General features: G+C 35.0%; 42 protein-coding genes. 4 read left to right on the top strand and 38 right to left on the bottom strand.

Annotated features, from left to right (window positions below):
- From CI949_RS02045 to CI949_RS02030, 4 genes are all read right to left on the bottom strand, one after another.
- Positions 1 to 649, bottom strand: a 649-nt coding sequence (locus tag CI949_RS02045; RefSeq protein ID WP_290762618.1) for an ATP-binding protein, incomplete at its 3' end; no start/stop codon positions are given.
- A gap of 204 nt (positions 650 to 853) precedes the next feature.
- Complete coding sequence (locus CI949_RS02040) at positions 854 to 1,609, bottom strand: hypothetical protein (RefSeq protein WP_290762615.1); 756 nt, start codon at positions 1,607 to 1,609, stop codon at positions 854 to 856.
- Between the two features lie 18 nt (positions 1,610 to 1,627).
- Entirely contained in the window at positions 1,628 to 2,536 is a 909-nt protein-coding gene (locus tag CI949_RS02035; RefSeq protein WP_290762613.1) for a tyrosine-type recombinase/integrase, read from the bottom strand.
- Positions 2,537 to 2,678: 142 nt separating this feature from the next.
- Positions 2,679 to 3,110, bottom strand: coding sequence for a helix-turn-helix transcriptional regulator (locus tag CI949_RS02030; protein ID WP_290762611.1), 432 nt, complete (start codon positions 3,108 to 3,110; stop codon positions 2,679 to 2,681).
- Positions 3,111 to 3,423: 313 nt separating this feature from the next.
- Here CI949_RS02030 and CI949_RS02025 point away from each other — a divergent pair, with 313 nt between their 5' ends.
- The 4 genes from CI949_RS02025 to CI949_RS02010 all read left to right on the top strand — a co-directional run bounded on the left by CI949_RS02025 (position 3,424) and on the right by CI949_RS02010 (position 7,851).
- Positions 3,424 to 3,651 (top strand): hypothetical protein, encoded by a 228-nt coding sequence (locus CI949_RS02025; protein ID WP_290762609.1) that lies wholly within the window; start codon positions 3,424 to 3,426, stop codon positions 3,649 to 3,651.
- A 226-nt stretch (positions 3,652 to 3,877) separates the two neighbouring features.
- Positions 3,878 to 6,211 carry a phage/plasmid primase, P4 family gene (locus CI949_RS02020; RefSeq protein WP_290762607.1) on the top strand — a complete coding sequence of 778 codons (2,334 nt, stop codon included), beginning with the start codon at positions 3,878 to 3,880 and terminating at the stop codon, positions 6,209 to 6,211.
- Between the two features lie 398 nt (positions 6,212 to 6,609).
- Positions 6,610 to 7,515 carry a phage major capsid protein gene (locus tag CI949_RS02015; RefSeq protein ID WP_290762606.1) on the top strand — a complete coding sequence of 302 codons (906 nt, stop codon included), beginning with the start codon at positions 6,610 to 6,612 and terminating at the stop codon, positions 7,513 to 7,515.
- 102 nt (positions 7,516 to 7,617) lie between these two features.
- A complete protein-coding gene (locus CI949_RS02010) occupies positions 7,618 to 7,851 on the top strand; it encodes a hypothetical protein (RefSeq protein ID WP_290762604.1) in 234 nt (77 codons plus the stop codon).
- Between the two features lie 149 nt (positions 7,852 to 8,000).
- Here CI949_RS02010 and CI949_RS02005 read toward each other — a convergent pair whose 3' ends face one another.
- The 34 genes from CI949_RS02005 to CI949_RS01840 all read right to left on the bottom strand — a co-directional run bounded on the left by CI949_RS02005 (position 8,001) and on the right by CI949_RS01840 (position 41,489).
- Positions 8,001 to 8,783 carry a virulence protein gene (locus tag CI949_RS02005; RefSeq protein ID WP_290762603.1) on the bottom strand — a complete coding sequence of 261 codons (783 nt, stop codon included), beginning with the start codon at positions 8,781 to 8,783 and terminating at the stop codon, positions 8,001 to 8,003.
- 361 nt (positions 8,784 to 9,144) lie between these two features.
- Positions 9,145 to 9,849 (bottom strand): hypothetical protein, encoded by a 705-nt coding sequence (locus CI949_RS02000; RefSeq protein WP_290762602.1) that lies wholly within the window; start codon positions 9,847 to 9,849, stop codon positions 9,145 to 9,147.
- A complete protein-coding gene (locus CI949_RS01995) occupies positions 9,830 to 11,530 on the bottom strand; it encodes a hypothetical protein (protein WP_290762600.1) in 1,701 nt (566 codons plus the stop codon). The genes CI949_RS02000 and CI949_RS01995 overlap by 20 nt, the downstream gene beginning before the upstream one ends.
- Before the next feature lie 471 nt (positions 11,531 to 12,001).
- The gene (locus tag CI949_RS01990; RefSeq protein ID WP_290762598.1) at positions 12,002 to 12,415 is read right to left on the bottom strand and encodes a type II secretion system protein; all 414 of its coding nucleotides are present in this window, start codon (positions 12,413 to 12,415) and stop codon (positions 12,002 to 12,004) included.
- A gap of 116 nt (positions 12,416 to 12,531) precedes the next feature.
- On the bottom strand, positions 12,532 to 13,743 hold the full coding sequence (locus CI949_RS01985; protein WP_290762596.1) for a type II secretion system F family protein: 1,212 nt from the start codon (positions 13,741 to 13,743) through the stop codon (positions 12,532 to 12,534).
- Positions 13,744 to 13,754: 11 nt separating this feature from the next.
- Positions 13,755 to 14,804 carry a type IV pilus twitching motility protein PilT gene (locus tag CI949_RS01980; protein WP_365941421.1) on the bottom strand — a complete coding sequence of 350 codons (1,050 nt, stop codon included), beginning with the start codon at positions 14,802 to 14,804 and terminating at the stop codon, positions 13,755 to 13,757.
- Between the two features lie 21 nt (positions 14,805 to 14,825).
- Positions 14,826 to 16,511 carry a GspE/PulE family protein gene (locus tag CI949_RS01975; protein ID WP_290762592.1) on the bottom strand — a complete coding sequence of 562 codons (1,686 nt, stop codon included), beginning with the start codon at positions 16,509 to 16,511 and terminating at the stop codon, positions 14,826 to 14,828.
- Positions 16,512 to 16,634: 123 nt separating this feature from the next.
- Positions 16,635 to 17,258, bottom strand: coding sequence for a uridine kinase (gene udk, locus CI949_RS01970; RefSeq protein WP_290762590.1), 624 nt, complete (start codon positions 17,256 to 17,258; stop codon positions 16,635 to 16,637).
- A gap of 14 nt (positions 17,259 to 17,272) precedes the next feature.
- Positions 17,273 to 18,487, bottom strand: a complete 1,215-nt coding sequence (locus CI949_RS01965) for a U32 family peptidase (protein ID WP_290762588.1) — start codon at positions 18,485 to 18,487, stop codon at positions 17,273 to 17,275.
- Entirely contained in the window at positions 18,480 to 19,139 is a 660-nt protein-coding gene (locus CI949_RS01960) for an O-methyltransferase (protein ID WP_290762586.1), read from the bottom strand. Before CI949_RS01960 ends, CI949_RS01965 begins: the two co-directional genes overlap by 8 nt.
- 8 nt (positions 19,140 to 19,147) lie before the next feature.
- Complete coding sequence (gene mltG, locus CI949_RS01955; RefSeq protein WP_290762585.1) at positions 19,148 to 20,146, bottom strand: endolytic transglycosylase MltG; 999 nt, start codon at positions 20,144 to 20,146, stop codon at positions 19,148 to 19,150.
- A gap of 12 nt (positions 20,147 to 20,158) precedes the next feature.
- Positions 20,159 to 21,832, bottom strand: coding sequence for a ribonuclease J (locus CI949_RS01950; RefSeq protein WP_290762583.1), 1,674 nt, complete (start codon positions 21,830 to 21,832; stop codon positions 20,159 to 20,161).
- Complete coding sequence (locus CI949_RS01945) at positions 21,822 to 22,280, bottom strand: Fur family transcriptional regulator (RefSeq protein WP_290762582.1); 459 nt, start codon at positions 22,278 to 22,280, stop codon at positions 21,822 to 21,824. Before CI949_RS01945 ends, CI949_RS01950 begins: the two co-directional genes overlap by 11 nt.
- A 9-nt stretch (positions 22,281 to 22,289) precedes the next feature.
- Positions 22,290 to 22,532 (bottom strand): DUF1292 domain-containing protein, encoded by a 243-nt coding sequence (locus CI949_RS01940; protein WP_290762581.1) that lies wholly within the window; start codon positions 22,530 to 22,532, stop codon positions 22,290 to 22,292.
- 1 nt (position 22,533) lies between these two features.
- Positions 22,534 to 22,950, bottom strand: coding sequence for a Holliday junction resolvase RuvX (ruvX, locus tag CI949_RS01935; protein WP_290762579.1), 417 nt, complete (start codon positions 22,948 to 22,950; stop codon positions 22,534 to 22,536).
- An 8-nt stretch (positions 22,951 to 22,958) separates the two neighbouring features.
- On the bottom strand, positions 22,959 to 23,900 hold the full coding sequence (locus tag CI949_RS01930; protein ID WP_290762578.1) for an aldo/keto reductase: 942 nt from the start codon (positions 23,898 to 23,900) through the stop codon (positions 22,959 to 22,961).
- Positions 23,901 to 23,903: 3 nt separating this feature from the next.
- A complete protein-coding gene (locus tag CI949_RS01925) occupies positions 23,904 to 24,164 on the bottom strand; it encodes an IreB family regulatory phosphoprotein (RefSeq protein ID WP_290762577.1) in 261 nt (86 codons plus the stop codon).
- 39 nt (positions 24,165 to 24,203) lie between these two features.
- A complete protein-coding gene (gene alaS / locus CI949_RS01920) occupies positions 24,204 to 26,825 on the bottom strand; it encodes an alanine--tRNA ligase (RefSeq protein ID WP_290762576.1) in 2,622 nt (873 codons plus the stop codon).
- Positions 26,826 to 26,920: 95 nt separating this feature from the next.
- Positions 26,921 to 27,967 (bottom strand): tRNA 2-thiouridine(34) synthase MnmA, encoded by a 1,047-nt coding sequence (gene mnmA / locus CI949_RS01915; RefSeq protein WP_290762575.1) that lies wholly within the window; start codon positions 27,965 to 27,967, stop codon positions 26,921 to 26,923.
- On the bottom strand, positions 27,957 to 28,379 hold the full coding sequence (gene nifU / locus CI949_RS01910; RefSeq protein ID WP_290762573.1) for a Fe-S cluster assembly scaffold protein NifU: 423 nt from the start codon (positions 28,377 to 28,379) through the stop codon (positions 27,957 to 27,959). Before nifU ends, mnmA begins: the two co-directional genes overlap by 11 nt.
- A gap of 4 nt (positions 28,380 to 28,383) precedes the next feature.
- Positions 28,384 to 29,553, bottom strand: a complete 1,170-nt coding sequence (gene nifS / locus CI949_RS01905) for a cysteine desulfurase NifS (protein ID WP_290762572.1) — start codon at positions 29,551 to 29,553, stop codon at positions 28,384 to 28,386.
- Positions 29,550 to 29,978: an Rrf2 family transcriptional regulator gene (locus CI949_RS01900; protein WP_290762569.1), complete on the bottom strand. Its 429-nt coding sequence runs from the start codon at positions 29,976 to 29,978 to the stop codon at positions 29,550 to 29,552. Before CI949_RS01900 ends, nifS begins: the two co-directional genes overlap by 4 nt.
- 92 nt (positions 29,979 to 30,070) lie before the next feature.
- The gene (locus tag CI949_RS01895; RefSeq protein ID WP_290762568.1) at positions 30,071 to 30,568 is read right to left on the bottom strand and encodes a hypothetical protein; all 498 of its coding nucleotides are present in this window, start codon (positions 30,566 to 30,568) and stop codon (positions 30,071 to 30,073) included.
- The gene (locus CI949_RS01890; RefSeq protein WP_290762566.1) at positions 30,565 to 31,899 is read right to left on the bottom strand and encodes a replication-associated recombination protein A; all 1,335 of its coding nucleotides are present in this window, start codon (positions 31,897 to 31,899) and stop codon (positions 30,565 to 30,567) included. The genes CI949_RS01895 and CI949_RS01890 overlap by 4 nt, the downstream gene beginning before the upstream one ends.
- A 7-nt stretch (positions 31,900 to 31,906) precedes the next feature.
- Positions 31,907 to 33,133: a serine hydroxymethyltransferase gene (gene glyA, locus CI949_RS01885; protein WP_290762564.1), complete on the bottom strand. Its 1,227-nt coding sequence runs from the start codon at positions 33,131 to 33,133 to the stop codon at positions 31,907 to 31,909.
- An 11-nt stretch (positions 33,134 to 33,144) separates the two neighbouring features.
- Complete coding sequence (locus CI949_RS01880; protein WP_290762562.1) at positions 33,145 to 33,408, bottom strand: metal-sensitive transcriptional regulator; 264 nt, start codon at positions 33,406 to 33,408, stop codon at positions 33,145 to 33,147.
- Positions 33,409 to 33,420: 12 nt separating this feature from the next.
- Positions 33,421 to 33,822 carry a SoxR reducing system RseC family protein gene (locus tag CI949_RS01875; protein ID WP_290762560.1) on the bottom strand — a complete coding sequence of 134 codons (402 nt, stop codon included), beginning with the start codon at positions 33,820 to 33,822 and terminating at the stop codon, positions 33,421 to 33,423.
- Positions 33,823 to 33,833: 11 nt separating this feature from the next.
- Entirely contained in the window at positions 33,834 to 34,520 is a 687-nt protein-coding gene (locus tag CI949_RS01870) for a tRNA threonylcarbamoyladenosine dehydratase (RefSeq protein ID WP_290762558.1), read from the bottom strand.
- Complete coding sequence (aspS, locus tag CI949_RS01865) at positions 34,513 to 36,285, bottom strand: aspartate--tRNA ligase (protein WP_290762556.1); 1,773 nt, start codon at positions 36,283 to 36,285, stop codon at positions 34,513 to 34,515. The genes CI949_RS01870 and aspS overlap by 8 nt, the downstream gene beginning before the upstream one ends.
- Complete coding sequence (gene hemZ, locus CI949_RS01860) at positions 36,285 to 37,697, bottom strand: coproporphyrinogen dehydrogenase HemZ (protein WP_290762554.1); 1,413 nt, start codon at positions 37,695 to 37,697, stop codon at positions 36,285 to 36,287. Before hemZ ends, aspS begins: the two co-directional genes overlap by 1 nt.
- Complete coding sequence (locus CI949_RS01855) at positions 37,694 to 38,314, bottom strand: MBL fold metallo-hydrolase (RefSeq protein ID WP_290762552.1); 621 nt, start codon at positions 38,312 to 38,314, stop codon at positions 37,694 to 37,696. Before CI949_RS01855 ends, hemZ begins: the two co-directional genes overlap by 4 nt.
- Before the next feature lie 15 nt (positions 38,315 to 38,329).
- Complete coding sequence (dtd, locus tag CI949_RS01850; RefSeq protein ID WP_290762550.1) at positions 38,330 to 38,779, bottom strand: D-aminoacyl-tRNA deacylase; 450 nt, start codon at positions 38,777 to 38,779, stop codon at positions 38,330 to 38,332.
- Between the two features lie 8 nt (positions 38,780 to 38,787).
- Positions 38,788 to 40,938: a bifunctional (p)ppGpp synthetase/guanosine-3',5'-bis(diphosphate) 3'-pyrophosphohydrolase gene (locus CI949_RS01845; RefSeq protein WP_290762548.1), complete on the bottom strand. Its 2,151-nt coding sequence runs from the start codon at positions 40,936 to 40,938 to the stop codon at positions 38,788 to 38,790.
- 26 nt (positions 40,939 to 40,964) lie between these two features.
- Positions 40,965 to 41,489 carry an adenine phosphoribosyltransferase gene (locus tag CI949_RS01840; protein ID WP_290762545.1) on the bottom strand — a complete coding sequence of 175 codons (525 nt, stop codon included), beginning with the start codon at positions 41,487 to 41,489 and terminating at the stop codon, positions 40,965 to 40,967.
- Positions 41,490 to 41,621 lie beyond the last annotated feature (132 nt).

Below are 41,621 nucleotides of genomic sequence, written 5' to 3'. Positions count from 1 at the left end.
TTTTTCTTGTATTTCTATTAATCCCTTCAAGTCTATAGATATCATGATTGATCGTTGCATTTAAGTATTCTCTTGCAAGTGTAGTATAATCCGATGCTTCAATACCCAAACTCCCTGGCCATCCCCCTCTGATTATTAGCTTTATAATTGTGTCTATGCTTGCCTCATCAACCCCAATGTTCTTGTAGCTCCCATTGCAAATATCTTGAAAGGAAATCTGGCCAGATGAATCTTTGGACTCATATAAAGACATAGGCCTCATTCTTAAGGTAGATATCCTACCTGCTCCACTGTGTAGTATTCCTTTCTGGGCAGGAGTAGCAGAGCCTGTTAAAATGAATTGCCCCTTCCTACCTCTTTGGTCCACCTCAAATCTTACTGCATCCCATAGTTCAGGAACTTCCTGCCATTCATCAATTAACCTGGGTGAATCACCTTCTAATACCAGTTTGGGATCAATTTTTGCCAATGACTTATTCTGGAAATTTCCAGCAGGATCTCCTAGATATATGCTGCTATTGCTGTGGATATTCGCAGTCCAGGTTTTCCCACACCATTTAGCTCCTTCAATGCAAACCGCTCCAAATGTCTTTAAATGACTTTCTACAGCCTTATCAATGATTCTTGGTAAATAATCTTGATTCCTCATTATATTTCACCTCTACTACATTATAAAGCTAATCGGTCATTTTTGCAATTCCTATTCGGTCACTTTTTCTATTTTCATTCGGTCATTTTTCCGATTCCTATTCGGTCACTTTTCTTATAATTCTTCCCTTTGAACTATAACATAACAAATAAGAGCTAAATCCACTTATTAGAAGATTTAGCCCCTTTCATTTCCTTTTAAGTTTTAATCCAGAAACTCCTGGATGAGTCCTGGTTTCCCATATTTCAGAAAGAATTCCACAATGGCTACTTCCACTATCTCTCTTTGGGAAATATACTTCTCCTTGCTAAATGCTGTGATCATGTGGTCAAGCACTAAGTTCATCCTCACTGCCTTGGTGCCATAGCCCCCAGTAAGAAAGTACCTGGGTATCTCTGAAGCCACATCACCAATCTCCTTCTTACCTTTTCCCTTCTTTCTTCCACCCTTTAAGTCATTTATCCCCTGAAGTATTTCTCTTAGAATTTCTTCCATTGCTTCTGACCCAACATTAATCTGGCTTATATTTGATTCACTGTCTTCATCTTCAATTTCTGCCTTCACGTAGTTTGCCTTTTTTGTATCCCACTCATAGCCTTTTCTTTTCATATAGACTGCCATGTCATTGTGGCTTACAAATCCAGTTTGTTCTGCAATATCCCTTGGATCTGCTCCATCTTCTGTAAAGAGTGAAATAACAAGTGCAGCTTTGGATATTCCCTTTAGTTTGAGTATATTATTCCTGCCCTGGGCTGAATATTTTTCAGAAGCTGGTACATATTTTTTCTGTCTGGACTCCCATGCAAAGTTTCTTCTTCTCATGTAATTGTCAAGGGATATGGGATTGGTATAGCCTAAGTCCTCTGCTATGGTCTCTTTGTCTTTTCCTTTCTCCAATAGTTCCAGAACCTTGTTTACCTTTCTATCAAATACCGGTTCCTTGCATTCTATAAGCGCCATGTCCTTCCTCCCTTCTTCTTAGTTTAGTGTATTCACCGCTTCTGACAGGGCATCCATGCTGGTGTGGGTGTAAATGGATGTCACCGTCAGGTTAGAATGCCCTAAGAGCTTTTGAATCTCCACAAGGCCCACTTTCTTTTTCACAAGGGCTGAAGCAAAAGAGTGCCTTAATATATGGCAAGTCACCTGCTTCTTTATTCCAGCCTTCTGTGCAGCCTCCCTTAAGGTAAGGCTAATGTGGGGATAGGAAATGCTCCCTTTACCAGATTGGCTTGTTGCAAAGAAGTAGTCGGATTCTGGTGCATCTCTATGGTTTTCAATATAGTCAACTAAGAGTTCATAAAGGTTGTTGTTTATTGGAACCACCCTATCCTTCTTGTTCTTCCCTTCTATTACATAAACGATCCTCTTCTCCAAATCCACATCTTCAAGTTTTAAATCTCTGCATTCTGAAATCCTTAAGCCTGTGTTAAAAAGAAATAACACAATAAGCTTAATCAGGTAGATGTCAATCGCATCTGCTACCTGCACCACCTCTTCTTCTGTCAGGTAGACCCTTTCCTTCTGTGGCATCTTTATGGTGTCCAGTTTTGCTGCAATATCCTTCTCTACGATATCCTTCTTTGTCGCAAACTTATAAAAGCTTCTTAAGGTGTAAAAGTACCTGCTCCTACTGCTTGGAGCAAACTGCCTTACATCTTTTAGGTATTTCATAAAGTCTTCCAGATCCTTTTCTGTGATTTCATCCACAAATACAGGTCCATTAGCTTTCTCTTCCAGGTACTTTCTAATGAAGATCATGTCCCTTGAATAGCGCTCTATGGTCATTGGACTTCTATCGATACTTTCCAAATAGTCATTAAACCTTTCACAGGCTTCACCTAGTAGCATCCTAACCACTCCTTTCCAAAAATTTTCTATTATCATAGGTAGAAACTCTCCTCCTATTAGTGTCACATATTACCTCTAAACCCGCATAATATCAAGCTTTATAAGGGGTTTTGATATGATTTTAATAGCACCTAAAAGAGAGAAGAAGCTGCAGATTAAAGCAGCTTCCAAACCTCTCCTATTCCTCTTCCACCACTACATTCACCTTAACCAGAGCCTGGAATTCATCCCTTGATTTAAGGGTTCCCTGGTCCTTGCACCTTCTTGTCTCTGCCCTTATAAGACTCTCCACTGCCTCCTGACCATAATGATCAAGCCTTAGAAAGGAATAGACAATTTCAGTGTAATCATCCTCCACAAGCCAAGTGCCAAGCTGCTCAATGTCTTCCTCTGTAGGGTTTGGAGAAGTGGTGTCATTGGAGTACCCAAGGATGTAGTCCATTCTCCTATCAAATATACTTGTCAGTTCATCTAGGGTCTCAAAACTAGGCATTCTCTTTCCTGTTTCCCACATACCTACAGTTCCTTTGGATACTCCCAGCATATCTGCCAGCTCCACCTGGGTTAATCCCTTTTCCGCCCTTAATACTTTTAATCTTTCAGCAAACATCATCTCACCTCATTTAGTATTGTTGTCTTTCTTGAGTTAATAATATCACCATCAGTGAGTATTGTCAAACATAATGTGAGATTTATTTTAAGTTATTTTAATTTAATCTTACTTTGTGTGACTTTTAGCATTGACGCCTCTCACTCAATGTTGTATTATTAAATTAGAAATCTCACTTTATGAGAGATTGTTGATGGGAATGATTACCCATCTTCTCTTATCTTTCTGTACTGTGAGTTCCCTGCCTGGACTAGAAGCTTTCTTATAAGGCTGGGAAAACCAAAACTATAATTTATTGAAAGGAGTGGATAAATTGAAAGAGAACAAACCCACAATGCTTACTGTAAGGGAAATAGCCAAGAAAGGCATTCTGCCTGAACATGCCATAAGGCTTCTTTTAAAGGATGGTAAGCTCCCTGCTATCTATGTAGGGAAAAAGGCGTTTATCAACTATGACAAGCTACTGGAGCTGCTTAGCCAGTTGGATGGCTCTGAAAGACCTAAAGGAGGTGAACAGGATGCAGATACAAATGGAATGTAACAACTGTGGCAAGCTTTGTGTAACAGATCTGGGTAACTTCATATCCACTTTGATTGACACAGCGGAAATGGATTCCGTCTACTCAGGATATTTCTGCAGCGAATGCGCTGAAGAACTCTTTGAAGATGAGGACTAAAGATGTATTTCATCACCTCTCTAGACATAAAACCATACCCTATAGTAGTTAAAATTAGAAACCCAGCCCCAGGAAGGAGGTGAATCCCCTATGCAATATGACAATCTGCCTAAGGACTTAAAAGAGAATGGAAAGTACTGTCTTTGGAAGTACGAGGAAAGAAATGGTCAGGACAAACCTACGAAGGTTCCCTATCAAATAAATGGAAGACGTGCTCAGCCAAATAATATAAAGACCTTTAGTGATCTTGCTTCAGTTCTAAAACTAATAAACCAGTACGATGGAATGGGCATTGGTGTCTTTGAGGATTTCTCTGCCATTGATGTGGACCACTGTATCAATGAAGATGGCTCCCTTAGCTCTATGGCTAAGACCATTGTGGAATTATTCCATGGCTCTTATATGGAGATCAGTCCTTCTGGAACAGGCCTGCGTATTCTCTTTAAGGCCCCAGGTTTTAAATACAATACCGGGAAGTACTACATTAATAACAAGGCCCTTGGCCTGGAGGTTTACGTCAGCGGTGCTACAAATAAGTTTGTAACCATAACTTGTAATGTGTTTCAGAAGGGGGATATTCTTGATGCAAAGGATAAGCTGCAGATACTTCTTGACCGCTTTATGCTAAGACCTAAGAAGAAAAAGAAGAATAAAAACATCAAGCCTCCCTTCTCCTACCTCTCTGATGAAGAGGTGCTTAAAAAGGCAACTGGGGCTAAAAACCATGATGAGTTTAATAGACTCTGGGCTGGTGAAATTCCTGAAGGCAAATCCCATAGTGAAGCAGACCTTGGCCTTTGTACCCACCTGGCCTTCTGGTGTGGTAGGGACTTAAACCAAATGGACAGACTATTTCGCCTAAGTAGTCTTTATAGGGATAAATGGGATAGGGTACAAAGCGGGTCTACCTATGGTCAGATCACCCTGGAAAAAGCCGCTGAGAGCGTGTCAGAAGTCTACAGCCCCCTGGGAAGGCTCTCTGCCATAGAATCGGACTTTGACGTTCCAGGCTGCAAGCCCCTGGTAGAATTATCCCCCCACAGCAATCCGCGCTACGGATGGAACGACATTGGTAACAGCAATCTCTTTGCAGACCATTACATCGGCATTGCCAGATATGTCACTGAGAGAAAGAAATGGTTTGTCTATGATGGCAGGGCCTGGCGAGCAGATACTGGAAACCTAAAGGTCATGAACCTTTGTAAGAAACTGGCCAATAAACTTATGATATATGCCCTCTCCATTGAGGAAGAGCAGCTTAGAAAGCAATACATCGAGTTTGTATCCAAGTGGCAATCCAGAAGGCTAAGAGAAACCATTCTAAAGGATGCCCAGGATGTTCATCCCCTCTCCATCAGCGCCTTTGATAAAGACATCTATCTACTGAACTGCCAAAATGGGACTCTCCATCTTAAGACAGGTGAGTTTTATGACCACAGGGCTGAGGACTACATTACCAAAATAGCAGGTGCCCATTATGATCCATCCGCCAAGTGTCCCAGATGGGAGAAGTTTATTGATGAGGTCATGAGTGGAGATAAGGAAAAGGCAGACTTCTTTCAAAAGAGCCTTGGCTATTCCCTTACTGGTGATACAAGATATGAAGCCATGTTCATCCTCTTTGGTGCCACTACCCGTAATGGCAAGGGTACCTCCATGGAGACCTTCCTTCGTATCTGTGGTGATTATGGCAGAACCTCAAGACCTGAGACCATAGGAATCAAGTCAAACGGAAATGGCTCTGCACCCTCAGAGGATGTAGCAAGACTTGCTGGTGCAAGATTTGTCAATATCAGTGAACCTGATAAGAAACTGACCCTCAGCGCTGCGCTTCTTAAGACGCTGACAGGGAGTGACACGGTCAATGCGAGATTTCTACACGAGAATAGCTTTGACTTTAAACCACAATTTAAAATCTTCACCAACACCAATCACCTGCCAACGGTGACAGACTTAACCCTTCTCACCAGTGGACGCGTTAAGATCATCCCTTTTGAAAGGCACTTTAAAGCTCATGAGAGGGACCACAATCTCAAGCATGAGTTCTTTAAGAAGGAAAACCTCAGCGGCATTCTCAACTGGGTCCTTGAGGGCTATGAGAAGCTTTGTAAGACTGGTCTTGATATGCCAAAGTCTGTACAGGATGCTACTCTTGCCTATCACAGGGAGAATGACAAGGTTGGACTCTTCATAGAAGAACGCCTGATTGAAGATGGCAGCTGTGAGGAGAGAACCTCTGACATATACTTTGCCTACCAGAGCTGGTGCAGGGAAAATGGCTACTACGCAGAAAATGCCAGAAACTTCAAGGCAGCCCTTTCCAATGTGGGAGAGATCGTAAGGAAAAGACCAAGAAGCGGTGGCGAGAAAACCACTGTCTTTGTTGGTTATAAGCTCCTAAGAGGAATTGAATTCCTTGACTAAATCCACAATGGGGCAGCTTGTGGCAGCAATTTCAGTAGGTTTTAAATTTCTTTAGTCACGCGAGAAACTTACCTAAAAACCTGCCACATACTGCCCCAAAAATATAAATCATCATTACCACCGGCAATTGTGTTCACTAGAGTGGCCTCTCTACCCTATTACATGAAGGTTGGAAGGTATAAAGCCTATCCCCCACTCTATCCTGATTTGACTAGTCGACTCAGAAAGGAGGAAAAACAGAATGGATAGCCATCTATTATTATCTGGTTAAGGTATCGAGCTTAAGCCAGTTAGGACTACAGCAACGAAATACCAACGAGCAAGAAAGACAATTTGATTTACTTGATTACCAGGGTGCTCAAAAATGACCGCCCTCAAAATAAAAGGAGGATTTTTAAATGAAAACTACTGCAACTTACAACTATGCATTTTGGAACACAATGAGGGGAAAACACGACAGACCCTCTGATATGAGTGAAGGAGGAAATTCTTCAGGATATGTTGTTCCCAGCGAATTCAATGAGAAGTACCTTAAGACCCTAGAGAAGGAAAATGTCTTTAGAAGATTAGCCACTACCATTGACTCTTCTACCAACGAAGGAACCATTAATGTCATTACTTCCATAGGCAGTGCCCAGTGGCTAAAGGAAATGACAGCCATACCGGAAAGCGCAGATGGGTTTAAACAAATATCAGCAAATTCCTATAAACTGGCTGCCATATCAAAGATCAAGAATAGCTTTGTAGGTGATAACAACTTCAACATTGAAGCTTATCTTGAGAACGAGTTTTCCAGAAGATTTGGCAGAGCTGAAGAGGATGCCTTTATAAATGGTACAGGCATTGATGCTCCTACTGGGATATTACATGCCACAGGTGGCGGAGAAGTTAGCGTAACCACAGAGGAAGGTGTTGATCTAAGCTATGATGATGTAATCAAGCTATACTTCTCTCTAAAGCCTGAACACAGAAGAAATGCTGTATGGCTTATGAATGATGAAACAGCTTTTTACCTTAGAACCTTAAAGGATGCTAACGGTAACTATCTTTACAATAGTGTGGATGATACCATCCTAGGTAAGCCTGTTTATTACTCAAACTATATGCCTAGTATCGAGACTGGTAAATCACCCATTGCCTTTGGAGACTTTAGCTTCTACTGGATCATACAACGTCAGCCCCTTACAATCTCCAGGTTAACAGAGTTATACGCTGTCAACTATGAAACTGGATTTTTAGGATTTGAAAGGCTTGATGGAAAGTTAATAGTACCAGAGGCTGTAAAGCTAATTAGAATGGCGTAGGGCTATGTTTATCCCTGGTCCTTTTCAATACGGACAGCGGGCTGGGGCTTCGTGTAAAAAAACGCAGATTCAAACGAGGGAATAGGAAAGGAGCTGAAACACATGCAAAAAATCCCTAGAAGCATAAAAGCCGGTCTTGATACAGAGCACTTTGACATCATCCGCGTGATGAGTTTAGAACACTTCTACCCGGTCATCGTGATGCGTGATAAGCGTTCTGAAGCGAGAGACCTCTGGTGCCTTCAGTACAGAGGCAGCGGCCATTATTTCAAAACTCTAAGGGACATGACCAACTACTGCGCCGAGCGAAAATGGCAAAACCCACTTAGCAGCTAATACCATTTACATCAGGCGAAACGATGACCTGCACACCTTATAAACCAAATATGGACGTTTTAGATAACTGAAATGGCAAAACGGATAGACCTGTGGACCCTACAACCCATCTATCCGTTTTTCTTTTTAGACTTTGAGCTTATCCAGACTCATGACTCCACACGCTTAAAGGCCGCGTTCCCTGAAAGGTTCCTCAGATAGTAGCGTCTGAAAGTCTTGTGGTCATCCCCTATGAAGCCAAGCCTTAAAAGAAAGCACCTGAAGTCGTACTTCTCGTTTTCGCTTTTTACCGCTTTGGCAGTTACCCGCTTTTGATTGATGGCCATGCGGCAGAGTGCTTCGATGAATTTTTCGTGGTGAGCTACTTCATCTGCATCACCCTTAAGAGGAAACCAAGGAAAGCCGATGGTATCTTCTTCGAAATTCAAAGGTAAGTCATCAGTACCGATGGCCTTCTTAATAAGATCGCCTTTGGCATGGACGATCCTTTTCAGGTTCTCAAGCCCCTTTTCAGTAAACATGTCTCTGGGCATCTGGATTTCCAAAAGAGTCACTTTATTAGAATCTGCAGCTGCTGCATCTGCGATTGTCACTTTCTCCCCTTTAACTCTTATACCAGCTTGCTCAAGACCGCCCTCTGGTTGAAAACCTCTTAAGCTAAGAGCTATGGCAGCATTCTTAAACACCTCTATAGATGTACCTTCGTTGGTGACCGTTCCAGCCCTGTCCACCATAACCCTACCTATACGATAGGCAAATGTCGGTACGCCCATGTACTCTGATTTGGTACCGATAATTTCTTCTAAAGCCTTCACCAGCTGCTTTCGTCTCTCACCTTTGACGTTGTAATTGAGTTCCATTTGACACCATCCTTTCCTGTCCTCTCTTAAGTCCACAATGTTCTCGATTTTCCTTCCAAATAATGCTCGCATCTTGTACCTCCTTAAAAATTCCCTATTACATTAATCACTCAAACAGGGTATTTTAGCAAGTTATTTATACATATTTTATGGCTTTTTCTGCATTATAATTATGCAATTTTAGAACCATTTGGACGAAACAAAAATAGCCTCAGGGCTTGATAATGCGCTATTTTCAGCACATTACAACCTTGTGGCTATTATTAAAGCGCTCTTGGGGTATCCCCCCTATCGAATTTCGCGATTTTTCACACGTGACCCTGACGCGGTCACCATTTGGAAGGGTTGTAGGGATTTGACCGCCCCTAGGTCAATATTGGTGGCTCAAATTTGAGCGGTCAATAAAAAAGGAATTAATACAATTATCTTATTTTCAAAGCTTAATGTCTTCAGTTATATGTTTATAGATTGGCTTTAACCCAATTTTATTGTGGAATTCATTTACAAATTTTATGGAGTTCTCTAATGTCCATCTTGAAAATCCATCTCCTAAACACTTGTCAGGAAAAAAAGGATTGCCTGTTCTCTCAAAGAATACTGAGTGTTCAAACTTCCCATCAAGATATTCTGTCAGTGCATGCTGGTTATTGATTTCACTTACAAAAGGAGAGTGAATGGAATAATCTTCTGGGTTATAGTGTATTAATGCATTTCTAACTTCAATGACATTTATGAGATCAATAAAAATCTCTGAGCCACTATCGAATGTGACTTTATTAAGTATACTTAATGTCCTCTGATATTTATTTAAAATAGACAATCTCTCCAGACTATCTCTACTCTTTTTATTCCAATCTACTACGACACTATCTCTGTCTTTAGTAGGGATATATAATGTTCTATCTTTCGTATCTATAATATCACAAATTACTTCTCTGATAGTTGCTTCCAAGAATGATACTGATGCAAATAGCGAACCTGTAACAAATGCTAGATTCCTTGAAATCAGGTCGTTTTTTTCTGAACCACATATATTCGTTAAATCTAATTCTTCCAATTTTTTGCTTTCTATACCCAAAAGATAAGCCGACTTAAGATGTTGAATTGAAAAATAAGCTCTAAACTGAATATTCACCATCCACTTCATCCTTCCTTGCATTCATAATGTACTCTTCCAAATCCTCATCATTAATGAGATTAACAAATACTGTATTTAAAGTTGATAAAACAATCCATACAATACTTAAAAACTCGTTTGTAGTAAAATTATTTGGTTTAACATCTCTTAGATGAGCTATTCTATTTCTGTACTCAAGACCAACTTCATCATCATCTTTTAATAGATAGTATCTTGTCCATCTGAGTTGATGTTCCCCAAGAAGTCTTAACATGACAGGATTTAAATTGTTATTTGATCCAAATATTGATCCAAGAGTTATATTTTTCTCAAAGAATATTTTGGTATCTACCGATAAGTATATCAACCTCAATGTTTTCTCTAGGAATGATATCAAGAACATAGTCTTATTGAATAGTGCTATACCATGTTCGCGCTCGCTAATAGCTCCAGAGACTAAATCCAGGAAATTTTTTATATTTTCATCCAGTCCTTCAAAACTAATATCATGGTTTAATACTTCAAAAATATAATCCACATTTGACTTAAAAAATTCCCTAAATTCATCTTCAAATTTTGGAATCGAAAACCAATTGATTAATTGAAGAGAATAGTTGGTTATATAAATATCAAAAGACATTTTTTTACTCAATGTAAAATATGAGTTAGTTCCTTGTGCTGTTGCTACAAGGTCCATAAGGGAAACTTGCTTGTCTTCAGATAGTGAATCAATGTGGGATTTCCATAATTTTGTTTCATTATTTATGTCATGTGTCAAAGCAAGGTATTTATAAAAAGGTGGCGCATCATATTCTTCGAGATATCTCCTGTACTCTCCGATTGGTATTTCGAACTCGAATACTTGTCCATCATTTTCAATCCATCCGTTTACTCTTTTATCTATTTCTCTTTTTAGTGACAGTAATTGTTTAGCTTCCTCCATCTTCAAATGGTATAGAGTTTTATATGCTAAATTCAAGTCAATCTGCAAGGAAAAAGCATCTTCACCTGATTTATTTCTTTCAATTATCTTATTATAGACAATCCTTGCACTTTCCACTGCGATATCAATAATTCCGCGATTATGGATTCCTACTATCGCTTCACATATCATCCCAAACCTTACGTCCAATATTCTGTGTATTTGTTCTATCATCAACAGACGCACTAGACGATTACCATTCTGCTTAAAAATACTAAGTAATCTTTCTAGATTATCCAGCGCGTAATATGTGTAGTGTTTTATCAGATACTCAAAAACTCCACAATCCCTAAATCCAGAATTGAAACAGATTAAATAATTGAGAGTTTCATCTCTTAGACCAGAATCATAGTGATCATCAGCAGCCTTGAAAATTGACTTATAATTCTCCTTGATGCATTTGATTATATCTCCATTATTTATTTGTGCCTTCTCATTTTTTGCAAAGTACACCAGTTCTTTTAGTTGCGTGCCGTACTCACTTGGTATGTGTTCTATATCAGTTTCAAATTTCTCGATGAATTGAAGGAATAAAAAGTCGTAGTATTTATCCTCGTTGCTAAGACTCTCTAATCTATGCTCTGTGAAGTAGTCAGAAATAATTTCCATATGATCAATCAAGAATAGAATCGTATGTGATGAAGATAAATCCTCAAGCGGATATTTTTCTATATTGAAATGTTTGTCACCTTTTTCTCTTAAGATTTTGACTATGGACATTTACACACCTCCATATTAAATTGAGAATCTGAATTTATTTCCAGTATACCACAACCCCAAATAACCAAAGGCCCACAATATAACCAAAGGCTCAGAATCAAATGATCCTAAGCCTCTGTGTTAGTGTTAGTTTTAATTCAATTTTGTAAATTACAGCCCACTAATTCATTTTTCCATGAGACAAAGTTCCTGTCCCCCTTGTCTTGTGCTGCCGTTACCGCCGGGGTGGTATGTGGTACCCATTGTCCCAGGTACGTTTTCTAACCCAATTCAAAATACAGCGCCCCAAAACATTCAAATCACTGCATTCTTCAAAAAGTTACCGCCGTTACCGCCGGGGTGGTACGTGGTACCTATTGTCGTATCTGGTACCCATAGTCCTACCCCAAATACTTAAACACCGGGTGGTGCCAGGCACCTTGTACCACTTGGCACCTAGTACTCTTATAGTAACTGTCAACCTTATTATTACTATGGTTGTGGATAAACCAAAACTGCTGGTTCAGCCGAATTAGTAACTTCGACTACACCAGTAGTAGCGTTATATCTAAACTTAGGAACACCAATTGCTGCAGTACTTCCATATAAAGTTGATGTGAATAATTCTGTAGTATCAACCATACTACCTATTGCAGTTACTGTCGCTGTCGCTGTAACTGCAGATGCAGCTAATTTCGTATTATTTGAGGCATTGTACATTTCTACAGCTTTTGCAATGGTAGCAGCAGTTGCTTCGTCAGCAGCTATTCTTGCATTTTCTTGAAACCCACCCAATCTAGGTACAGCTATCGCTGCCAAAATCCCCAAAATAGCAATAACAACAATCAGTTCAATAAGGGTGAACCCTTTCCTGTTTCTTAATCTTTTGTTTACAAATTTAAACATTTTGTTATCCTCCTTATGTTTCCCTTTTAATATATTTCTACCCCTTTTAGGGTTAGATTCTTTATAGTATTCATTATACCACACTGATATCAGTGAGTAAAGTAAATTTATGTATTTTATTGCACTGTTTGAAACATATCAAACATAGGCAGCATCATGGCAATAACTACAAATCCTACTACTACAGCCATAATAACAATCATTATTGGCTCTAGCATTGTAGTCATCTTATTTATAGCCGTTTCAACTTCTTCATCGTAAAAGTTGGCAGTTTTATCCAGAACTTCATCTATAGCCCCAGATTCTTCTCCTATATTTACCATAGCCGGTATCATAGGTGGAAAAATTCCACGTCTTTCCAAGGGTTCAGATAAAGTGCCACCCTTTCTCAGGTCTTCTTTTACCTCGACTAATGTTGTAGCGATATATGCATTTCCCGTTACCCTGCTTACTATTTCTATGGATTTCATTAGCTCTACACCACTGCTTATAAGGGTAGATAATGTCCTGGTAAATCTGGAAGAAGCTACTTTTATCTGTACATTCTTTATTATAGGTAATCTTAATTTTAACTTGTCTCTCTTTATTCTTAAGTTCTCTTCCTTCATAAGTCTTTTATATATGATTACTACAAGTGCTATAGCACCAAATACTACATACCATTTACTCCTTAAGAAATCACTTATACTTAAAAGTACCTGGGTTAATTTTGGTAGTTCCACCCCCGAACCTTCAAACATACCTATAAAGGTTGGCATTACAAATACTAATAAAAATGACACTACTGATATTACTGCTATAAGTAAAATAATAGGGTATATCATAGCACCTTTAACCTTGTTTTCAATTTTAAATTCTTTTTCGAAGTGTACCGATAATCTTTCCATGATAATATCAAGATTTCCTGAAACTTCTCCAGCTTCTACCATGCTTATCATAATCTCAGGAAAAACATTTTTATGGTTTAATAGGGCTTCCGAAAAAGTTGAGCCCTTCTGTACCTGTTCGTATAGGTCTTCTATTATTTCTACAAATTTTTTCTTTTCCGTTTGATGTTTTAATATATCCAATGAGTTTACTATAGGAACACCAGCATTTAACATAACCTGAAACTGCCTGCAAAATACCGCAAGATCTTTTGTAGTAACTCTAGAAAAACTATCAAAAATTGAAATGTCTCTAGATTTTGATTTATTTTGATTTATTTCAATAGGGATATAGTTTTTCCTTTTTAACATTTCAATTACTTCAGTAATTGAAGATGCATTATGGTTTCCATGTATTTTTTTACCTGCTTGGTTTAAAGCAGTATAGTTAAAGTTAGGCATTTATATTCCCCCTATATAAGATATCTTTTTAGATATTCTAAATCTATACCATACTGTAATACGGTTTCTTTTGATATGGTGTTGTTTCTGTATAGTCTGAGCAGGTCGTTATCCATAGTGTGCATTCCATATTTTGTTCCCGTCTGTATAGCATTTTGAATCTGGTGGGTTTTCTTCTCTCTTATTAGGTTTTTAATGGCTGGAGTAGTTATCATAACTTCTGTAGCTACTACCCTTCCACCTTCTTTTTTTACCATAAGCTGCTGGGATACTACTGCTACCAGTACGTTAGCCAGCTGTACTGATACCTGCTGCTGCTGGTGGGGTGGAAATACGTCAATAATCCTATCTATGGTAGCTGCTGCTCCTATAGTATGCAGGGTGGAGAAAAGTAAGTGTCCCGTTTCTGCTGCTGTCAAGGCTATTTCTACAGATTCCAAATCTCTCATTTCACCAAGTAGTATGATATCCGGATCCTGTCTTAATGATGCTCTAAGACCTTGGGGAAAACTTTTAAAATCTGAACCATACTCCCTCTGGTTAACCATGCATTTATTGTGTTTATGTAGGTACTCTATCGGATCTTCCAAAGTTAATATGTGTTCACTTCTTTGTCTATTAATTATGTCTATCATTGAAGCTAGGGAAGTAGACTTACCGCTTCCAGTAGGTCCAGCGAAAATAATCATGCCTCTTTTTTTCTGGGTAAGGTCTTTAAGTATTTTAGGTAATTTTAAGTCTTCTAAACTTGGAATATTTAAACTTACAGCTCTTATAGCTAAGCTATGGCTTCCTCTTTGCTTGAAGGCATTTATCCTAAACCTACCTACTCCTTTTATAGCGAAGGAGAAGTCTATATCACCTTTTTCTTTAAGGGCTTCCATCTGCTTTTCATCTAGTAGTTGTTTAGAAATGTCATAAGTGTCTTCTGGAGTTAATTTCCTATCCCCTACTATCTCAAGTTTACCGTCTATCCTCATTGATATATAGTGACCAACAGTAACGTGAAGGTCTGATGCGCCTATTTCTATGATACGCCTCAGATAATTAATTATATCTATACTCACAATACCCCTCCTTATTTAATCTAAAGTGTAAGCAACTCTAAGCATTTCCTCAACTGTAGTAACTCCTTTTAGTACTAGTTGTCTACAGTTTTCTCTTAATGAAACCATACCTTCTTTCAAAGCAGCTTCCCTAATTTCATCAGTAGTGGCATCCTTGTCTACTAGGCTTCTTATCGTTCCAGTTACTTTCATAATTTCATTTACTGCTGTTCTGCCTTTATATCCTGTATTGTAGCACTTTTGGCATCCTTCTCCTTTATATAAGATGATATCTTCATCTACTCCCAGGATATCCTTTTCTTCTGGTGTAATAGTATAAGAAGTTTTACAGCCATTACATATTTCCCTAGCAAGACGCTGGGCTACTATACCCTTTACTGAGGTGGCGATAAGAAAAGGCTTGATTCCCATATCAACCAGTCTCATAATGGTCGATGGGGCGTCGTTGGTGTGGATGGTACTCAGAACTATATGTCCCGTAATTGCTGCTCTTACAGCTATTTCTGCCGTCTCTGCATCTCTTATTTCACCAATCATGATAATATCTGGATCCTGTCTAAGTATAGATCTAAGACCGTTTGCAAAAGTTAATTTTGCCTTTATATTCACCTGTACCTGGTTTACGCCGTCCAATTTATACTCTACTGGGTCTTCTACTGTAACTATGTTTGTATTTATAGTGTTAAAATCGTTAAGAATTGAGTATAGGGTTGTAGATTTACCACTTCCTGTAGGTCCTGTTACCAGGATAATACCGTTAGGAATATCAAGTATGCTGTTAAATAGTTTAAGGTTTTCTTCTGTAAATCCAAGCTGTTCCTTAGTAAGAAGTGCATTTGCACTGTCTAGTAGTCTTATAACTATCTTTTCCCCATGTACAGTTGGTAATATAGATATACGAAGGTCTATATTTCTACCATCGATTTCCATCTGTACTCTACCATCTTGAGGTTGCCTTTTTTCTGCTATATTCAGTCCTGCTATAATTTTTATCCTTGTAACTATAGCTGAAAGGGTATTTTTAGATGGTGACATGATTTCCTGAAGTTGACCGTCTATCCTAAATCTTATTCTAAGAGTATCTTCTAAGGGTTCTATATGTATATCACTAGCTCTTGATTTAAGAGCCTGCTTTATAATTGAATTTACAAGCCTTACTACCGGTGCATTTTTTATTGCTTCTAAAGTTTCTTCATCAAGACTTGTTTCTCTTCCTTCATTATACTGCTTAACAAAGTCTTCAACTGCCTTTTCCGCCGTTTGCTTGCCAAAGTACTGATCTATTGCTCCCATAATATCTTTTTTAGGAGCTAGGACAGGTTTTATTTTTAATCCTGTAGCTATTTCTATATCTTCTATAGCAAATATATTTAAAGGGTCATACATTGCTACTTTTAACTTATTGTCTACTATTTTAACCGGAAGGACCGTGTATCTTCTAGCTAAATTTTCAGTTATTAGTCTTGGAATTTCCGGTTCAATAACTTCTTCTTTCATATTAAAACTTTCTATACCCATTTGGTCTTCTAATACGTCCATAACTTCATTTTCTGAAGCCCAACCGTTGTCTATAATTATCTCTCCAAGCTTTTTCCCCGACTGTTTCTGGGTCTCTAAAGCTTGATAAAGCTGCTTTTGAGTAATTTTCCCAGAATATACTAAAAGTTCTCCAAGTTTCATTCCACTTTCGTTGTTCGCCATATTTCCACCACTCTTTGTTTAGTTTTTTTTAACATAATATATATTAATAATACCATAATATGTTAAAAAATCAATAAAAATAGGTTATACAACTAATTTAATTAGTTATATAACCTAAAAATCTTATATTGTTTTAATTAAGGATTTAATTTTTGTAACCATAATATCTATAGCAACTAAGTTTTCTCCACCTTCAGGAATAATAATATCGGCGAATTTTTTAGTTGGTTCTATGAATTGTTCGTGAGCTGGTCTTACGGTCTTCATGTACTGGTTAAGTACTGACTCTATGGTTCTTCCTCTTTCGTTAATATCTCTAATTATTCTTCTTACAAGTCTGATATCTGAATCCGTATCTACAAATATTTTTATATCGAGCAAATCTCTAAGTCTTTCATCGTAAAATATCAGTATACCTTCAAGGATAATTATATCCTTTGGTTTTACAAGTTCCCTTTCTTCTTTTCTATTGTGAATAGAATAATCGTAGGTAGGTTTTTGAATATCTTCCCACTTAGATAAATTTTCTAAATGTTCTACTAGCAAGTCGCTGTCGAAGGCTAAGGGATGGTCATAGTTGGTTTTACACCTTTCTTCGTAGGAAAGCTCACTCTGGTCCTTATAGTATGAGTCCTGCTCTATTACCAGCACGCTTTTTCTAGGTATTTCCGTCTTTATCTTATTTACTATAGTAGTTTTACCAGAGCCGCTGCCTCCAGTTATTCCAATAAAAATAGGTCTGTTCATATTAAATCCTTTCTTTATCTTTTTCTTCTAATTAGATAATCTTTTTTTACGTCTAGGTCCATTTTTAGTTTTACAATCTGCTGGGGATGAGGAGCTGACTCTACTTCTTCTCCCTTATCATCAACTATATTTTCTATTTTAAAGTCCATATGTTCAATATGAGGCCCAAAGATTTCAACTTCTTCTCCTACAGAGAATTTATTTCTCTGTTCTACAGTTGCTATTTTACTTACTGGATCGTAGTCTTTTATCCAACCTATAAAGTCATACTCTCTTATATAGGAACTGGATGTATAGAGCTGTCCTGAATCCTTAGGATTGCCGTAGTAAAATCCTGTAGTAAAGTCTCTGTGAGAGGCTTTAAGAATTTCATTGAACCAGTATTCTTTATCAAAATTATTGTTTTTTAGATTGTCGATAGCCTTTCTATAGGACCTAACAACAGTAGCTGTATAGTAAGAGCTTTTCATACGGCCTTCTATTTTTAAAGATTTAACTCCCACTCCTACAATATCTTGAAGATTATTTAACATACATAAATCTTTTGAATTAAGTATGAAGCTTCCCTGGTCATCTTCCATGATGGGATAGTACTCTCCCGGACGGGTCTGCTCTACAAGGGCATACTTCCACCTGCATGGTTGGGCACAGTCTCCTAGGTTTGCATGTCTTCCAGCCATATAGCTGCTTAGTAGACACCTACCTGAGTAAGATATGCACATAGCGCCGTGAACGAAGGCTTCTAAATCTAAGTCTACATTTTTATTTAAGTGAATTTGTTCAATTTCTTTTAAGGATAGTTCTCTAGCTAGTACTATTCTTTTTACTCCTTGAGAGTACCAAAAGTCTGCACTTTGGGAATTTGTAGTATTTGCCTGGGTACTTAAATGAATCTCTATATCTGGGGCAGTATTTTTAACTATACTCATAATTCCCGGATCTGCAACTATAACTGCATCTACTTTTATTTCCTCTAAAAATTCTATATATTTTTCTAAATCTTTTAAATCGTCTTCGTGAGGTATCATATTTACTGTCACGTAAGCTTTAGCTCCATTGTCGTGGCAGAACTTTACCCCTTCTTCTATATCTTCTAAATCAAAATTCTTTGCACCAGCTCTTAGTCCGAAGTTCTGTCCACCAAAGTATACGGCGTCAGCGCCATATAGTACAGCCATCTTTAGTTTTTCCAAGTTTCCAGCTGGAGCTAGAAGTTCAATGTTATTCATATGTTTCTCCTTTTTTTACAGTAATTGCAAGTCCATCTCCTAAAGGAAGTACTGAAGATTCCATAGAGGGGTGGTTACTTATGGTTTTTAAATATTTTCTCATTTTTCTAACTATGGTTTTCTGTCTCCTTTCTACTAAGTCGTCATTGGCTATCATTCCTTTGTAAAGGACGTTATCTGATATAATAATACCATCTTTTTTTAATAAATTGAAACAGTAGGGTAAAAAATCCAGATATTTGCTTTTTGCTGCATCTATAAATACTAAGTCAAATTTTTCTTCTAAATTTTCTAATATTTCTAAAGCATCTCCTGGAAGGATTTCTATATTTCCTTTGTAGTTCAATCTTTCTAGATTTTTTGATGCTTCGTCAACAAAGGAATCTCTTCTCTCTATGGTTTTTATTTCTAAATTATCATTATCAATAATTTTAGCCATAAAAAAAGAAGAAAAGCCTACAGCAGTTCCCAGTTCTAAGATTTTTAAGGGTTTAAGAAGATGGAGGATAACTTTTATAAAGTTAGCCACCTCTTCGTGAATTATAGGGATATTTCTATCCTCTGATTCTTTCCTGAACCTTGCTATTTCTTCATCTTCTTCTATTAATGATTTTATGTAATTTGTTGTAAAAATTTTGTTTATTAATTCCAAAGTATCACCTAATTTATGTATTTTGCTTTTGCATCTAAAAAGTCGTCATAATCATCTGTAAAGTAGTGAGACCCATCACCTTTAGCAAGAAAGTAAATGTAGTCCGTTTCTTCAGGGTTTAAGGCTGCTTTTATTGAAGTAAGTCCTGGAGAATTAATTGGTGCTACTGGTAGGCCTGTATGCAGGTAGGTATTGTATAGTGATTCTACCTTAAGGTCTTCATTTAATAGTCTTTCCTTTTTTTCTCCTAAGGCATACTGTACTGTAGCACAGGATTGAAGCATCATTCCCATTTCTAATCGGTTATAAAATACTCCTGCTATTACAGGTCTTTCTTCATCTACCTGAGCTTCTCCTTCTACTACTGAAGCCATATTGACTATTTCATAAACAGTTCTATCACCTGTATTTCCTTTAATATGTTCTTCATAAATTTCTTCAAAGCCATTTAACATTGTAATGATAATATCATCAGCTGTACTGTCTATATATACGTTGTAGGTGTTTGGATAGAGAAATCCTTCTAAGGTTTTTATTTCATCATCCTGTAGAAATTCATAGTTTTCTCTGTATATACCTACTGTTTGGGTCAATTTTAAAAATTCTTCCTGAGTGAAATCAAACTTCTCGCTTAAGATATTTCCGATTTCCTTTAGGTTTAAACCTTCTGGTACGGTGAAGTTCATAGTTTTAACTACATTTTCACCTTGGATAAGTAAATCTACAATTTCCGGCAGGGATAAACTATCGCTGATTTCAAAGTCTCCTGCTTTAAGCTGACTTCCTAAATTACTTTGTCTTAAGTATAGTTTGTATACTGTTAGATTTTTTATTAAATTATTTTCAAGAAGAATAGTTCCGATTTCATCGGAACTTGCCCCCTGTTCGATTGTAATTATTTTAGTAGTACCATTATCTACTGGTGTAAGGTTCTCGTTATAAAAATTATAACCAAAACCTATACCCAAACCTACTATTATGATTAATACTAGCAGTACTTTATTCATAGGTTGTCTCCGTTAAATTTCCATTATTATAGGTAAAATCATTGGATTTCTTTTGATTTCGTTGTATATGAACTGGTTTAAGTCCTGTCTTATTGTGTTTTTAATTGCAGACCAATCTCTTTCTTTGTTTTGGAAGCATTTATCCAGTGCTTTTTGAACAACTTTCTTGGATTCTTCCATCAGGTCTTCATTTTCTCTTACGTAAACAAATCCTCTGGATATTATATCCGGACCTGCTGCAATTTTTCCTGATTTTTTCTCTATAGTTACAACAGCTACTATTAGTCCGTTTTCCGAAAGATTTTTTCTATCTCTTAGTACTATATTACCTACATCTCCGATACCAAGTCCGTCTACTAAAATATTTCCAGACTGAACTTTAGATGTGGTCTTAATATAGTTGTCCGTAACTTCTATAATATCACCGTTATATCCTACTATAGTGTTGTTGTGGTGAATTCCCATTTCTTCAGCTAATTCTGCATGAAGCTGCAGGTGTCTTCTTTCACCGTGTACTGGTATAAAGAATCTAGGATTAAGAAGATTCAGCATAAGCTTAAGTTCTTCCTGTCTCGCGTGTCCAGATACGTGAACATCATGTAGTGCTTCGTAAATAACCTCTACTTCTTTTTCATAAAGTTTATTTATTACTGAACTAACAGTTTTTTCATTTCCCGGTATTGGATTAGCAGAGAATATAACCATATCTCCTTTTTTAAGCTTAACCTGTCTGTGGGAGTTAGCTGCCATTCTTGACAGGGCTGCCATAGCTTCTCCCTGGCTTCCTGTAGATATTACGACGATCTGGTTATCCTTGTATTTATCAAGGTCTCTCGCATTAATAAGTATGTTTTCAGGTATATCTATAAATCCGGTTTTTTGTGCTATATCTATAGTGTTGTGCATACTTCTTCCGGAAATAGCTACCTTTCTATTGTAAATAGCTGCTGCATCTATTATCTGCTGTATCCTGTGGATGTTTGATGCGAAGGTTGCTACTATGATTCTTTTCTTTGCTCTTTTAAATATGTCGATAAATTTAGCACCAACAGTCTTTTCAGACATAGTGTATCCCGGTCTTTCAACATTTGTACTATCTGAAAAAGCTACTAATACACCTTTTTTACCGTACTCTGCTATAGTTTGTAAGTCTATAGGCATATCGTTTATGGGAGTTTGATCTATTTTAAAGTCTCCCGTGTGGAATACTACTCCTATAGGTGTTTCAATTGCTAAAGCCGAAGAATCAGGGATGCTGTGATTACTTCTTATAAAGTGTACTCTGAAGTTTTCTCCTGCTTTTATTTTGTTCCCGTGATTTATTGTGTTTAGTTTTGTTTCCTGTAGATTGTGCTCTATAAATTTATTTGCCAAAAGTCCCATTGGAAGCTTAGTTCCATATATTGGTACATTTGGTATCTTCTTTAATAAATATGGTATTGCCCCGATATGGTCCTCGTGACCGTGGGTTACAAATAATCCTTTTATTTTGTGCTGATTTTTAATTAAGTAGCTTATATCTGGAATTACTATATCAATTCCAAGCATTTCGTCTTCTGGAAATGCCAATCCGCAATCTATAATTATTATCTCATCATTGTATTCTAACAATGTAATATTCTTTCCTATTTCTCCTAATCCCCCTAAAGGAATTATCTTTAATTTTCTATCTTTGTTAACTGCCATTTGTTTCCTCCTCTTTACAGCCCTTACACAAACCGTAGAATTTTAAACTATGGTTGTGTATTTCAAAATTGTACTCTTTTTCTATTAATTCTTCTAATTCGTTAAGCAGGTCCATTTTTACTTCTATAATTTTCCCACAGTTGTTGCACAGCAAATGATGGTGGCTGTGAGATTCGTCTTCTGTCAATACTATCTCGTATCTGGCACATCCATCATTAAATAATACTTTACTTAAAATACCTACTTCTTCAAAAAGCTTAGTGGTTCTGTAAACTGTTGCAATTCCAATATCTGAATCTACTTCTCTTACTAGTTCGTAAATTTGTTCCGGGTTTAGATGCTTTCCTGAATTTTTTAAGAGAATTTCAAATATTACTTTTCTCTGGTTTGTAATCTTGTATCCGCCTTTATTTAATTTTTTTTTAAAATCTTCCATGTATATATTCATACAATTCCCCTATATTAAGTCTTCAGCCATACCTTCGTAAACATCTATGACTTCCTGCAACTCATCCCTATCTTCTACTATATTGAATATAGGCATGTTCTTCTCATCTCTATCTACTCTGTAAATCATACCCTCTTCTTCATCTGGATAGCTTAATACAGCGTATTCAGTATCGTCTATATGAAATGCAGTATGTAGAATGAGTTTTTCTTTTTTTCCTTCATCGTTGATTAATTCTACTATATCAGACATTTTAACTCCTCTTGTCTAAATAAACGGACAGTATATTTACCGCTGCCAGTTTATCGATAACCTTTTTTCTTTTTTTTCTTGAAACATTTCCCTGTATAAGGGTGTTTTCCGCTATTTTTGTAGTCATTCTTTCATCTTGGAATTCAACTTTTATTTGTATTTCTCTTTTAAGTTTTTCTACAAATTTTAATACTTTTTCTCCTTGGATTCCTACTTCTCCGTTTAGTCTTTTAGGTAAACCTACAACTAAAACATTAACGTCATATTCTTCTATGACTTTTTTTAGAGCTTCAAAATCTTTTTTGTAGCTCTGCCTGAATATAGTGTCTAGACCTTGGGCAGTAATATTTAATTGATCGCTTACTGCTAAACCTATGGTCTTTTCACCTACATCCAGTGCTAGGTATCTTTCTTTCATCTCATCTCCTATACTATTTTTATACAAAATTCTTCGCATACCGAAACGCAATAGCTACACAAGGTACATTTTTCAAAATCTACCCCTGCTTTGCCATTGACTATCTCAAGAGCATTTTGGTTGCATTTTTCAACACATTTTCCGCACCCTTTGCACCAATATGCTATCTTAAGTTTTCTTTCTTTTTTGCTTATATTATTTAATTCGTCCTTTAAAATATTGTCTTTTACCAGTAGATTAAAGTTGAAATCAATTTCTTCTTTATACCTCATACCAAGAGCTATAGAATCAATATAATCTAAATTTTTAATGTAATTTAGGGCTTCTACAGGCCTGGTGCCTAGGTGTCCACCACCTAGAGGCTTCATACTAAGTATAAATTTATTTTTAGATTTGGCTTTTTTTATGCTTTCTTCCATCTGGTATCTGCTGCCGTCGGCTATACCGATACCATCTTTATTTATAATCGGGTGAATTACATCTATTTCTTCTAAATCTACTACTTCTTCTACACCTTTAATGAAATGTGTGGATATTCCGAATTTTTTAATAATTCCCTTATCTTTACATCCTAAAAAGTACCTAACAGCTTCGTAGTGTCCTTTGAAGGTATTAATACCCTCCTGTTCGTGAAGCATGAAGATATCTATGTAGTCTGTATTCATTTCTTTTAGGGCTTTTTCAAGACTTTTCTCTGCAGTTATTTTATCATATGAATAGGATTTTGTAGATATAAAAACTTCTTCTCTTGTTTTAACTTTTAAAAATTCTTTTAAAAGATTGTAATTGTCGTAGAGCTCTGCAGTATCGTAAAAGTTTATACCTAAATTATAGGCGTAATTTAGAAGGAATAATTTTTCTTTAGTAGAGAGACTGCTTTGAAGTTTGCTTAAAGACAAGGTACCGTAGCAAATTCTAGATACCTTGTTGAAAATATCTTCCTTAAACATATTTTATTCGTCTTGCAAGCTTTTAATATAATGATTAAGTATTTCTTCCACCAACTCGTCTCTTTCAACCTTCATTACTATACTTCTTGCATTGTTGTGACTGGTAATGTAGGTCGGATCTCCCGAAAGAATGTATCCCGTCATTTGACTTACAGGATTGTATCCCTTTTCTTCAAGAGCACTGTAAACGGTTTTAATAAGTTCTCTTACCTCATTTACATTGTCGATGTTAAAGTTGAATTTTGTTGTTTGGTTGTCCTTCATAACATCACCCCGATTAATAAATTAAGAATATAAATAATTTCATCCTTTTAAAATATCATATACTTTTTTAAATGCTTCGTCAATCTTTTCAGGTTTTTTACCACCGGCTTGTGCGAAATCTGGACGACCGCCACCGCCGCCTCCTGTAATCTTAGCTGCCTCTCTCACAAGGTCTCCAGCCTTTATACCTTTAGAAATATTGTCCTTTGAAACTCCTGCAACAAAAATTACCTTGTCGCCGTTATGAGCTGCTAATAAAATTACTGCACTACTTTCTTTATCTTTAATTCTATCTGTTATATTCCTTAGAGTGTCGTTATCCGTATCTTTAAATTTAATAGTGAATAATTTTGTACCCTTAACTTCTTGATAGTTTTCCAAATACTGGGAAAAATTATCTTTAATTAATTCATTCTTGTATTTTTCTATTTCCTTTTCTTTTTCCTTTAATTCTTCATTTAAAGATTTTATCCTATCTAAAATATTATCTTCTTTAGTTTTTAGTTCTACACTTATCTCCTGTAGGTAATCTTCTTTTTCATTTAAATACTCTAAAGCCTTATCAGAAGTAATAGCTTCTATTCTTCTTACTCCAGAAGCGACACTTGATTCACCGATAATTTTAAATAAACCAATTTTAGAAGTATTATCTACATGGGTACCACCGCAAAGTTCTTTACTAAAATCATCTACTTCTATAACCCTAACGTCATCCGAGTATTTAGAGTCAAATAAAGCCACTATATCCTGGTTTTTAGCTTCCTTTAATGTCATAAAGTGTTCTTTTACTTCTTTGCTGCTAAATACTATTTCATTTACTCTACTTTCAATATTTTTAATAGCATTAGGACTTATAGCATTAAAGTGGGTAAAGTCGAATCTAAGTCTTTTGTCATCTACATAAGAACCGTTTTGCTTTACATGGTCTCCTAATTCTTCTCTCAGTACTTTATGAAGTATATGAGTAGATGTATGGTTTGCTTCTGCTCTTCTTCTAAGTTTTGTATTAATTTTTAATTCTACTTCCTCTCCAACTTTTAATGTGTCTTTTATACCATCAACTAGGTGGAGTATAACATTACTTTTTTTAATGGTATCTATAATTTCTGATTTTGAATTATTTAACTCTAAAGTACCCTTATCTCCTATCTGTCCTCCCCCTTCAGGATAAAAAACAGTTTCTTCAGTAACAAGGTATCCTTTGTATTTTAATTGGTCTACCCTATGACCATTTTCATCAAATAGAGCCGTGATTTTAGAAGTTATAGAATCCTGGTGGTATCCTTTAAATTCTGTGGCTTTGATGTCTCTTACCATTAAATTAGAAGAATCCCAAATAGATCCTTTTTGACTAGTTCTAGCTTTTCTTGCTTCTTCTTTTTGCTGTTCCATAAGCTTGTCAAATTCAATTCTATCTGTAGATAGATTTTTTTCTTTTAATATTTCTTCTGTTAATTCATAAGGGAATCCATAGGTATCGTAAAGTTTGAAGGTAATTTCTCCCGAAATTCTATCTTCTCCTTTTTCTACTGCCTTATTAATATATTCACTTAGTATATTAAGTCCCTGGTTTATTGTTTGCTGGAATTTTTCTTCTTCTATTTCTACAGTTTTATATATATTATCCTTAGCTTCTTCAAGCTCTGGATAAGGTTCGTTCCATAATTTTACAGTAAGTTTAGATAGTTCTTTAAGTTTATTACCTTTTATACCTAGAAGTTTACAGTGTCTTGAAGCTCTTCTTAGAAGTCTTCTTAAAACGTATCCCCTACCTTCATTTGAAGGCATAACTCCATCAGCTATTAAAAAGGTTACAGCTCTTATATGGTCACTTACTATTCTAAAGGAAATATCTAAATCATTTTGTGCGTTGTACTTTTGACCGCTTAATTTCTCCAGTTCTTTAATTAAAGAGAAGAAAGGTTCTACTTCAAATACATTTTCTTTATCCTGGAGAACTACCGCCATTCTTTCAAGACCTAACCCCGTATCTATATTTGGGTTTGGAAGTGGATTGTAGTTTCCTTCATTATCTTTATCGTATTGGGTGAAAACAAGGTTCCATACTTCTACATACCTATCGCAATCGCATCCAGGTTTACAGTCATCTAAACCGCATCCGTATTTTTTCCCTCTATCGTAGTATATTTCAGAGCAAGGTCCACTTGGTCCTACTTCCAGTTCCCAAAAGTTATCTTCTTTACCAAGTTTTACTATTTTTTCTTTAGGTACTCTAACTTCTTCAGCCCATATATCGTAAGCTTCGTCGTCCTCGTGATATACAGAGACCCACAGCTTGTCCTTATCAATTTCCATAACCTCCGTCATAAACTCCCATCCCCAGGTAATTGCTTCTTTTTTGAAGTAATCTCCAAAGGAGAAGTTTCCAAGCATTTCAAAGAATGTACAGTGTCTGGAAGTTATTCCTACATTATCAATATCTCCCGTTCTAAGACATTTTTGACATGTAACGACTCTAGGACTCGGTGGAGTCTCGCTTCCCGTAAAATACTTTTTTAAAGGCGCCATTCCTGCATTTATAAGTAGGAGACTGTCGTCGTTTTTAGGTATAAGGGGAAAGCTGTGAAGGTGTAAATGCCCTTTTTCTTTAAAAAAATCTATATATTTATTTCTAATTGAACTAACAGAATAATCTTTCATTGTTTCCTCCCGTAAAAATTTAAACTCGCCTTATATAAGACGAGCATTACTAAAATTATAATTAAAGGACATGCATTTGTCAATACATGTAAGGGCTACTTATCTATTATTCCTCCACCGATTAGATAGTCTCTTTTGTAAAATACCAGAGATTGTCCTAAAGTAACGGCTCTTACAGGATTTTTGAATTTTATTATTAAATTATCTCCATCTTTTTTTATAGTTATTTTTTCTTCTTTATGGGAGTATCTTACTTTTGCATTGAATTCTTCATTTTCCAAATCTATCTCAGGATATAGTATATTAAATTCTCTTAAAATACACTCACTACTGTATAAATCTTCTTTAAGTCCTAAGGTAATATCCTTTGTCTGATAGTTAATGTCTATAACGTAATGGGGTTCTCCTAATGCTATACCTAATCCTTTTCTTTGTCCTACAGTATAGTTTTGGATACCTTTATGTTTTCCTAGTGTATTTCCTTCAGCATCTATAAATTCACCTTCGAGATTTTGATCTATATAGTTTTTTAAAAATTCCTGGTAGTTATCATCTTTTATAAAGCATATGTCCTGACTTTCCACTTTACTGTGAAAATCTATACCGCTTTTTGAAGCTATTTGCCTAGCTTCTGATTTACTGTCTAACTCTCCTATGGGAAGAAGTATATTTTTTAAGTTCTCATATTTTATATTATAAAGGTAGTAGCTTTGGTCTTTCTTTTTGTTAACTGATTTTTTTACATAGTAGTTTCTATCTTCCTCTACAATACGTCCGTACTGTCCCGTTGCTATCTTGTGTATACCTAGTTTTTCTGCTGATTTCAAAAATTTATCATATTTAATTTCTTTATTGCACTTCACACAGGGATTTGGCGTTCTTCCCTTTTTATACATGTCTATAAAATCGCTGATTACAGTTTCTTTAAAGGTGTCTATATAATCTAAAACATGGTGTTCAATTCCAAGTTTTTCGCAGGCTTTTTCGGCATCTTTTACTGTATGGTCGGTTTTTTCATTGTCTATAACTTTAAATGTTGCTCCTACTACCTGGTATCCCTGTTCCATCAATATAACAGCAGCAGCGGTACTGTCAATACCGCCGCTCATACCAAGTAAAACTTTTTCTTTTTTAATGCTCATGAGGGTCCTCAGGCTTGTAATTTTCTATGCCTTTGATCTGTTTTCCAGTTTTTTGTGAGTAATCGTAAAGTGCTGATTTTACAGCCTGTTCTGCTAGTACTGAACAGTGTACTTTTGCTTTTGGTAATCCACCTAGGGCTTCAACTACAGCTTTATTTGTAAGAGCTACAGCTTCATCTATGCTTTTACCCTTAATGAGTTCTGTAGCCATACTAGATGATGCAATAGCAGAGCCACATCCAAAGGTAAGAAATTTAACGTCTGTAATTATGTCCTTTTCATCAATTTTTAGATATATTTTCATTATATCTCCACATTTGGCGTTTCCTACTTCACCAACTCCATCGGCATCTTTGATTTCTCCTACGTTTCTAGGATTTTTAAAGTGATCCATTACTTCTTCTGTATACATTTAATTATTCCTCCCTTTTACTGTATAGCGGTGACATTTGTCTTAGTCTTTTAACTACATTGATTAGTTTTTCTACTGTATAATCTACATCTTCCTCTGTATTGTAATCTGATAAACTTAATCTTAAGGATCCGTGAGCTATCTCATGAGGCAGTCCTATAGACATGAGCACGTGGGATGGATCTAAAGATCCTGAAGTACAAGCTGAACCACTGGATGCACTGATACCTTCCATGTCTAAATACAGTAGAAGGGATTCTCCCTCTATGTACTTAAATGAAAAGTTTACATTTCCCGGTAATCTTTTTTCTCTATGTCCGTTTAACTGACACTCTGGAATTTCTTTATCTATTTTTTCGATTAATCTATCTCTTAGTTTTATTAGTTTTTCTCTTTTTTGGTCGAAATTATTATAGGCTATATCAGCTGCTCTGCCTAATCCTGCTATTCCAGGTACATTTTCTGTACCTGCTCTTTTATTCTTCTCTTGAGCACCACCGTGGATTAGGTTATGAATTCGAGTACCTTTTTTAATGTATAGGGCACCTACACCTTTCGGTCCGTGAATTTTATGAGCTGATAAAGATAATAAATCTATATTCATATCTTTAACATCTATTACTTCATTACCTACTGCCTGGACTGCATCGGTATGGAAGTAAATATCGTGTTTTTTAGCAATTTCTCCAATTTCTTTAATAGGTTGAACAGTTCCTATTTCATTATTTGCGAACATTATGCTTATAAGTACAGTATTGTCTTTGATGGATTCTTCCAACTGCTTAATGTCTACAAGTCCATTTTCATCTACATCTAGATAGGTTACTTCTGCACCCTTTTTTTCTAAATATTCACAGGTGTGTAATATTGCATGGTGTTCAATTTTAGTTGTTATTATATGGTTTCCTTTTTTTTCGTTGGCAGAAAGTATTCCTTTAATAGCCCAGTTATCAGCTTCAGAACCTCCACCGGTGAAATATATTTCATCAGGATTGCTGTTTAGCAATCTTGCTACTTTTACTCTTGATTTTTCTACTGCTTTTTTTGCCAGCTGACCGAAGTTGTAAATACTAGAGGGATTTCCGTATAATTCACTGTAATATTTTTGCATTTCTTCTATTACTTCATCTTTTACTCTTGTAGTCGCTGCATTGTCAAAATATACTTTTCTCATTGACGAGCCTCCTTGGGAAATTCATTTCTTTTTTGTACCATGTCTTGTAACGTAGTGTTGTCGATTATATTGTTTATGCTTTTTTCTATATCTTCAAAAATTATTCGGGTTACACAGGTATCTTCTTTACCGCATTTATCATTTTTAAGGCAATCAGAAGAACTTATGTCTCCTTCTAATGCTCTAAGTATCATACCTACGGTAATATCTTTCGGTTCTTTTGCTAGTAGGTATCCACCCTGCTTACCTCTAATAGTCTCAATATATCCTGATTTTTTTAGTTTAGCTAAAAGCTGTTCTAAATAGCTCTCAGGTATGCTGTATTTTTCTGAAATAGACTTTAAGTTTATTGGACCTTTTCCATAAAAAAAGGCCAACTCAAGTGAAGCTTTTAGCCCATATTTTCCTTTTGTTGATAAAAGCATCTTTTTCCTCCTAATCCCGACTTATTTTATAGGGTATAAAAAGTATACAATACCCTACTTGTTTTGTCAAGATTACAAGAAAAAAAGATGAATTAGTTAAGGTATAATTCATCTTCAAATTCATCAAGAAGACCAAACTCGTATTTTAAAGTTTTGATCTGGTTTTCGTATTCTACTATATCTATTTCGTTATTGTACAGCATATCATCAAGAATTCTCTTTCCACCGTCGTAGAAAAATATTTCCTTGCAAGGCCATATAATATCCTTAGTCTCTTCTTTTGTGTCAGCTTCTTCTACTGCAAAGTTGGCTTCCTCCATTAAAGTATAATCTTTAGATCCAAGAATATACAGCTTTTTTATGTTGATGTTTTTACTTTCGTAAAAATTTCTAATTTTCTTTTTTAGTAGAAGTTGGTCTTTACTTACTTCACAGTTTTCAAGTTCCTGTCCTGGTGAAAGTATTTTTTCATTGTAGTATTCAATTATAACGTTGTAAGACTTATCTTCTTTTAGATTTTTTGTACTGTCTTTTATTTCATCTATAAAACTATCGCTGTATAGATTTTCTATTTGTATTTTTTTTATCATTTCTGCACCTCTTTATCCAGGTTTTCAAGATACTCTAAGTATTTTTTCATCTTTTTTTCGTAACCTATGTTTCCTGGATTATAAAACTTATCATTTATTCCTTTCGGTAAGTATCTTTGTTTTACATAGTTGTATTTGTAGTTATGAGGGTATTTGTATATACCGTCACTTGTATCTTTATCTTGTTTATAGCTTTCATCTTTTAAGTAGCTTGGAACATTTATGTTTGATTTTTCAGCTTTAGACATTGCCCTATTAATACCCATGTAGGAAGTATTGCTTTTAGGAGCACATGCTATATATACTACAGCTTGGGCTAAAAGTATCCTAGCTTCAGGCATACCGATAATCTCTACGGCTTTAAATGCATTTACGGCGACTTCTAAGGCTTTAGGGTCTGCATTACCTACATCTTCAGATGCACAGATGATAATTCTCCTGCCTATAAACTTAGGGTCCTCTCCTGCAACCAGCATTTTTGCTAGATAAAAAAGGGCTGCATCAGGATCTGAACCCCGCATACTTTTAATGAAAGCCGATATATAGTCGTAATGCTTATCTCCGTTTTTATCGTAGAAAATAGTATTTTTTTGAATGCTTTCCTTTGCTACGTCTCTTGTAATTTCAATATTTCCATCTTTATTATTTTTAGTAGTTGTAACTGCCAGTTCTAAGGCATTTAAAGCTTTTCTACCGTCTCCATTGGAGTAGTTTGCTATAATTTCTAGAGCTTCATCGTGAACTACTATAGGTTTTTTCCCAAGTCCCTTTTTTTCGTTTTCAATGGTATATTCCAACAGTCTTTTAATATTCTCCGCTGTTAATGGCTTTAGTTCAAATATTGTAGATCTTGACAAGAGGGCGTTGTTAACTTCAAAGTAAGGATTTTCTGTAGTTGCTCCTATGAGAATTATGGTTCCATTTTCTACATAGGGCAGGAGAGCATCCTGCTGAAGCTTATTAAACCTGTGTATCTCATCTATAAAAACTATGGTCTGTCTATTGTGCATAGATATATCATTTATGGCTTCCTGAATATACTGCTTAATATCTTTTACACCTGAAGTAACTGCATTAAGGACTTTAAAAGTTTTTTTCGTTTGTTCTGCAATTATTTTACCTAAAGTTGTCTTACCGCTTCCAGTAGGTCCATGAAGGATGATAGAGCTTATCATATCCGCTTCTATCATCCTCCTAAGCATTTTACCTTCACTTATTATGTGTTCTTGACCAAAAAACTCATCCAGAGTTTCCGGTCTCATTCGATCGGCTAAAGGTTTATTTTTATCTATAAACTTTTCATAACTTCTACTAAAAAAATCATTTTCCATATTTTTATTAATTATTATCCGCCTTTGCGCTTAATTTAGCAACTCTTTCAATTAGTTTTTCTTTATCCTGGTTTTTAAGTATAGCATCGTTTATAATGTCCGCAAGCTCCGACATATCTTCTTCTCTTAATCCCATGGTAGTTATGGCCGGAGTACCTACTCTAATGCCACTGGTAACAAATGGGCTTTCTGGATCATCAGGGATAGTGTTTTTATTTACAGTAATGTTTATTTCATCAAGTAATTTTTCTGCATCTTTCCCTGTAATATTTTTACTTCTAAGGTCTAAAAGCATAAGGTGGTTATCTGTACCACCAGAAACTACTCTGAAATCTCTTTTAGCAAATTCTTCAGCTAACACTTTAGCATTTTTAATTATTTGTTTCTGATATTCTTTAAAATCATCTTGTAAAGCTTCTTTAAAGGATACAGCTTTTGCAGCTATTACATGCATCAATGGTCCACCTTGAGTTCCCGGGAAAATTGCTTTATCAATTTTTTTTGCATGTTCTTTCTTACAAAGAATTGCTCCACCTCTTGGTCCTCTCAATGTCTTATGAGTAGTAGTAGTAACTACGTCTGCATATTCTACTGGGTTTGGATGTAATCCTGCTGCTATTAATCCTGCAATATGTGCCATATCTACCATTAATATAGCTCCAACTTCATCGGCAATTTCTCTAAATTTCTTAAAGTCTATGATTCTAGAATATGCACTTGCTCCTGCAATTATCATTTTTGGTTTTTCTTTTAATGCTAATTTTTTTACCTGATCGTAATCTATAGTTTCAGTTTCTTTATCTACTCCGTAAGGAATGATTTCATATTGTTTCCCTGAAAAATTTACAGGACTTCCATGGGTAAGGTGACCACCTTCTGAAAGATTCATCCCAAGTATCTTATCTCCTGGTTCTAAGAAAGCAAAATATACAGCTATGTTGGCGCTTGAGCCAGAATGAGGCTGTACGTTAGCATGTTCTGCATTAAATAGTTTTTTAAGTCTTTCTATAGCTAGTATTTCTACTTCATCTACAAACTCACATCCTCCATAGTATCTCTTATTAGGATAACCTTCAGCATATTTATTTGTAAGCTGACTTCCCATAGCTTCAAGAACTGCCTTTGATACTATATTTTCTGAAGCTATAAGTTCAATATTTCTGTGCTGTCTTCCAATTTCCCTTTGTATGGAATTGTAAATTTCTTCATCTGCTTTTTTTACATTTTCAAACATTTTACTCTCCTTTACTTTTTACTGTATTTTACGATAATTTCGATTAATTCATCCAGTGCCTTTTCAGGATCTTCATGTTGAACTCTGCTTTTTATACAATCTTTCGTGTAATTTTCAAGGACTATACCACCGACGCTGTTTAATGCTGATTTTGCAGCGGTAATTTGGGTAAGAATGTCTCCACAGAATTTTTCTTCTTCTATCATTCTTTCTATACCCTTTATCTGTCCTTCTATTCTTTTAAGTCTGTTGATTAATTTTTTATTATCACTCATATCTTACACCTCTTAGAGTTTTCTTATATCTTCTATAATTAAAGTATCTTTAAGTAAGTATTTGTCGATAGCTTTCATAATGAAATAAGAGGCTATTAAGGAAACTAATCCCATTAATCCAGCTACTGCTTCTCCTAATTGTAAAGTATTCATGGAGTAAGCAATTGTAACTATCATTATTATTAAAGGTAATCCGTAAGCTAAAACAGAATATAATAGTATGTTTTTAGCTCTGGCATTTAACTCAACAAACTCTCCAGTATGGTAGTCGTCATTTTTGATTTTTATGATATGTCCACTATCGCTGCAACCACTGCTGCAGGATGAACAATTATCTCCGCAGGATGATGCTCTAGGTACTTTTACCAAAGCTTCTTCCTTATCTATATGAACTACTTGTCCTATTTTTTTCATTTCATCACTTCCTATTCTTCAAAGGCTATTTTATTTATAACATAAGATGCCAGTAAAAGTCCAGCAGAACCAGGAACAAAGGATGTGCTTCCTAGTTTTTTATCTACAGTTTCTACTGGTTTTTCTTTTGAAAATACAGTATCTAGGGATAAAATTCCTAACCTTTTAAGTTCTTTTCTCATTTTCTTTGCTAAAGGACAGTTAAAAGTTTTAAAAATATCATCAATAGTTAGCATTTGTGGGTTAATCCTATTGCCGGTACCCATACAGCTTACAACCGGAATATTATTATCCCTACAGTATTTAATGATAGCTAACTTTGCCTTTACATCGTCTACAGCATCTATAACATAGTCGTAATTTATATTGAAAAATCCTTCTATATTAGAATCTGTAACTTTATCTCCTCTAGCTACAATATTTGTATCCTTACAGTGTTTTTTGATATTTTCTTTTAAAACATCTACTTTCTTTTTTCCAATATTATCGTAGTTGGAATAAAGCTGTCTATTTAAGTTGGATACTTCGTAGATATCGTAATCAACAATAGTTAGATTTTTTATAAAGTTTCTTGAAATAGATTCGGCGGCTACACTACCTACGCCGCCTAGTCCAAATATTATTATGTTAGATTTTTTTATTTTTTCAATTTTATTTTTATATATTAATTCGCTTCTTTGATATGGTTTATTATTCAATTATTTTCAATCCTAACTCTTCTAGTTGTTTTTCGTCTACATCAGTTGGTGCATTAGACAGTAGACAGGTTGCTTTTTGAGTCTTTGGAAAGGCTATTACGTCTCTGATATTTTTAGAATCAGTAAGAGTCATAATAAGTCTATCTAAACCAAAAGCAATGCCACCGTGAGGAGGAACTCCATATTTAAATGCATCTAGTAGGAAGCCGAATTTTCTGTCAGCTTCTTCTTCTGTAATACCTAAAACCCTAAACATCCTATTTTGAAGTTTAGAATTTGTTATCCTTATACTTCCTCCACCTAGTTCTTCACCATTTATAACTAAATCATAAGCTTTAGCTTTTACAGAACCAGGGTCGGTTTCTAATTTATCCATATCTTCATCCGTAGGACTTGTGAAAGGATGGTGTTTAGCAGCATATCTTTCTTCTTCCTCATCGTATTCAAGTAGAGGAAATTCTGTAATCCATAGCATCTCAAACTCATCATTATTTATTAGGTCTAAATCTTCTGCTATTTTCTTTCTTAAAGCTCCTAAAGCATTATTTACGTTATTATTTTCATCTGCTACTACAAATACTATATCTTTTTCTTTAAGGTCTAAATCCTTAATGATGGTGTCCAGCTCTTCTTCAGATAAGAATTTGTTAATAGGTGAATCTAGACCACCATCTTCGTATTTAAACCAGGCTAGTCCTTTAGCATTGTATGTCTTGATATATTTTTCTAATTTAGAAATCTTATTTCTTGAAAATTCCTCGGATTTACCTTCTACTACAATTCCCTTAACGGATTTGCCTTTTTTTGTATTACTCTTAAAAGCATTGAACTTAGAATTTTCAAATATATATGTAAGGTCTTTGAATTCAAATCCAAATCTCAAGTCAGGCTTGTCTGTACCGTACCTATTCATTGCTTCTGTATAAGTCATTCTTTTAATAGGTGTTTCAACTTCATAATCTAAAACTTCTTTGAAAATTCTCTTTACCAATTCTTCGTTTATTTTAATTACATCCTCTTCATCTACAAAAGACATTTCCATATCAAGTTGAGTGAATTCCGGCTGTCTGTTTGCTCTTAGATCTTCATCCCTAAAACACTTAGCTATCTGGTAGTACCTATCATATCCTGATACCATAAGAAGCTGTTTGAAAATTTGCGGCGATTGAGGCAGTGCAAAGAATTTTCCCTTGTTAGTTCTACTAGGAACCAGGTAATCTCTAGCACCTTCAGGTGTAGGTTTGTTCAAAATAGGAGTTTCTATTTCTAAAAATCCCTTTTCTTCCATAAAATTTCTAATGATATTTACTGTCTTGCTTCTTACCTTTAGATTACTCTGCATGTAAGGTTTTCTAAGCTCTAAGAACCTATTCTTAAGTCTCAAGTCTTCTGATATATCATCGTCGTCCTTTATATATATCGGTGGTGTATCAGATTCACTGAATATTTTTAAATCTTTTGCATATATTTCTATGTCTCCAGTAGGCATATTAGGGTTTTTAGACTGTCTCTCTCTTACAATTCCTTCTACACCAATAACATACTCAGATTTTATTTCTTCACTTTTTTCTAAAAGTTCTTTATTTTCTTTATCATCGAATACAATCTGTACTAAGCCGCTAATATCTCTTAAGTCAACAAAAACAAGGCCTCCAAGGCTTCTTTGCTTTTGAGTCCATCCACTTACTACTACAGTTTCTCCTATATGGTCCTGTCTTAAAAGACCGCATTTTATTGTAGGTTTAAAGTTCTTTTTTTCTACCATTATTCCTCCTCCAGAATCTTTTTCAAATATTCTTCTTTATTTTGGTTTACATAAATATATTTATGGTAATAATCTTTAAAGCTTTTATTATAAGGTATTCTTTTAATACCAGTATTTCCAACGATTTTAGTTACACTTCCCAATCCAGCTGAAATTACAGTCTGGGATTCTTCTATCATGTTCATATTGTAAAGAGATTCTTTATTTAACTTAGAATACCCTATATTATCTAAGTTTTCCACAATATCTTTTTGCCTGTATAGATAGTAGGGTTGATAATTTTTAGATTTAAGTTTTGATTTAGCATAATTATATGAATCTAAAAGTTCTTCTTCTGACATTAGTTTTTCTTTACTTATCCCCGAATTATTCTTGATTGATAGAGTGTGTAATGTAATATTATCAGGATTGAGTTCAATTAATTTATCTAGAGAACTCTTGATATCTAAAAAATTCTCCCCCGGAAGCCCTAAAATTAGATCTGAATTAATGGATATATTTTTATTTTTACATAATTTAAAATATCTTTCTAATTCAGATAAATCCTGATATCTGTTTAAATTAAATAAAGTATCTTGATTAAAGCTTTGAGGGTTTATACTTATCCTATTTACACCGTATCTAGCCATTATTTCAAGTTTTTCTTCAGTCAGGGTATCTGTCCTACCAGCTTCAAAGGTAAATTCTTTAAAATCTAAAATATTGGCTTTGATGTATGAAAGTAATTCCTCCATAAGGCTATTGTTCAAAATTGATGGTGTACCGCCACCTATATATATGCTCTCTACTTCTAAATTATATCTATTGATTAATCTGAAGTTTTCCATTAAATCTTTTTTTAAATACTCAATGTATTTTTCTATTTCATCTTCTCTGTTAATAAAGGATACAAAATTACAGTATTTACACTTGCTTGGACAAAAAGGTATATTTACATAGATAGATATTTTATCGGAATTAATCAACTGGCTTTCTTTTTGGGCTATATAAAAAAGTTCTTCAGTTTTTTTATTACTTAAGTAGTACCTTTTATTTAAGATTTTTTTCAATTGGTTAAGATTATATCCTTTTTTTATGTAGGTCCTAACAAGCTTAACAGGCCTAATCCCAGTCAGTGTACCGTAATCAGCTTCATACTTAAAGTACTCTGATAAGGCTTCATAAAGGGTGTTTACAATCAATTTGCCTTTACTGTAGTTATATTCGGTATTGTTGATGTAATTTTCTTTAACTAAATTTCCATCCTTATATATCTTAACTGATCCTATTTCGTCAATTACTCCTATATCAATATCTAGTCCCCTACCCTTAATCTTTTTAGAAAAGGTAATCTCTTCCTCACCTTGGAAAATCTTTATTATGTTGTATATGTTTATTTGCTTATTTTTATCTTTACATATAACGTTTATCATTTTATAAAAGGATTGTTTTCCCTTTCCTGTTTTATAGTAGATTTACCTTCGTGCCCAGGATATACTACAGTATTGTCATCTAATGTCATGAGTTTTTCTTTGATTGATTTGATAATCTGGTCGTAGGAACCTCCTGGAAGATCTGTTCTACCAATTGAGCCTTTAAATAGGGTATCTCCTGTAAACACTACATCTTTATGCTTTAAACATATTCCACCGGGAGTATGTCCTGGTGTGTGAATAACTTCAAATTTCATATTGTCTAAAGTTATAGTAGCCCCATCTTCTAGAAATTTATCTGCATTTAAAGATACTCCGTTTTTAAACATCATTTTCGTGAAGTTTAGTTTTTCGTCTTTCAGCATATTACTGTCCTTTTTATGTATGTAAACTGGTATATTATATTCTTTTTTTAAATCCTTAACTCCTCCAATATGATCGCCATGTCCGTGGGTAAGTAATATGAATTTTGGATTGTAGGATTTTTTTTGTATTATGTTTTTAACTTTGCTGCTTTCAGCCCCAGGATCAATTATCATAATGTCCTTGGATTTTTCACTTCCTACTAAATAACAGTTTGCTCCGTAAGAGCCTAATCTAAGTGTTTCAATAATCAATTTATTTCCTCCTTGTTAAAATATTTTCTTGCTATCAAGCAGTATAGTTACCGGTCCGTCGTTTGTTAAACTAACCTTCATATCTGCTCCAAATTTTCCACTTTGAACATTTCTAATAGTTTTATTACAGTTCTCTATAAGTTTTTCGTAAAATTCTTCAGCTTTTACAGGATCTTCTGCATTTATAAAACTTGGTCTTCTTCCTTTTCTAGCATCTCCATGTAGGGTGAACTGTGGAACTATAAGAAGTTCTCCATCTATATCTTTAAGGGATAAATTCATTTTTTCATTTTCATCTTCGAATATTCTTAAATTACATACTTTATCTTGGATATACTTTAAATCATCTTTAGTATCTCCTCTTTCTACTCCTAATAAAATCAACAATCCCTTGTTGATTTTACCTACTACTTCATTATTGACTTCAACTTTTCCTTGAGATACTCTCTGTACTACAGCTCTCATCTGTCCTCCTATTTTTTATGTCTAAATACATCTATTACACCTTTAACTTTTTTAAATTTTTTTATTAAAAAATCTAGTTCTTTTGTTTCAGAAATTTCAAAGGTCATGTTCATAATAGCTATCTTATCTTTATTTACTCTTAAATTCAAATTTGTTGCATTAATTTTATTTTCAGTGTATATGTTCGTAATATCTTTTAATAGCCCCGGTCTATCCGCAGCTTCTACCTGTATCTCTGCTGTAAATTTTTGTTTTTTGCTGTGATCCCACTCTGCTTCTATAAATCTTCCGTCATTTTCTTGACCGGTTATATTTGTACAATCTATTCTATGGATAGATACTCCTCTACCACGTGTAATGTAACCTATGATTTCATCTCCAGGAACTGGGTTACAGCACTTTGCAAAACGAACCTTAAGGTCATCCATGCCTTTAATTAGTATTCCAGAAGTTGGCTTTTTACTAGGCTGCTTCATTTTAGATTTTAGTTTCTTAGGTTCAATCTTTACGTCGTTTTCTTCTATATATTTATTTTTTAAACGGGTAATAATCTGAGGTTCTTTTATAGAGCCGTTACCTACTGAAGCATACAAGCTGTCTAATTCTTTTATATTCAATTTATCTGCTATTTCTTTTAGCCATTCTTCTTTTAAAATCTGTGTAAGTTGGAAACCCTGTTTCTTTACTTCTTTTTCTAAAAGGCTTTTACCCTTTTCTATATATAAATCTTTATCCTTAGTTTTAAACCATCTTTTTATTTTAGTTTTAGCCTGACTGCTTTTAACTATCTTAAGCCAGTCTCTACTTGGCCCGTTACTGTTTGCTGAAGTAATAATTTCAACTTGATTACCATTTTTTAACTTATAATCTAAGGGAACTATCCTACCATTTACCTTTGCTCCTACACATCTATTACCTACTGCCGAGTGAACTCTATATGCTAAATCTATTGGAGTAGAACCTTTTGGTAAGTTTACAACATCTCCTTTTGGTGTAAATACGAAAACTTCATCTGTGTAGAGATCGATTTTTAAAGATTCCATAAATTCTTTAGGGTCTTTAGTTTCTTGCTGCCAGTCTAACATCTGTCTCAACCAGTTTAGCTTTTCTTCAAAGTCATCTTTTTTAATACCTTCTTTATACTTCCAATGAGCAGCGATACCGTATTCAGCTGTTCTATGCATTTCATAGGTTCTTATCTGTATTTCAAAAGGTTCACCGTCTGGTCCAATTACTGTAGTATGTAGAGATTGGTACATATTTGGTTTAGGCATAGCTATATAGTCTTTAAATCTCCCAGGCATAGGCTTCCAAAGTGTATGGGCTATACCTAACACTCCGTAACAGTCTTTTACATCTTCTACTATAGCCCTGATTGCTGAAATATCATATATCTCGTCAAATTCCTTATGTTTTAAATACATTTTTTTGTAAATGCTGTAGATACTTTTTCTTCTACCGGTTATTTCACCTTTTATATCTGCTTCTTCTACTTTTTCTTTTAGTTTGTTTATAATATCATTAATAAAATCTTTTTTAGCTTTTATCTTTGCATCTATTCTTTTAGATATGTCTTTATAGCCTTCGGGATCAATATATCTTAAAGAGAGATCTTCTAGCTCCCATTTGATGGAAGCCATACCTAGTCTATTAGCAATAGGTGCATATATTTCCATTGTTTCTACTGCTTTTTCTTTTTGCTTGTGAACAGGCATATATTCTAATGTTTTTATATTATGGAGTCTATCGGCAAGCTTAATAATGATAACTCTAATGTCTTTAGACATAGCAATTACCATTTTTCTCAAACTTTCTGCTTGGCGTTCTTCCTTTGTTTTGTACTTGACTTTGCTTAATTTTGTTACCCCGTCAACGAGATTAGCTATTTCTTCACCAAATTCTTCTTTTAACTCATCATACTCTATAATAGTATCTTCTAATACATCATGAAGTAAACCTGCTGCAATTGTTGCTTCATCCATGTTTAGGTTTACAAGAATCATTGCTACGTTGTAGGGGTGCATAAAGAATTTCTCACCGGACATCCTGTCTGGATTATCATCGTGAGCTTTCTTTGATAAATCGTATGCCTTTTTAATTAAATCAAAGTCTGCTTTTTCGTTGTATTCCTGTATTTTTTTCTTTAGGTCTTCAAACATTATATCACCTGTTCAATGAATTTTTATTAGTATTTTACTATTGAATGTATATTATATTGGGTTAATTTATCTCTTCCTTTTAAACCTGTTAATTCTATAAAAAATCCTAGTCCAACAACTTCTCCACCGAGCATTTCTACCAATTTAGCAGTGGCACTTACCGTTCCACCAGTAGCAAGTAAATCATCTACTATCAGGACTTTCTGTCCTTTTTTAATTGCATCCTTGTGTATCTCTAAGGTATCTTGACCGTACTCAAGGTCGTAGCTGTACTTTACAGTTTCTGCCGGAAGTTTTCCTGGTTTTCTAACCATAACAAATCCTGCATCAAGATTGTACGCCATTGGAGTTCCGAAAATAAATCCTCTTGACTCTGGTCCAACTACTATGTCTACTCCTAAATCTTTAAACTTTTCTGTCATCTGATCTATGGCTTCCTTGAGAAGTTTAGGGTCCTGCAATACTGTAGTTATGTCTTTAAAGCTTATACCTTCTTCAGGAAAATCTTCTATTACTCTAATTTTTGATTTTAAATCCATTTTCTCCTCCATTATTTTCTTATATAGATGTTATTTTTTGAAACTTTATATCTAAAATCTAGGTTTTTTCTTTCTGTTTCAAGGGTGTAAAATATATTTTCCGGATTAATCTTAATACTGTAGTTTTCTTTTAAATATTTAATA

It is taken from the genome of Halanaerobium sp. (assembly GCF_003070835.1).
Note: the sequence above shows the minus strand (reverse complement) of the source record. Positions and strands in the feature narration are given on the sequence as shown.

Excerpts from the sequence above, each read along its gene's own strand:
- CI949_RS02005 (WP_290762603.1), bottom strand. The coding sequence starts at position 8,783 with ATGCGAGCATTATTTGGAAGGAAAATCGAGAACATTGTGGACTTAAGA.
- glyA (WP_290762564.1), bottom strand. The coding sequence starts at position 33,133 with ATGTTTGAAAATGTAAAAAAAGCAGATGAAGAAATTTACAATTCCATA.
- CI949_RS01925 (WP_290762577.1), bottom strand. The coding sequence starts at position 24,164 with ATGAAGGACAACCAAACAACAAAATTCAACTTTAACATCGACAATGTA.
- hemZ (WP_290762554.1), bottom strand. The coding sequence starts at position 37,697 with ATGATAAACGTTATATGTAAAGATAAAAATAAGCAAATAAACATATAC.
- CI949_RS01945 (WP_290762582.1), bottom strand. The coding sequence starts at position 22,280 with ATGAATATATACATGGAAGATTTTAAAAAAAAATTAAATAAAGGCGGA.
- CI949_RS01930 (WP_290762578.1), bottom strand. The coding sequence starts at position 23,900 with ATGTTTAAGGAAGATATTTTCAACAAGGTATCTAGAATTTGCTACGGT.
- CI949_RS02010 (WP_290762604.1), top strand. The coding sequence starts at position 7,618 with ATGCAAAAAATCCCTAGAAGCATAAAAGCCGGTCTTGATACAGAGCAC.
- ruvX (WP_290762579.1), bottom strand. The coding sequence starts at position 22,950 with ATGAAAGAAAGATACCTAGCACTGGATGTAGGTGAAAAGACCATAGGT.
- CI949_RS01940 (WP_290762581.1), bottom strand. The coding sequence starts at position 22,532 with ATGTCTGATATAGTAGAATTAATCAACGATGAAGGAAAAAAAGAAAAA.
- CI949_RS01840 (WP_290762545.1), bottom strand. The coding sequence starts at position 41,489 with ATGGAGGAGAAAATGGATTTAAAATCAAAAATTAGAGTAATAGAAGAT.
- mltG (WP_290762585.1), bottom strand. The coding sequence starts at position 20,146 with ATGAATAAAGTACTGCTAGTATTAATCATAATAGTAGGTTTGGGTATA.
- nifU (WP_290762573.1), bottom strand. The coding sequence starts at position 28,379 with ATGTATACAGAAGAAGTAATGGATCACTTTAAAAATCCTAGAAACGTA.
- CI949_RS02040 (WP_290762615.1), bottom strand. The coding sequence starts at position 1,609 with ATGGCGCTTATAGAATGCAAGGAACCGGTATTTGATAGAAAGGTAAAC.
- CI949_RS02030 (WP_290762611.1), bottom strand. The coding sequence starts at position 3,110 with ATGTTTGCTGAAAGATTAAAAGTATTAAGGGCGGAAAAGGGATTAACC.
- dtd (WP_290762550.1), bottom strand. The coding sequence starts at position 38,779 with ATGAGAGCTGTAGTACAGAGAGTATCTCAAGGAAAAGTTGAAGTCAAT.
- CI949_RS01880 (WP_290762562.1), bottom strand. The coding sequence starts at position 33,408 with ATGAGTGATAATAAAAAATTAATCAACAGACTTAAAAGAATAGAAGGA.
- CI949_RS01845 (WP_290762548.1), bottom strand. The coding sequence starts at position 40,938 with ATGTTTGAAGACCTAAAGAAAAAAATACAGGAATACAACGAAAAAGCA.
- aspS (WP_290762556.1), bottom strand. The coding sequence starts at position 36,285 with ATGGTAGAAAAAAAGAACTTTAAACCTACAATAAAATGCGGTCTTTTA.
- CI949_RS01990 (WP_290762598.1), bottom strand. The coding sequence starts at position 12,415 with ATGTTTAAATTTGTAAACAAAAGATTAAGAAACAGGAAAGGGTTCACC.
- udk (WP_290762590.1), bottom strand. The coding sequence starts at position 17,258 with ATGAACAGACCTATTTTTATTGGAATAACTGGAGGCAGCGGCTCTGGT.
- CI949_RS01875 (WP_290762560.1), bottom strand. The coding sequence starts at position 33,822 with ATGAAAAAAATAGGACAAGTAGTTCATATAGATAAGGAAGAAGCTTTG.
- CI949_RS01895 (WP_290762568.1), bottom strand. The coding sequence starts at position 30,568 with ATGATAAAAAAAATACAAATAGAAAATCTATACAGCGATAGTTTTATA.
- CI949_RS01900 (WP_290762569.1), bottom strand. The coding sequence starts at position 29,978 with ATGCTTTTATCAACAAAAGGAAAATATGGGCTAAAAGCTTCACTTGAG.
- CI949_RS01950 (WP_290762583.1), bottom strand. The coding sequence starts at position 21,832 with ATGGCAGTTAACAAAGATAGAAAATTAAAGATAATTCCTTTAGGGGGA.
- CI949_RS01985 (WP_290762596.1), bottom strand. The coding sequence starts at position 13,743 with ATGCCTAACTTTAACTATACTGCTTTAAACCAAGCAGGTAAAAAAATA.
- mnmA (WP_290762575.1), bottom strand. The coding sequence starts at position 27,967 with ATGAGCATTAAAAAAGAAAAAGTTTTACTTGGTATGAGCGGCGGTATT.
- CI949_RS02015 (WP_290762606.1), top strand. The coding sequence starts at position 6,610 with ATGAAAACTACTGCAACTTACAACTATGCATTTTGGAACACAATGAGG.
- CI949_RS02020 (WP_290762607.1), top strand. The coding sequence starts at position 3,878 with ATGCAATATGACAATCTGCCTAAGGACTTAAAAGAGAATGGAAAGTAC.
- CI949_RS02035 (WP_290762613.1), bottom strand. The coding sequence starts at position 2,536 with ATGATAATAGAAAATTTTTGGAAAGGAGTGGTTAGGATGCTACTAGGT.
- CI949_RS01975 (WP_290762592.1), bottom strand. The coding sequence starts at position 16,511 with ATGGCGAACAACGAAAGTGGAATGAAACTTGGAGAACTTTTAGTATAT.
- CI949_RS01890 (WP_290762566.1), bottom strand. The coding sequence starts at position 31,899 with ATGGAAAATGATTTTTTTAGTAGAAGTTATGAAAAGTTTATAGATAAA.
- CI949_RS01965 (WP_290762588.1), bottom strand. The coding sequence starts at position 18,487 with ATGAATAACATTGAACTTCTAGCTCCAGCTGGAAACTTGGAAAAACTA.
- CI949_RS01995 (WP_290762600.1), bottom strand. The coding sequence starts at position 11,530 with ATGTCCATAGTCAAAATCTTAAGAGAAAAAGGTGACAAACATTTCAAT.
- alaS (WP_290762576.1), bottom strand. The coding sequence starts at position 26,825 with ATGAAAGATTATTCTGTTAGTTCAATTAGAAATAAATATATAGATTTT.
- CI949_RS02000 (WP_290762602.1), bottom strand. The coding sequence starts at position 9,849 with ATGGTGAATATTCAGTTTAGAGCTTATTTTTCAATTCAACATCTTAAG.
- nifS (WP_290762572.1), bottom strand. The coding sequence starts at position 29,553 with ATGAGAAAAGTATATTTTGACAATGCAGCGACTACAAGAGTAAAAGAT.